The following is a 57,671-nucleotide window of genomic DNA, read 5'->3' on the forward strand; positions in this document are numbered from 1 at the left end:
GCTAATTTTTCGCAAACCATTTCTGTTTGACTATAAATGAATTTTATTTCGTGTCAAAGGTAATTAAATTTTTTAAATAAACAAACTTTTTCTATATTTTTTTCTTTAAATTGGAGATTTTTTTGTAAATGGCTGAAAACCAAATATGATTTTAGAGTTTTGAATTTTGAGTTTTAAGTTTTGAGTTTTTTAGGCAAACTAAAAACTAAAAACTGACAACATTTTGATTTTAATTTTGTATCTTTGCCAACTGAAACAAATGAAAAAATAACTTAGATATGAACGAAGAAATAGATCTCATTTTAGAGACTACCAAAGAGGCTATGCAAGATTCTGTAGCACACTTAGAAAAATCATTACTCAATATCCGTGCAGGTAAGGCATCTCCCCAGATGCTTGGTAGTGTATTTGTGGATTATTATGGCTCACAGACCCCTTTGGCGCAGGTGGCCAATGTAAATACCCCTGATTCACGTACAATCAGTATACAGCCATGGGAGAAGAATATGCTCTCGGTCATAGAAAAAGCTATTATGGTGGCCAATTTGGGCTTTAATCCTATGAACAATGGAGAAGTGATTATCATCAGTGTACCTCCATTGACAGAGGAACGTCGTAAAGAGTTGGTCAAACAAGCCAAAGGCGAAAGTGAAGAAGCTAAAATAGGGGTACGTAATGCCCGCCAAGAGGCCAATAAGGAAATCAAAAAAACAGAATTGTCCGATGATATAAAGAAAGATGCTGAGGAGCGTGTACAGAGACTTACCGACAAGTATATCAAGCAAATAGATGAGGTACTCGCTAAGAAAGAAGCGGAAATCCTCAAGGTGTGATTGGGGAGAAAGCAGCTTACTGAACATTTTGACTTTCAAAAGAAAACTAATTTTTTATGGATACAACGACCTCTTTTTTACAAAGTATGCCCTCTGAGGATTTAAGACGACAAGTCTTGGAGGATTATATGATAGCCGTTCTCAGTCGCGAGTGTAGTCTTGCAGGACGAAGAGAAGTTCTTACGGGAAAGGCTAAATTTGGTATCTTTGGAGATGGAAAGGAATTGCCACAGATCGCTATGGCACATGCTTTCCGAAAAGGAGATTTCCGTAGTGGTTATTACCGAGACCAGACATTCATGATGGCTATAGGCGAATATACACCTAAGCAGTTTTTTGCAGGCATCTATGCAGATAATGATATAACTCACGAACCCCATAGCGGAGGTAGACAAATGGGCGGGCACTTTGCCACTCATAGCCTTGATGAAAAAGGAAACTGGAAGCGATTGGTAGATCAGTATAATACCGCCAGCGATGTATCCTGTACCGCAGGGCAGATCCCACGCCTTGTGGGACTTGCTCAAGCCTCTAAAATATATCGCAATCTTGCCCTTCCCAACAGCGAAGCTTTCTCTAACAATGGGAATGAGGTAGCCTGGGGTACTATAGGAAATGCCAGTACTAGCGAAGGCCTTTTCTTTGAAGCCTTCAATGCGATAGGTGTGATGCAAGTACCTGTGGTAATGAGTGTGTGGGACGATAACTATGGTATTTCGGTACCGGCCTCTTATCATACGGTAAAGGAAAGTATCTCTGAGGCACTCAAGGGATTCCAGCGTGATGCAAATCATAAGGGTTTTGAAATCTGTACGGTGAAAGGTTGGGATTATCCTGCACTTGTGGAGACTTACGCTAGGGCAGGACACCTTACTCGTACCGAACATGTACCCTCTCTTATCCATGTAACAGAACTCACCCAGCCCCAAGGGCACTCCACTTCAGGCTCTCATGAACGCTATAAGTCTCAGGAGCGCTTGGAATGGGAAAAGGAATATGACTGTAATGTACAATTCCGCAAGTGGATTATAGAGGCAGGATTGGCCAGTGAAACTGAATTGCAGGCCATAGAAGCGGAGGCTAAAAGAGAGGTGAAAGAAGCCAGAGAAAAGGCATGGAATGAGTATCAAGCCCCTATCAAAACTGCCAAGCGCGATCTTATCAACCTACTGTATGAGATGGAGAAAGAGTGCTTTAACAGCTTGGAAATCTCCCACTTGAAGGATGCCCTTGCCGAGATAGAAAACCCTCTATACCGCGATGTGATTAGTACCGCGCGTAAGGTCTTGCGCTATGCCGCAGGCGAGGAGAATACAGCTACAGAAAATCTTAAAAAATGGCTTAGAGAGATGCTCGAAAAGCTACAAGATCGCTATAGCTCACATCTGTATAGTGAGGATGATAAGAACCCGCTTTTTGTTCCCCAAGTAGCCCCCCAATATGCCCCTGATGCTCCAGAGGTAGATGGGCGCATCGTGCTTAGAGATAACTTTGATGCTCTTTTTGCCAAATATCCTAACCTACTTACCTTTGGGGAAGATACAGGAAAGATAGGCGATGTGAATCAAGGTTTGGAAGGTCTACAAGAGAAATATGGAGTAATCCGTATAGATGATACCAGTATTCGTGAATCCTCTATTATAGGACAAGGCGTAGGTATGGCCATGCGAGGGCTAAGACCTATTGCGGAAATCCAGTATCTGGACTATACCCCTTATGCCTTGCAAACCCTTACGGATGATTTGGCTACGCTGAGCTACCGTACTTGTGGTTATCAGAAGGCGCCACTGATCGTACGCACACGCGGCCATCGCTTGGAAGGTATCTGGCACTCAGGTTCGCCTATGGCAGGATTGCTCAACTTCCTTCGTGGGGTGTACTTCTTAGTACCACGCAATATGACTAAGGCCGCGGGCTTTTATAATACCCTACTACAGGGTAACCAACCAGCTTTTGTAGTGGAATGTCTCAATGGCTATCGTACCAAAGAGCTTTTGCCAAGCAACTTAGGGGAATTTACGACTCCTATAGGAGTGGTGGAGAAAATCCGTGAAGGGCGCGATATAACTGTGGTTTCCTATGGCTCTACCCTACGTATTGTAGAGCAAGCAGCCAAAGAGCTAGACAAAGTGGATATTAGTATAGAGATTATAGATGCGCAATCACTTATTCCTTTTGACATAAATCATGATACGGTCAAGAGTATTCAGAAAACCAACAACCTACTCATCGTAGATGAAGATGTAGAGGGAGGAGCTTCGGCTTATCTGATGCAGGAGATTGTGGAAAAACAAAATGCTTATCGCTATTTGGACAGCAAACCACAGACACTTACTGCCAAATCGCACCGACCTGCTTATGCCTCCGACGGAGATTACTTCTCCAAACCCAATGTAGAGGACGTATTTGAGAAGGTATATGCGATTATGAATGAGATTAATCCTATTAAATATCCTGAATTTAGATAATTATCAATTGTTAATTGTCAATTGTTAATGACTCACTGTTGTAAAAGGAGCATTGACAATTGACAATTAATAATTAACAATTGACCATTATGAAGTGTGCAATTATTACGGGAGGTTCTAGAGGGATAGGGCGTGCTATTTGTGAGCAATTAGCCCAAGATAGTCCCTACCATATACTGATTAACTATCAGAGTAACGAACAAGCTGCCCAGCAGACACTAGAGCGGGTGCAACAGTTGGGAGGTACAGGTGAGTTGCTTTGTTTTGATGTAACGGATAAAGCGCAAACCGAGCAGGTGCTTTCCCAGTGGCAAGAAGCCCATAAGGAGGCACAGGTGGAGGTGATTGTCAATAATGCAGGTATCACTCGCGATGGACTGTTCATGTGGATGCCTTATGAGGATTGGGACAAGGTGCTAAAGACTACCTTAGATGGTTTCTATCATGTAACCCATTTCTTTTTGCAAAAGATGCTACGCCAGCGCTCAGGACGTATTATCAATGTGGCTTCCGTATCGGGGGTGAAAGGTACCGCAGGGCAGGTGAATTATTCGGCTGCTAAGGGAGCTTTAGTGGCTGCTACCAAAGCCTTGGCACAGGAAGTGGCCAAACGTAATATCACGGTCAATGCTGTAGCTCCTGGTTTTATACAGACAGATATGACGGCTGCACTGGACGAGAAAGAACTGAGCAAACTTATTCCTATGGGACGCTTTGGAAAGGTGCAGGAAGTGGCCGATTTGGTAAGTTTCTTAGCCTCAGAAAAGGCAAGTTATATCACAGGAGAGGTCATACACATCAACGGAGGTATCTATTCCTAAGAATTGGGTGCGCTCAGCCACTGAGTGAGGGTGATAAATTCGGCTACAGAAAGCATCTCAGGACGCTTGTCAAAGAGGGGTTCTGCCTTGAGAGCTTCGCGCTCTAGGAGAAAGGACTTAAGGCTGTTGCGTAGGGTCTTGCGACGCTGGCCAAAGGCAGTTTTAACCACTGAGAAAAACATTTTTTCATCGCAGGCAAGCGTATAATCTTCTTTACGCTTGAGACGAATGACCCCGCTTTTTACCTTTGGAGGGGGATTAAATACATGTTCAGGTACGGTGAAGAGGTATTCTGTTTCATAAAAAGCCTGTGTAAGTACCGAGAGAATACCGTAAGACTTGCTACCAGGCCCCTCACAGATACGCTCGGCCACTTCTTTTTGGAACATACCCGCAAACTCAGGCACAAAAAAGCGAATCTCCAAGAGCTTAAATACAATCTGAGAAGAGATATTATAGGGGAAATTACCTATAATAGCAAAGGGTGTCTTGTTAAAATAACTGACAATGTCAAACTTTAGAAAGTCTTCGCAGAGGATATGTCCTTTTAGTTTCGGAAAGTAGGCCTTAAGGTAAGCGACCGATTCTTTATCTATCTCAATAACAAATACTTCTGCATCTTTCTCTAAAAGGAATTGGGTAAGTACGCCCGTGCCAGGGCCGATCTCCAATACCTGCTTGTAGCCACAGAGAGAGAGGGTTTGGGCTATTTGTTGGGCAATATTCAGGTCAGTGAGGAAGTGTTGTCCTAAGTGTTTTTTGGGCTGTACGGGGGATTTTTGGGGCATATATTATTTTCTACTTTAAATTTTGACAATGGTAATCCCTTTGTCTATACTATCAAAATCATTATCAGAAGTTACTAAAATCCAATTATTTCTGGCACAAAGTTCAAGGTAATAAGCATCATTGAAGTCAATATGAAAGTTCTCTATAATAGGCTCAAGGGCTATTGCATTGAAACTATCGGGGTATCTTTCTGTACAATCCAATTGGTACATAGTTCTTACCAATGATTTTACTTCTGTAAGATGTCTTTGGAATTCAGTGCTTTGCTTATAATCTCGCTTATAATCAGCCATATAGTTCTGAGTACGCTCTTTCCATAAATTATAGCGAAGGCGTATCACAGTATTGGTAAGTTCACTGACAATGAGACTGACTAAAGCAATCTGTGAATTATGATGTTGTGTTTTTTGTAAAAAGGATAAAGATTTTCTGTGTTTATCTTCATTGCTATTGATAGAAGGAACATATATAGCAATCCAAATATTATTATCAAAGAAATAAGTTCTATTGCTTTTGAACTCGTATTGAGAGTAAGGGATAATAGTATTTGGCATTGTTATAACGTATTTTTGACAGCTCGTTCAAAAGCCTCAGGATTAGAGAAATATTCTTGAGCAAGTTCCATTGTCATATCAAGAAGCGCTTTATTAGTCTCTTCTATATTTATAAATATTAGATGATTGTTTAGAAAATCACCGTCAAAATCCTTGTAAAGCTCACCAACAGATGCGTGCAAGAAAGCGGGAATCACTATAGTGATGCCTTGGAAGTCTAAAATAACTTTCTTTTCTTGAGTAAGGGTTTGGCTGATAAGTGCATATACTTTCTCTCCATCTTCGTAAGTGATGGCCTTGTCATGCTGCAGGATATCCTTTAGGAGCAAATGTATTTCATTTGTCGTTTCAGACATGTAGTCATATACTTCACGCTTTCTTATGGGAGTAGCTAAAGTTTCCATGCGAATAAAAATTGAGGGTTAATGTATTATTAGTAGGCAAAGATAGTAAATATTTGTCATTAATTATTCATCATTGGTCATTAATTTTCGTATATCTTCTATGAGCATAGCGATTCCTTCTTGAGTCATACCATCGTAGAAGAAAATCGGTTTGCCGTTTTCTTTTCGACAAACGATATTTCCTTTGGTATCTACTAAGGCGAAAAGGCCAGAATGTTCAAAATTTTCGGGGGTATTGCCTGCTTTGGCGTAGATGTTGAATCCCTCATTGGCAGTACGATAGATATCCTCTTCTTTCCCTGTAAGTAGGTGCCAATGGGGAGAACGGACACCTTTCTCTTGGGCATAGGCCTGTAATACTTCGGGGGTATCAGTTTCAGGGTCTATGGAGAAAGAAGCGATACCGATAGCGTTGTCAGGGAAGGCATTCTGCACGGCTACCATGTGAGTAGTCATCACAGGACAGATAGTCGGGCAGGAGGTAAAGAAGAAGTCCGCTACCCATATTTTCCCCTTAAAATCACGATCACAAAAAGGTTGGTTATGCTGGTCTGTAAAGCAAAAAGAGGGGGCTTTTCCTACGACAAATAGTCCATGCGCCTCTCGCTTTCTCAAAGCGTGAATTCCCCATGCACTACCTGCCAAAAAGGCTATGGTAAGACAGATGTATAAAACAGTAGTTAGCTTTTTTCCCATGACTTAAAAAATCAAAAGCGAATAGTGAAAGGCAAGCCCTTCACTATTCACTTATCTGATGAAATTATTACTTAGTTTAGCTTAAATACGATAGGATAAGAGAAGATTACCGCAACGGGTCTTTCACGTTGTTTTCCAGGGATAAGTCTTGGGAGCTTCTCAATCACACGTCGGGCTTCTTTCTCTAAGATTTTATCTTTACCTTGGGTATTGATTACCTCTACATTTCCGTCCTTTTTGATACGGAACTGTACCACAACACGTCCTTGAGAGCCCATTTGCATAGCCGCTTCAGGATATACAAGGGTTTTACTTACAAAAGCATCTAGGGTCTTTTTGAAGCATCTTTCTTGTTCTTCCTTAGGTACATTCTTACATTCCTCGAACATAGGTTTTTGCTCAATAGCGAAGAATTGTACATCGTCCTGAATATCATCATCTCCTGTACCTGTACCTCCAGGAACTCCTGTGGTACTGATCTTAGGAGGCGCAGCGACAGCTTCGTCCTTTTTCATTTCGTTGGACTGGAATTCGGTTTTTACATCCTCTTTGTCATCTACTTGCTTGATGACATCGGGTGGGATTTCCACTTTTTCAGGCTCGGCAGGGGGTGCGGGAGGAGGTGTATTCTCTTCCATAACCACATCTTGCACATCTTCGGAAAGGTCTACCAGCTTGTCAAATTCTATTTTCTTTTTGCCTTCTTCTACGGATTTGTAGTTAATCGCATAGAGGCTGGCAAAAGTAGCTACGGCAAGCCCGATAGAGAAAAATAAACCTACGCGTTTCTTTAGGTCAACATTAGGGTTTTTTTTGGGTTTCATAGGTAGTTTTTTTAGGAGTTTCGTGTACTAAGTAATAATCAATAACCGTGCCAATTTTCTTTTTTCAGGAAAATTTATTTGTATTGGTTATATAGCTCGCTTACTTTATCCCAATTGATGATATTGAAGAAAGCCTCAATATAGTCGGCACGGCGGTTTTGGTAGTTTAGGTAATAGGCATGTTCCCATACGTCCAATCCTAAGATAGGAGTACCGCACTTGATGTGGGACATAAGAGGATTGTCTTGGTTAGCAGTAGCACAAACGCCTACTTTACCTCCTTTTTCTACCGCAAGCCAAGCCCAGCCTGAGCCAAATTGGGTAGCAGCAGCCTTGGAGAAAGCCTCCTTGAAAGCCTCAAAAGAGCCAAAAGCAGCCTCTATGGCTTTGGAAAGCTCAGCAGAGGGGGTAGTTTTCTTAGCAGAGAGGATTTCCCAGAACAGGTTGTGGTTGTAGTACCCACCGCCATTATTGCGAACGGCCTTGTTCTCAGGGTCTAAAGTTTGCAAAATCTCCTGAATTGTTTTTCCTTCAAGGGGGGTACCCTTGATAGCATTATTTAGATTATCAGTATAGGCTTTGTGGTGTTTGGTGTAATGAATTTCCATAGTACGCGCATCAATATAAGGCTCTAAAGCATCATAGGCGTAAGGAAGTTGAGGTAAATTAAATGACATAAAAATTTATTTTTTAGTAATAAAGCACAAAAGTATAAAAAAAATCAATACAAAGGTTTAGTGAGACCTGTTATTTTTTTCTTAATAACACCAAACTGTGTTCCTTTCCTAAGTATTGGTTATATAGCAATACATATCGGATCGGGTGTTGTGGCCGTCTTTCGGGATAAGCCTGTAGGATGGCGGGTAATTCGCTGTAGTTGCAAGCACTACAAGCGACATACACCCCTGAGGCAGAGGCAGTAAAGAACTCACCCATTAAGTGCTTGTAAATGAGTATAGGAGTGGAAGGGAAAAGGTTGTCAAAGGCGTCAAAATACGGTTTGTCCTCTTGGTTTTCACCTCGTCCAGAGACCACTAAGTCAATATCCGCTAAGGAAAGTCCATTTTGGGAGAGGAAATCGCTGACGAAGGCCTCTACTTCGTTGGGAGTCAAGTGGTAACGTATCTCCACATTGAGCAGTTCTGCAACAGTCTGCTCCGAGTAAGTATCCGAGAGGGCAAAGAAAGTAGCCCCTTCTCCTAAGCGAATCCCGTTGGAGTTGGGTTGCATGATAGGGCAGGGGAGCGTTGCCTTGTCCTTGATTATCCCAGCTAATTCGTATAGGTAGGTCGTATGTGGGCTATGCTCATCAATACCTCCGACCAAGATATGCTGAAGTTGGCCTTGCTCCATGTGCATCTTGGCTTCCAGTAGGGCGCTCTCAAAGGAGCAAGCTCCATTGACATACGTCAGGTTCATACCCTTGCACTGCAAGTTGATTGCGATTTGTCCTGCTACTGTGTTGTGAGTGGATTGGATAAAGGCAGTAGGGGTGAGGTGTTGTTCCTGATTGTCTAAGAGTGTTTTTAGGAATTTCTCAGAGTCCTGTAGGCAGCCCATGCCTGTGCCTACAAAAATGGCCTGAGGGGTGAGGTGTGCTTGCTCTAAGGCTACAGAGGCAGCAACCATGCCCATTTTTACACTTTTGGACATACGCCTAATGGCAGCAGGGGGAATATAGTCCTTATATGGAGGTTCCATAGCAAAGAGGACAGCCTCCTTGCTATTTTCGCAGAAGTGCATAGGGAAATCCCCTGAAAAAGAAGGCTGGGCGGAGATACACGAGAGGCCATTGATAAAAGTGCTACTCATAGATAAAGGTGTTTTTGGGGAGTGGTTTTATAAAAAAAGGCTGTCCAAAGACAACCTTTCTTCATACTTTGTGTAAGCTAAAAAATTATTTTCGTATTTCTTTGATACGAGCTTTCTTACCACGCAATTCACGGTAGTAGTAGATACGTGCACGGCGCACTTTACCGTATTTGTTCACTTCAATCTTTTGGATAGCAGGCATATTGATAGGGAAGATACGCTCTACACCTACCTCACCGGACATTTTACGAATGGTAAAAGTCTCAGTAGCTCCTGTACCGCGGCGTTGGATTACCACACCTCTGAAGAACTGAACACGGGATTTTTCTCCTTCCTTGATTTCGTAATACACTGTAATAGTGTCCCCTGTGGAGAACTCAGGGAAATCTTTCTTAGCGATGAAATTGTCTTGTACGTACTTTAATAAAGACTCCATAAAAATATAAAAATTAAGTATTACCTAAGCAACATACACGTCCCTCGCCAGAGGTTACTTAGCGGGCGCAAAAATACTATTTTATTTTGTATTAGGCAAGTCTTTCTCGTAAAATTTTTTATAGTTCTTTTCAGCAGCGGCTACCCACTTATCCCATAAGAGTAATTTGATCACGCACCACCAAAGTAGTACGATTCCAAAAGTGAATAGCTTGAGCTCAAGCGTACCTTCCTTGTTCCAAAGGCCTAAGAAAGTAACGAATAAAAGAGGGATAGCAACCCAATCCAAAAGAAATAGAAGGGGGTTCTGCTTTATGCGTTTTCTAAAAGCATAAAGAGAGGCGGGGATTATTTGAAAGAGTGTCAAAAAATCGGCCGTTTTTGTAGGTTTTGTTGAGGTTTCCATAATGATAATAGATTTAGTTTTAGAAAAGTTTTCCTTGTTTGGGAGAAGGGATATGCGCTTTGTACTTGAGTATTTTGTAGCTATCCTTGGTGATGAGATGTGTTTCAAGTTCTGGGTCATAGAAACTGGTAACTTCCAAATCAACAAGCATATAATCACCCTTGGAGAATTTTTCTCCGTTGTCTATAATCTTGATTATCTCCTCGTCTTCCATTTTAGCAGCTATTTTCTGTCCTTGAAAAACAAAGTCCCACTTGAGGTCTTTGGTGAAGCTAGCACGAATGATGAGTATCTTTTTGTCGGTCAAGACTTCTCTTATTGGTTCTTTTGATACCTCATCTAAGCCGTCTAGTTTATTAGCAATCAGAGGAAAATCATCATAAGGAACATAGGTGCTTTCTGTGTTAGAGTTAAAACTGAAACCTGATACATCAGTGCTTTTACTCAGTACAGCGAATTGTTTAGCGATATTATCCCTAACGGTTTTATTTTCATTGAAGATATTATATACATTTGTTTGAATAAGTGTAATATCTCCGTTGATATTGGTTATTTCTATATAATCTCCTTTTGAGGTTGTCTTTTGAGGTTTTTTTCCTTTTAGAAATTGAGCAAAGGCATATAAGCCACCTACAATGGCTACAATAGAAGCACCATAATTAACACTTTCGGAGGAGAAGAGAGATTCTATGAGTTTTTCTATTAGTTCAACATGTATCTCAAAACTTCCTTTTTCAAGAGCTTTAATTTTTACTTCTATTTTTTTTCAGTTTGCAGACTTCTATTCACCTCCTGAATAATATTAGAGGTGTGCATAAGACAGCCTATAAGTGTCTCTACATCAACTTCGTGCTTGTCGCTGTCAAATACAATTTTGAAATCATTCTCTTTCATAAGGAATACGAAATCTTATTTCTGTGCAAAGTTAAGAGATAATTTTTAGCAAGCAAAGGGAATTAACCTTTAATTTTGTTCTTAAAAATTGGATATGATGCGATATCCTTTTTGGTTATGAGCATTCTTTATAAAAGCCTGCATTTGGTCAGTTAGTGGGAGTTGATTTTGTTTTTCCCAAAAATCCTTGTTGTAGGGAATATTTAGTTTGAATAGTTCAGCTTTGGCATTGACATTGGGCTTAAAGGTGCTTATAAGAGAAAAAGGACGGGTTATAACAAGTTGGTATTCTATGTTATAGAGATTTTTTTGAGCCTTGTTATATACCTCCACTTGCTGAGCTAAGCAGGCAGAGGCAATAAAGTACTTTCCATTGCTACTGCTTTCACATTTTTCTTTCAGGGAATAATAGGAAGTCCTGAACTTAACCCATAATTTTTTGTTCCATGGAATCTCATCTATCGTAGCGTCATTTATCTTGTCAGAACGTTCAACAATACTATAATCCTCTGTATTGATGACAAGATGTCCCACCCCATCATAGAAATTGTTATTCTTAGGGAAATGATGGATCTTCTTATGGGTGTCATCAACTATGGTAGGAGCTGAGAAGTTAAATTTTTGGTAATCAGGGAAAAGCAAAGAACTATACCAAAGAAAAATATCTCTTAGGGAAAGTAAAGCAAGGTCTTCGCTATACTTATCTTTGTTTTCTATTCCGAACTTTCTCATGTTAAGTAATTGAAAATCAATTTTTATATCCTTACTTAATCCCAATAATTTGTTACGCTTTACACGTCCTGCGATGTCTTCTATTTTTAGGAAATCTCCATTTAGCTTGAGGACACAGCGCAAGAAGAAATCTTCTACAAAAGGTTCGTTAGGATAATTATCAAGGGCTTTTCTATAGACTTGTGATAGTATTTCTGGATTGCTTTCCACTACGACCTCACTGAGTTCTATCGGTTTAGGGTCAAGGAAAAGAGTGTCTTTTTCTCTGTTGAGTTGCTCTGGAGTGATTTTAAGTGTCTTATATCCTAACAGCTTGATAGTGATGGTATCACCAGAGGCATGAAAAAAGAAATAACCATCCTCATTGGTGAGGGTATAGTTGTGGATATCATGTATAATCACAGAGGACAAAGGCTGCTTTGTCTGCCCATCAACAATATATTTCTTAGTAAGCTGTTGCGCATACAGAAGCGGAGTGAGTAGAAATAAGACGAATGTTTTCATATTTTCATGGTTTAGACGCTCAAGTTGTTTTTAAAAGATCCTTCCTCCTGTAGAGAGCAAACCCAAAAAGATCTCAAAGAATTCTTCTTTTAAGCATATGCCTCCTGAAATACCTTTTACAATATCCCTATCATCGGTAGAGAAAGCATAGCCTGCATAAATATCTATATAATCAGTGTTCAATAACCCAACCTTGCCCAAAATGCCATAAGAGGTGTATCCTACGGCTAAGTATCTTCTTCCATCTCGTGTTAGGAAACACTTCAGCCCAGGTTCTACAATTGCCTTGAAATCACCCTTGTAGGAGGTAAGATGCAAGCCCAAGTAAGGGCATAAGTAACTATTGGGGAAGCCCAACTCCGAGTAGAATGTATTTCTCCCAATATAGTTATACCCTAATTGTATAGAATAAAGCAAAGGTAACCCCATATGAACTCCCGTAGTAACCCCATTGAGGTGTTCCTGCTCTGTGTCTTTAGCAAAAGCATACCCTATGTATAGAGAGGTGTTCCCCATTCCTTTTATTCTTACACTCAGGCGAGGCTCTACCGATTGAGGAGTGAGATATCCACCTAACGATATTGCCTTCCAACCAATCTCTCCACCGACCTCAGGAATAACCGTGTGTAGGCCATTCTTAAATAGAGCATATCCTCCTAATGAGAATTGGTAATGCCACCGTTTGGGTATAGATAGATAACGATAGTATCCCTGTAGGTATAACGCCTCTTTGTTTATAAAGCTCAGTCCCACATTCATATAGAAACGATGAAAGTGTTTTTTCATCTTTAATGTATGATAGAGGCTGTCCTGTACATAGTTTTTCATAAGAATACTATCTTTTGTATAGCTAACACTTGTGCTATCTACTTGTGCATACAGATTGAGCATTAAGCTACAAAAAAAGATACAAGCGAGGTTCTATATTTTTCTTTAGTTATTTGCATGGAATAGGTAATTTGCTTGACAAAGTTAAGGAAAATAATTTAGAAAAGCAATATATTTTTAAAGCTAATATTTTTGAACAAAAAGAAAGCATATAGAAAAAACTGTATATTTTCTCACATATTATTTCTCTGATTGAAAAAAAATGAGTATTTTTGTGGCTTAAAACCAATTATCGAAAATGAAATACAGAATACTCCTTGCTTCCCTCTTATCCATACCTATGTGGGGGCAACAAAAATTATGGTCACTGGCTGACTGTATCAACTATGCTGTAAACAACAATATAACCGTTAAGAAGACGCAACTGAATCAGCAGACGGCTGCTATCAACTTAGATCAGGCCAAGAATAATCGCTTGCCTGCCGTTAGCGGAAATATCTCGGCCAATGCCAATCATGGTTCGGTGATTAACCAGATTACCAACAATAGGGTGAACCAGACAACCATCACCAATAGTATGGGCGTGAGTGCCTCTATGCCACTCTATGAAGGGAACAAACTCAATTTGCAAATAGAGCGTGCTACCCTTGCTCTGGAACAGAATGACCTCTATGTAAAAGAAGCGCAGAATAACATCACCCTGAGTGTATTGGAGGCTTACCTGCAAGCACTTTACCAATATGAGAATATCGCAGTGGCCAAGAATACAGCCCTCTCCTCAGAGGAACAACTCGCTCAAGCACAACAGAAATATGAGAATGGTGCTATAGCGAAGATAGACCTCATAGAGATAGAGACCCAGCATGCTAATAATCAGTATAATGTGGTGCTGGCTAAGAACCAATACGAAAACCAAGTGCTAACCCTCAAGCAACTCTTGGAGCTTCCCCCTGGTACGGAATTTGGTATTGAGATTATCCAAAAGGAGGACGTTAGCGCCCCTATAGCTAATAAGGAAGAGGTGTATAGACAAGCCTTGGAGCAGCTGCCAACGACTAAGATATACGAAAAGCAAAAAGAGTTGGCTCAGAAGGATATCCAAATTGCTAAGTCTGGCTTTCTACCGTCACTCTCCCTTAGTGGAGGTATCAATACAGGGTATTCGGATAGGGATACCGAGAAATATATGACACAGCTGAAGAATAACTTTGGGCAGACCATAGGACTCTCGCTCAATATTCCTATCTTCTCTCGTTACCAAAACAAGAACAATGTAGCCTTGGCGCGACTCTCTGAATCCCAGGCGGATCTTGACCGTAAGCAGGCAGAGAAGGATCTCTATACCAAGATAGAGACCGCTTGGCACAACGCTACCACACGTCAGGCACAGGAAGTAGCCTCTAAGAAAGCGCGTGATAATGCTAAGTTGGCCTACGAGTTGGCTGAGAAAAAGCATGAGTTTGGCAACCTGACCAATACCGAACTCTTAGTTAGTAGAAACACCTATCTCAATGCTGAACAGACCTATTTGCAGAACAAATATATGGTATTGCTCTACCAACAATTGTTGAATTTCTATCAAGGAAAAGAGATAGTGATCAGTGAATAATGAATAGTGAATAATGAATAATGAATAGTGAATAATGAATAATGAATAGTGAATAATGACAAGTTATTAGTAGGGGCGAATGGTAATTCGCCCTTAGTGATAAAACTCCCTTTGAAGAGGATCACATACTCGTTTGCAAGTGTTCAGCGACATGGGCTTGTGCCTATTATAGAAAATATTAAAATCCATATTATTATTGAAAAATAAAAGAATGAAGAAAATATTAAGAACAACTATATTTGCCTTATTGCTTGCGGGAGTAGGTTATGGGGGATATCATTTTTTCTTTAAGGAGAAACCAGCGATTATTGTCCTGCAAAAAGAAAAAGTAGAAAAAGGTGATGTAACCACAGAGGTAACCGCTACAGGGAGTGTACAACCTGTAGATGAGGTAGAAGTGGGTACGCAGGTATCGGGCTTGGTCAGTAAAATATATGTGGATTACAATTCCCAAGTGAAAAAGGGAGAGCTTATCGCTGAGCTGGACAAAACCAATCTGCAAGAGAATGTCATCAACGCTCAGGCTAATTATAGTGCAGCACTGAATGAGGTTTCCTATTATCAGCAGAACTATGATAGGAAGAAAAAAATGTATGATAATCAGATTATTAGCAAGGCAGATTACGAACAGGCTTATTACCAGCTTCATAACGCCAAAGCGGCAGTAACTCAACGCCTTACGATGCTCAATCAGGCAAAGACCAATCTGGGCTATGCCAATATCTATGCGCCTATCGATGGGGTAGTCTTGAGTAGGGAGGTAGAGGTAGGACAGACAGTGGCCGCTTCTATCAGTGCACCGACCCTCTTTAAGATTGCCAAAGATATTAAGAAAATGCAAGTGGAGGCCAATGTAGATGAGGCAGATATAGGACAAGTGAAAGTAGGCCAGCGAGTTACCTTTACTGTAGATGCTTATCCGCTGGAAGAGTTTCAAGGGGTAGTCTCCCAAGTGAGACTTTCACCCACCACCACTTCCAATGTGGTTACCTATACAGTTATTGTAGATGCAGAGAATCCTGAGGAGAAGCTAAAGCCAGGTCTTACAGCGACTATTGTCATCTATACCAATGAACTCAAGGGCGTTACCATAGTTAATAACAAGGCAATTAATTTCTCTCCAGACCTTACGCTCTTGGCTGAATATTATGTGCAGAAGGGAATCAATGCCTCTATGCCACAGATGGAGCGTAGCAAGGGAAAGAACAAACATGTATGGGTAGAAAATTCCGATGGTAGTCTCTCACAAAAAGCCATTGTGATAGGCAGCAATGATGGAATCCATGTAGAGGTAGTTAGTGGCCTTACCCAAGGGGAAGAGGTGATAACCTCGCTCAATAGTTTCAATCCTTCGGCTAAGGCAACGGATAATCAACAAGATGGTAGTAGTCCATTTATGCCTAAGCCACCTCATAGAAGACAGAACTCTAAAGCAAAATAGGGGAATCATGGCAAAAACAATCATTGAGATAAACGACCTAAGAAGGGAGTTTAAGATGGGAGGGGAGACCCTACAGGTACTCAAAGGGATTAACTTGAATATCTATGAGGGAGAGTTTGTTACCATCATGGGGCCAAGTGGTTCGGGTAAGTCTACCTTGCTCAATATATTGGGCTGCTTGGACAGACCTACTTCGGGGGATTATATATTGGACGGTATCTCGGTCAAGAATATGTCCAAGAACGAGTTGGCCAATGTCCGTAATACCAAGATAGGCTTTATCTTTCAGGCCTATAACCTTTTGGCGCGTACCTCGGCTATAGAGAATGTAGAATTACCACTGATGTATAATCCTAAGATTTCAGCCAAAGAACGCCGTGAGCGTGCCATAGAAGCTCTCAAAAGGGTAGGGCTGGAATCGCGCCTGCACCATATGCCCAGTGAACTCTCAGGGGGGCAACAGCAGCGTGTGGCCATCGCGCGTTCGCTGGTAAATGACCCTGTGATCCTCTTGGCCGATGAGGCTACGGGAAACCTTGATACCCGCACCTCCTACGAAGTCATGGAGCTTTTCCAAGAGCTTAATGACAAGGGTAGCACCATAGGCTTTGTTACCCACGAGGACGACATTGCCCGCTTTAGTAAGCGCACCGTGGTGCTCAAAGACGGCAATATCATCAAAGATCACCTTATAGAAGATAGGTTCGATGCGAAAGAAGAACTGAGAAAGATAAAATCAGGGTTCAGTGATCAGTAGTTAGTGGTTAGTTTTTAGTTTGTAACTTATTAGAAAAAAGCTGTTTGAGGATAAAACCTCAAGCAGCTTTTTGTTATTCAGCTAATACGAACTCATACACTTTAAGGGCTGGAAAATATCTAATTTAGCCCTGTAAAATAAAGCACTATGTAGCCTATGGGAAAGGGAACGCATACCAACTCATATCATTTTCCTGACAAAAATGTTCTACATTTGCAGTAGATAATCAAACATAATTGCCTATGGGAAAGGAAAGAGATCTAAGGCCATACTAATAGTTCTGAAGAGCTATATATGACCTATCTTATAATAATCTATCATTATACTTAACTACTTTAAATTTACAGTCATGAAAAAGGAAATACAATCCAGACAAGTGACAAAAGTATTTATTAATCTTATTAAACTATCAACTATGAGAACATTAAAATTAATCGTAATGGCAATAATGACATTAGTCGTTGGTTGTCAGAAATTTGAGCAGAATAATACGGATAATCCCAAAGATCCTACAGAACAACAAGGCTCTAAGGACACTAACGGTAATAAGACCGATAAAAATGATAAAGGCAATAAGCCAGATGATCAACAGAGAGTTGAGCCAAACTCCACCCCCTCTTTTGCAACAGGGTGGGTGCCGGTTAAGAAAAACAGCAAATATGCAGGTAATGTACCAATCAGGTTTGATAGAGCGCAAGAGACTAAAATGCGTTTAGAAGGTTTTCCTTATGACACAAAAGAAATGTTGTATTATACGCAATTACAACAAGGTAGTTGCACTTCTTTTGCGGTCTCAATAGCTATTAGCTATCAAGCCAACTTCATGCGACGCCATCTGTCATTTAAAGATGAGAGCTTCTTCCTTTCTCCCTCTTATTTGTATAATGTCCTTAAAGGAATTGGGCCGTGTGAAACAGCAGGAAGCTCTATAGAAGCTTCTTTACAACGAATTTGTGATAAGGGTATTCCTAGAGAGCTTGAGTTTCGTTATGACGCATCGACTTGTAGTGCTATCCCAGACTCCAAAATAGACGAACTGGCTGCTTATACTCGCATAAAATCGTTTGACCCTGTTCAGTTAAGCTTTGATAGCTTTACAGGTGCTCTATCGCAAGGGTATCCGATTATTATAGGAGCCTACTTAAATCAAAAGTTTTTTGATCTTTATAGAGAAGGGGGAGACTATATTTATAGAAAGGAAGATTATGAAGAAGGAGGTGAGATAGTCGGCTCACATGCGATGACAGTAATCGGATTTGATCAAGAAGAAGGCACGATCACACTTATCAACTCGTGGGGTTCAGGAATTGGTTGGAAAAAGACTGGCTATGTAAAGGTTCACAAATCACTTATAGGCAGTATGATTGCCGCCGCTTACTATGTTGATAATAAAAATTTATATGACTATAAGCCCTATGATGATGCCCCCAATCCTCCTAATCCAGCACCTAACGAGATACGTATAGCTACCAATACATCTCACATGATTTTTACTTCTGATAACGGGGAAGTTCAAAAGCAAAGACTAACGATCACCAATAATGGAAGCAGTGTAGTTAATATATCCCCTTATCTTGAAGGGGGAGATAAAGACTATTTCCGATTGGAAAGAAACACAGATATAGTAATATATCCTAATAGTTATGCAACACTAGAGGTAATATATTCTCCTAATAATAAAAAGGGAATTCATACAGCTATACTGGCATTGATCTTTTCCGATCGTGCGCAACGAATAGTTCTTACAGGCGAAACGAAAGATAAAGACGAAGATCGTAAACGAGAGGATGAACGTAGAAGGGAAGAGGAGACTCGTAAACGAGAGGAAGAACGCAGAAGGGAAGAGGAGACTCGTAGGCGAGAGGAAGAACGCAGAAGGGAAGAGGAAACTCGTGCTACATATACTATAAAAGAGGTACCTACTGCTCAAGACGCTACCATAGAATGCCCTGCTCAAGGCCTACCAACGACTTACTCAGGGAAAAGAAAGATAGCATTACGGGATCTGAGGGTCACAGAGGTTGGGGGTAACTTACGAGTAATAGGTCGTCTTGTGAAAGAAGATACAGAGCGCTTTACCCAGCGTGGGGAAGTATACATCAAGTATGGTGAGTTCTGTCAGAATAATAAAGAGATAATTGGATTTTATTATTCGGGCGATAGTTCTGTCGATTTAGATTTCTATGTCTCAAAAGCAGAAATAAACAATAAAATATATATACTTACTAAATCTACTGAAAATAAAAACAATCGCTTCTTCACAAATATTATTATAGAATTAGTACGCCGCTAATGATTAAAAGAGGGGGCTGTCCGAAAAGTCCAAAACACTGCTTTTTGAAGTGTAAATAATACTCAATTTAAATTTTATTTCATTGATAATCAGTTGTTTTTTTTGGGGTATTGCTGTAGGAGCAAAGTCGCGTAAGCGAGTATGTGAGGTAATTCGCTCTCTAAAGACAAGGCCTTTCGGACACCCTCTCTTTAAAGAAGACAGAAAAAAGACTAATAACAAGTGATAAAAGGAGTAAGTGCCGGTGCTTACTCCTTATTATTTAAAATGGTTAAAAAAATATTTACGAAAAGATTATGAAAACTCAAGAAAAAAACGTATCTTTGGCAGGATATGACCATACAAAAACAGAAACGATGGAGACTGTAACCAATGTATTTACTGAAGAAGATAATCATTCCTATATAATATGTTTTTTAGGAGGACGTGATGAGAGTATTTTTAAAAATCGAAAATACAATATTTCTAAAAGATATATAGAACAATTGGTAAAAGAAATTTATGAGGTGTTCAAAAAATCTAGTGAAATAAAAATATTAAAAATTATTACAAGCGGAGCAGGGGGAATCTCTGAAGTTATAGTAAAAAAGTTTAAAAAATATAGTGATAAACGTGACCTTAGGGAAAAAGGAAAAGAAATACAACTGATAGCAGTCATTACAACAGAAGAAAAGAAGACACCTATAGGGTATGACTATGTGGTTAGAACTAGTAATGTAACAGAGCAAATGGAAGTTATGATGAACCTTTCTAATCTTTTTATAGGTTTACCTGGAAGTACCAGCACTAATATTGCTACAGTAGTGGAAACTATTTCTAAGAAAGATAGCAAAGAAAACTTTATAGTGTTACTACATTCTTATTGGTATTCTGTCCCTTTTTGGAAAGGAGAGCTTCCTGTAGAAAAGGTAAAGACTTTGAATAAGGCCTTCTTTTTCAATCAAATATCTCCAAGGCAATATAGCTTAGCAACTTCAAAAACAGCAGATTTGGAGGACTTAAAAGAGGATATTTTAGATTGCTTATACATAAATGTCCCTAAAGAAGAACGAAAAATAGAAGAAGAAGTACCTATATTGGCTATTGATTTTAACTATGTTATTGAAGAAGAAAAAGAAGTTAAGATTTTTTCCATTTCTTATGAAACGGAAAGTTATATAGATACTTCTTTAGAATATTTCAACTATTTAGATGATTCGAAATATGAGGGAAATATGCACTTTGCAAGGGAAGAGGAAGTATATGCAGTAACTATTTTGCCTAATGGGAAACATCGTTGGTCAGAACCTCTACATTATTACCCAGAAAAAACTCATACTAGTGTTTCTGAATACAGACTAAAACGGCTTAAAAACGGATCACATCTATCAGGGAAAGATGAGATCTTTAAAAAATTTGCAAAATTTCTAGATAAGGAGCAATATGGACAGACACTTCTATGGAGATGTAAATCTTTTGGGGCAGGACTTAACAAATTGAGATTTTCTATCTTTATTTTATTTAATCAGCAATTGCCAGAGACAAAGATAAATATTATCAAGTTACATGTAGAAAATTTTATTTCTCAATTCTCTTCCTCAAAAACAGCTGAAGTAATTGGAGAAAAGAACAATAAAATAGAAGAAAGTAATAGGGAATTACTAAATATAAATAAGAAATTAAAAGAGAGTAAAAAGATTGTCGAAGAACAGGCAAGAAAGGCTGCTTATGCACAGGTATTTATTAGGAATCTCTCTCATAATATTATCTCACATGTACTCGTTCATTTGCAGAAGGGAGAGGATTTCTCCTTTAATAAATTAAAAAGCCATATACAGAAACCTAATACTTATCAAGGTAGTTTCCAGCTTCCTTGGGAAGAAAAACAAAGGCAAATAACCCCTATAGAGCAGCAAGAACAATTAGCAGTGTTTTTTAGGTATATTTCTAATCGTTGTTTTTACCTCAATGAAGCAGTTTATGGAATAACTAATACGGTAGCAGAGAAAAGAGTATATGGAGAACTTTTTAAACAGTTAGATGAAAACCGTATTTTGCTTAATTATATATCGGGGATAGACAATTTTAAATATCAAATACATTTTATTAAAGAGACAGAAGAAGGATATGAAATCTTTAATGAGAAAAATGATATTTCTATTATGTTACCAGGAGGTACTATAGGGCAACAAGCTTTTTATAATATTATAGAAAACGTCATTCGAAATACAGCTAAACATAATGTGATAGGAATGCAAGATTGTGTACATTTTGTAGTTAAGTTTTCTAATTCAAAGTCATTGAAGAAATATTACGAAGTAGAAATTTTTGACTCTATTGGACAGACAAACTCGAGAAGATTAAAAGGTAAATTAAATAACATGTTACTTAAGTCTGCTTTTAATATGAATAATAATCAATTGCGTTCTTATGGTTTAGGACAGTTAGAAATGAAAGCAGCCGGAGCATTTTTGCAGCAAGAAGATATAGCTAAAATAGGAGAATTTTCAGAAAAAACACTCAAGGAATATAAAAAAACAGGAAAAAATGTAGTGGAAATTTTTCAAGAACACAACCTTACTTTCTTGCATGCTTTCACTACAAATCAAGTTTATGATGAGGCTCTTCAAAACCTTAGAGAAACAGAAAATAGATATTTAGGCTATCGTTTTTACGTGAAAAAAACCGAAAAATATATCTTTGTCTTTGAAGAAGATTATTTCTTAGAAGAAAAGAATAAAAAAGCCTTAGAAAGTTATGGAATAAGTTTTTTAGCAGTAGAAGAATTTAAAAATAGTATAAGAGAGGGGCAAGTATATAGTCATGAATTTATATTTTTACAAGAAGGAGCTCAGGATAAATTAGGGGAATTAGGAGAATGTTTTTACAAAACACATAATGATAAACAAACTAATAGAAAGGAAAGAGTAGAGGCACTATCACTACTTCCTGAGAGACTGATGCTTATAGAAAAAGACTTTGCAAAGAAACTAATAGATTCAAAAGATATAGAAGATTTTGAAAAAAAGGTATGGGAACAGTGGGAAGGAATACAATATAATATGAAAGAAAAGAGTCCATGTCAAATGAATCAGTATATAGGTATAAATTGTAAAGGGAAGACAGAGGGAATTAATGATTTTAAATTTTGTAAGCAGGTAATTTTTCATGATCACTTGAGTAATTATAATGCTTGGTCAGAGGTAGTCCGTGATATAAACAAAAATCTGATTACTGTAGAGCCTCTCTCTAGTGCTGCCCAGCGAAAGCTGCCTGAATATAATGGAAGCCTATCAATATATGTAGATAAAATAGCTAATGAATCCCCTATTTGTCAGAAACTAATAGAAGCCTATTTCAATAAAGTAATCGTAATAGATGAGCGTATCCAAAGAGCCGCAGAAAGTTTTTATCCTGCAAAGAATAGTGATGCTCAAGGGGTGAAAGAAGCTGAGATTTTTAGTTGTATAAATGTACTGATTCCTAAAAAAGAAGAAATAGATTTGGCAAAAGAACATTTTTCAGAAGAAGATAAAAATGCAATTATAGCATATATAGAAAACGATATAGAAAAAGCAGAGTTTTTAGTAATTCACTATGGAATCTTAGAGCGAATTTATAACAATGACACTAATAGGACAGAAGCTATTAATAAGCAATTGAACAAATGGGTAAAAGTAACACGCGTTATAGTAACTTCAGGAAGAGGAAGACAAACCTTAGAACACCTACCCTTATCGGTAAATTATCTGAATATCTCTTCCTTGCTATATGCTTTTGTGGAAAATAGAAATAAATATTCAATTAATTATATATTAAACCAATCTCGACGTTAAGATGAAAAAATTACTTATTTTTACAAATCGAGTAGATATAAAAAATTTTATGCCCAAAGGCATAGGAGCAAAAAGTAAAGAGTTCTATAATATAGAAAACTTGGAAGAGAAAGGAGCAATGACCTTAAGAGGGAATGTATTGAAAGATTGCTTTGATAAAGATGATTTTATTTTTCTGATAAGTGATTCTATTACAAAAGAAAAGTTTGAATTCTTTTTAAAGGAGATAAAAGGTGAGAATGATCAAGTCTATGTTGTTTATCATCTTAATAATCATGATGATAGGAAAAAATTCGATGAAAGTATACCTGAGGGAATCGAAGGACAATATAAAAAAGTAGGACAGCATATAGAAAATGGTTTATATGATATTTTCCTTCAAAATATAAAGACGTTTCTTGAAGAATTAGAACTACCTATTAATGGGGGGAATTGGGTAAGTAACGATACCCTCTATACCCAGCCCCAAGTTCAGGAAATCATCTCTGCTATTTTTAAAGACGAAGCAGATGACAAGTTGAATAAGAATATTTCTATTCTAATGGAAGAGTTTAAGAAAATTTGTGAAACAGAAGACAAAGATGAAAGAATGAAAGCCTTTGAGGCATTAGCAAAAAAGAGAGATGAACTCCTCAATGCACTGATAAATAATCAAAAATAGATATAATGGCTCGTATTGTTCTTATTTCTGACTATAATTTCTTAGTGAATAGAAAAGAGGTCATTTGCATAGGGAGTGCTCCAGAAGAGGTATTGGAGGAGATAGAGGAGCTAACACGTACTGAGACGGTGGATCTGTTCCTGATTAGTTTGGATTATATTCCTATAGGGAAGCAGCATATTATTCAGCGAACCACTCATACAGGAATAGAAGTCCTTAAGCGGTTGCGCCTAAAGCGCTACCAGCAGCATTGTGTGGTCTTTTCTTTTCTACCAAGGGAGCATTTTATCCTCTCTGACCCTAAGAATTTACTCCTATATGCCCCAGGGGTAACCTACTATCAGTTACCTATTGATTTGCAAGCGTTAGATTTCGATACGCTTAAGGCTTTACAAGCACCGCAAGACCTTAGTGCCTTCTTTAAGGCGGAAGTACAAGTGGCCGATGATCGCCATTTTATAGCCAACTGGTGGGGGGTCTATACCCTTTGGCAGGTGCATAAGGTCATACAAACTTATCAGGGGCAAGCGGCTTCCCCACAACAGGGACAGATAGAAACCTTAGAAGACTTTTTTAAGGATACGCAGGCTTGGAAGCACATGAATAGTTTACAGGGATTGTTGGCTCAGTATCTTAATCCTTTGGATGAAACAAGTATATTAGCCGAACTCCAACAGAAAGAGGATTTGGATCAGAGGGAAATTACGACATTGCCCGAAGAGGTAAGAGAACGATTGGAAAATGTAGTAGAAGAATTAGAAACAGAAATAGGACTTTTACAAAAATCCCCTTATGAGTTAGGTGATAAAGAAGTAGAATTACGCTTAAAACAGAAATATGAAGCATTTGTAAGGAGGCTATTGGAAGCAGGAGGAAGTTTGGGTATCCCCTCCGATGAACTTAGGGAGGAATTAAAGGAAGAACTACAAGCTATTTTAGAGAAAATAGAGCAAGATAATGAAGGAAAGTATATACAGGAGGGATTTTATGAGCTGATAGAAGATATCTCCGCTCATATAGAAAAAGTTTTTGGGAACAAAGAGCAGCAGGATAGTCTTTGGAATAGATATCTGCACATCAAAGATAGGTGCAATAGAACACCGCCCCAGATTATTTATGTAGATGACCAAGCAGAGGAAGGTTGGTCAAAGGTATTCCAGTATATGCTCTATGGTGGTGAAAATCAAGAGTACTTTAAGACCATTGTTCCTGATAAGAAAATAGGAGATGATGAAGAATTTGTAGATGAGGTAATCAAAGCAATAGAAACTAAGGTAGAAGCACATGAGCAAAAGAACAAAGGGCAGTTAGTATTGCTTATTTTAGATTTGCGCCTACGAGGAGAGAAAGGGGATATAACAGTGTCGCAGCTGTCTGGCATTAAGGTACTTGCCCGATTGAAAAAGGCTCTTTTCTCTTACCCCATACTTATCACGACAGCTTCTAACAAAAGAAACCCCTATAGAGAAGCGCTCCAACTGGGAGCTCTTGCCTATTGGCAGAAAAAGGGATTGGACGAACGCAATGATACCGATTCCCTATTGGAAAACTATATGAGTTTTATGCAATTGGTATACCATTTGGTCTTAGAAAATAAAAGTATATCAGTACTATATAAAAAATTGATACCCTACTATAAAGGGAGCAAAGCTAATAGAAATATTTATTGGTGGCAGACAGAATTTTGGAAAAAAGAGGTAAAGAAAATATCTAATCTAGAAGATCTAGCAAGTTTGAAATATAGTGATATAAAGGATAAAAAAATAGTAGAAAGAGAAAAGATATGGGAAGTGATAGAAGAAACGATAGAACTCTATAGAGATTTTATTCGTAATAAAGAGATAGAGAATGGATATAGGAATATGTTAGCTTTGTATAATAGTCTGATTGTTATTTATTTATATAAGGTATTTGAAATAATTTTTTTTATTCCAATAGGAAAAAATGGATGGGAAGTTCCTGATAAGGACAAGCTAAATGAAATGATCCCAGACGAAAAAAAGGCTCTCCCCGATAAAGAAAGAAAATATAATAATATAATATATATAAGGAATAAAGCTGTTCATCGGAAAGATATAACTACTCAAGATCTTCATACTTTTATTGACAACATCTTTGATTTGTTAAAGAATGAGGCAGGAATGAATTTTGGAATTATTCCAATGGTTCAGGACTTAGTAGATGTCAATAAAGAATATGACGATACTAAGATATATACCTGTAGAATTAGAAAATTTGAAGAGAAGAAAACTAATTGGGTTGTGCATTTAAAAGACATAAATACAGAAGAATTAAAAAAGGAAGGATTTACTATAGCAGAAGGAAAAAATATCAGATGTGTTTTTGCAAAGGAATATATAACCAAAGAAGAATTATACAATTTAATAAAAGAAGGTAAGCAAATAGAATTTGCAATTTGTAAAGAACAAAAAAATGTAGATAAAATAAAAATATCAATTAAAAACAATAATAGCCATGATCAAGAAAACCCTGATATGTCTTAATGAAGATTTAGGCTTCTTAGAAAACTACTTCAAAAACGTTTTCTTCGAAGGAAATTCTAAGATAGCATGCGAGTTTATTTATGATAAAGTGGCTTTTGACAGGAAGAAACAGGCTATAGAGAACAATGCTTATGATGCGATTGTTGTCCTCTGTGAGCTTACTTGGGAGGGGCATGCTTTTGCCCAGTTGTGGGGGATTGAGTTGGTACAGCAAGAGCTCTGCCTGAACTCTCATATCTTTACCCCGGTGCTATTTGTTTCCCTTTTCTCCCAAGCCGAGATACTACAGCGGGAGCCGCATAAAAAGATTATCGCGGCCTATGCGCTAGGTTATCATTTTATCCAACTTCCTATAGCTACAAAGGATGATATGGCTCGCTTTTATAACATGGAGCGAGTAGGTACTCTTGAAAAGGAAGATGCCTATCATTTTGCTTCTCGTAAAGCGATGGTACAGGCCATTCGCCATGATGTAAAGAATACCCCTGAAAGCATTGAGATCAGTAGGCAACGCCTGCTAAAGCTCTTAGAAACCGCCGCTGAAGGCTACCAACAAAGAGCGGAAGAGATTAAGACTAAAATGGGAGCATCCCCGCTAACAGTGGAGGATATTATTGCTATCTGCAACGAGATAGAACCTTGGTTTGTCGATGAATACACCCGTCCTTCTTCCTTTCTGGAGGGATCTACCCCCCAAAAAAATTACAAAGTCCTTTTCTTAGAGGATGAAGCTAATTTATTAGATGATTTAGAGAAAGAGGCTCAGGGGAAGATAAAGATTATACACTGTACCCAAACTTCCAAGGCCTTAAAGAGAATAAAACAAGATAAAAGAAATGAGATCAAGGTTGTAGTGGTGGATTTCCGTATATGGGACAAGCCAGAGGATTACTATAATCAACGCATGCTGGAACCTCAGGGCTACTGTTTTATAGAGAAGGTAGTTGCCATGGGGCATTATTGTGTATTTATAGCGCTTTCGGAGCTTCCCAGAATGTTCCAGCATCGTATCTCCAGCCTTAGCTCTATACTGATTGTTCCTGAGAATAAGCAATTGGTACTCTCAACAGCAGAACAGCGCGTCCATTTTATCCAGAAACTTCACTATTGGGCTGCCGATACCGAAGAAAGACTAAAGGTCAATGCCTTTGGAAGTGAAAAACTCTTTGAGTTTTATAAGTGGCTTTTGATGCAGAAAAAAGAGCTTAAAAAGATAGATACAGAAGCTATAAAGCTTATAAATAGTTTTAAAAATGAGATAAACAATAATAAAAGTAATATATTTATCAAGGAGTTTAAAGAAACCAAAGAATTATTAGAAAGTAAAAGTTATAAAAGTGAGTGGAAAATAGAGGAAAAAGAACTTTCTAATAAAGAATATGTTGAAAAATGGGTTGAAAAGATATTTGAAGATTACTGGATAGAAAGAATATGGACTAATTTATTGAAAGCTGATATTAGATATATGTTAGAAAGTGATGGAATAGGTGATGATATAATAGAAAAATATTTTGAAAAATTTGAAAATATAAAAGAAAAATCTGATTTCAATAAATATAAAGAAGAAATAATTGAAAATTTAGTGGGAGTAATTTCTATTGGAGAATTAAAGAATAAAATAAAGGAATTGAATTATAATGAAGATAGGAAAACTTTTGTAAATAAGCTTATTATTCGTCGTTTTGCTATTTACTTATATTATTGGATAGAAAAAGAATTTTCAGAAGAGAATCTGATAAAGAATCATAAAATAGCAGCAGTTAATTATTTTTTGATAAATTATAAGTTTGATGAAAATGAGACCTATAAAAAACCTGATAATAGGATCACCAGTAAATGCTTACGCCTAACCCCAAATACAAGCAGAAGAACTATAAATAGGCTACAAGATATAGCTCTCACTTTCGAAGAGGTGATATTCTTTAGAAACAACAATGAACTTGACTTATATAACAAAATTAAGGATCACTAAATAGCTCATACCAACTCATACCCCTATCGGCTAAGAAAAACGTAACTTGCATTCCAAAAGAACAACACTATGGAAATGCAAAATATAGATACCCAAATCAAAGAACTGCTCCTTACTAATACTTCCTTGGACTTTCCTTTTGTAAAGCGTATCTTGGAGGGATTACCTAAAAAGAGCGAGGCACTTAAAAAGAACCTCCAACAGAAGTTGGAACAGCACCTCTTGGGCTTTGCCGAGGAAGTGAGTAAGCTACAAGGGACTGACCGTTATCAGCAGTGTTGCCAGCAGGCCAAGGCTTATCTGAAGAATTGGATGACCCATATAGAGGAGGTACCCCTCTCTCAAATAAAGAAATTGTGCAAGCGTACACACTTGTCTTTCTTAGATATAGGAGAGGATTTTATCACACCTACTACCTTATATGCTTATGCTCAAAAATATGTAAAAGGCCAAGATGCCTACCTTAGGAAACTTTCCTTATGCCTCTATACCCACTATAAGCGACTACGGACTTCGGATCTTTCTTTGCCTAAAGCGAATCTCTTGGCCTACGGGCCTACGGGGGTGGGGAAGACCTATAGCGTACAGGTACTGGCCGATGTATTGGGTAGTGAGTTCGGTGTTATTAATTGCAATTCTGTCGTACAAGAAGGAATCGTAGGGGCTTCCCTGACGGATGTATTTGCAGAGATTTACCAGCGAACCGGCCAAAACCTTGCGGCAGTAGAACAGTCAGTTATCCTCCTCGATGAGTTTGACAAACTCTTCTATAGCGGCACCTATAACGATAGAATTATCAATGAATTGCTCAATCTTATTGATGACAATGGTAAGGCCACTTTTTCCACCCCTTCTTTATATAATAGTAAGGTCAGTCATACTATTTCTACTAAGAAAATACTATTCCTTTTTACAGGTGTTTTTGATCAACTCAATAAAGCAAGAATAAATGGGTTTGTGTCATCGGAGACAAAGACAGGCAAAGAGGAAGGCACTTTCTATGATAAGGCCACTCGTGAGGATTTCCTTAAGGTTATCAAAAAACGAGAGATACTGGGGCGTATCAGTGATTTTGTAGCCCTTAAGCCTATTACTCCTGCTATATTAAAAGAAATTTTATTGGGTGATTCCTCTCCCTTGCGCAGCTATGAGCATTTTTTCAAACTGCATAATACTACCCTAAAGGTAGAGGAAAAAGCCATACAGAAATTAGCCTCCTATGCTGCCGATAAGCAGTTGGGTGTTAGAGGGCTCAACAGCCTGCTTTGGGAAATTCTCCAACAGGATATGCAGCAGGTACAAATCCCTACAGAGGCTACAGAGAGTAGAAAACTCTGCATCGATCTACATTACTTAAAAAACAGAATAAAACACTAAAAATAACTCACCATGAAAGAAGAAAAACCTTTTATTGATTCAGTCATTGAAGACCTATACAAGGAGGAAGACCTAAAAGAAACCCTCTCTCAGTACGACTTCTATTTTGGAACCCTTAAGGGAAAAGACTTTAAGGAGTCAGAAATATATAAAAGATATTTATCTCAATTTGCAGCCCTTCCTTTCACTTGTCATGATGCTTCTGAGTATGATGATATCTTTGATTGGGACTTACTATACCGATTTATCTTTGCTTCCGCTTCTATGGAATACTATTTCAAGATCAATAAGTCACAGGATAGCCTGCCACAAATAGACTTGCATATGGTGGTCGTAAAGGGCAGTGAGGATCGACAGATGACAGATAAAATCTTAGCTGAGCTATGGAGCTTTCAGATCATCAGGCTTTACTATATATTTCTTAGAGAGCAAATAGAATTATTTGTTATAAGTTTAGTTGAAGAAGATGATGAAGATTCTTCATTTACTCAGTCGATGAAGGATAGAATAACACATTTTCAACTACTTAAGGACAAGGTTCTTATAGAGCTTGAGCTTTATGAGTTGGTATAGAGGGCATACGAACTCATACAAAACACCTCAAAAATTCGCTTTATATTTGTACTGTTATTAGAAGCTATGTATAACTTTAAAAATAATTTTATTATGAAGACTAAGAAATCAACCCCCATTAAGGTTGTTAGCTTCGGGAAGAAGAGTGCTGAAGCCATAACTTTTATAGAAAAAGAAAATACTCTTAAAGGCGCAGACTATGTGTTCTTAGATAAGGAGAAAGCGTATACAGAGGAGCAAATAGGAACGATCTTAGAAGACGAAACAGAGCTGGTGTTCTTTGTTGCTTATGTGAATGAAATTATCACAGAATCTGTAACTATAACCCAGTTATGTAAGGAGCTGGGGATTGCCACTATAGGTGTTCTTATCTCAGAAAGGCAGAAGGCTACCCAATCAGAAGAATTGAAGTCATTTCGCCAATCCTTAGATGGCATATATATTGTAAAAGAAGAGGATTCCTATCCGAGGGTACTTTCTATCATCGACAATTGTATCAGCTATTTCTCTGATGATTATAATCAATTTCGAGATGTAATAGAGAACCCAAGAAAAGGTTTTGTAACCCATGTAGCATCAGGGAAAGGCAGTGCGAAATCCCGTGCTCAACAAGCTATTACCACCGCACTGACCTCCGCAAAAGTGTCTATAAAAGCTTCTGCACTTCCTATAAAGAGCCTTAGGGAGGCCCAGTCGCTTGTTGTACGTGTCTTCTCTAGTGGCAGGAAGAAGGCAGGCAAAGAAGAAATAGTAGAAATAGCTGAGTCTATACGGAAGGAGATTCCTATTGACTGTCCAACGACTGTTTCTATTGAAGACCAAACAAAACCATTATTAGGAAATAGCCTTGTGGTTGTACTACTCATCACTGTAAAGAAGTAATTTAAAAATATCCGAATTATGAAAAATAATACATCGCCTATTGAGGAGTTGGAGAAATATCAATCCGACTACGAAAAAAGAGCAAAAGCAATTGAAGCTATCTCTCAGGAGATCACTCTTATAGGAGTAGGTGGGGGAGGAGTTAATTTTTTAGCAAATGCGAAGCAAAAGCTAAGGGCTTCCTATACCTTTCTCGAATACAATCTTTCTCAAGTACCTAATATAGAAGAAATGCTACTTGGTGTAAAGCGTTTATTCCTCTATACTTCATTAGGAGGGCAGACTGGCTCAAAGATTACGCCACTTATAGCAAAAGCAGCACATTCAATGAGTATTCCTACCTCTGTGGTAGTAGCTTTCCCCGCTACCTATGAGGGGGGATATAGAAAAAATATAGCACAGATTGCCTTAGATGAGTTGAGAACTTGTGCTATAGACCACTTAGAAGTTGTATATCAAGATGACCTGAAGACTTTCTTTGGGAAATATCCTCTACGACATTACTTTGCGGCATTAGATGACTATATTCTTTGGAATCACATGAATCCTTTGATAGATGAATATATAAAAGAACAGATAAATTAACAACTCAAGTGTCAGCTATGATTTTGGGCAACCTACTGATCAGCCCAATCCTAAAGATATGGAACTATTCATTATCTTAGGCAAAGGCCAGCAACAGGGTAGGGGCTTACATGAACTGAACTTTTATGAGGTGCAAGAAATCTTTGACTTCCTGATAATAGAACAGTTTATGGCTTCTATTAATTTAGCAGAAGAACAAGCATGCGGCTTAGAGGCTGCACAACTATAGTCTCCTTACGCCAAGAGTGCTATGAAACTTTCCAAGAGAAAATACAAAAAGTGATTCGAGCAAGGTAGTTAGGGAGGAATGATTAAAAAGCCACTCCTTGAGATGAATCTTTTCCTTTTCAGGGAGTGTGCTTTTAAAATTAACAAAGAGAAATAATTCAATAATTTTTTATGGATACTAAAAACGTAAATGAGTCTATTAAGATAATAGGAGTAGGAGGTGTAGGCTGTAATGATCTTGCCTTTATGTATAAGTATAATCGGCCCAAGGAGGTTGATCTTTGGGTCTTTAATACCGATAAAGAGAGCTTAGAAAGGAATCTAGTGCCGAATAAGCTCCTATTGGGAAAGGAGTTTTTCACAGACACTAATCGTGAGCCTCAGAAGGGGTTACAAGCAGCTCAAGAGAGTGAGGAGCAAATCAAGCAAGTATTGGAAGGCAGTACTATGGTATATCTTATTGCTGCGACAAGTGGTGGTACAGGAGCAGGGGCGACTCCCTACATTGCTAAGCTCTGCAAGGAGATGGGCATCCCTTGTGTAGCGGTAATCACGACCCCTTTCTCCATTGAGAGTTTAGCAGCCCTTAAACGCTCACAAGCAGCCATAACACAGCTCAGAAACTATATTGATAAGGTGCTCGTAGTGGATAACGAAAAACACCGACACCTCCCCAAAGAAGAAAAGGAACATACTCATAGTCCAGTTTGTAATATGGATATAAGAGAAATATATGACTATTTGGAAGAACTTAGATTATATACTGCTCAAGAACGGGAAAATAGACCCAAGGAAGAAACAGAAGAAAATAAAGGGAAATTGAATTTCTTTGATAGCACTTCCCAAACAGTAGCCTCCATAGTGGGTGGTCTTGTCAATATCTTTCAGGACAATAGTCTTGAAAATCAGCAACTTTTAGCAGCTCAAGCTGGGATAGATATTATAGCAAGGGGAATAGCCAAAGGAGAAGACCGAGCTAAAAAGGCAGTTGCCCAAATCTTAGCTTCTTTAGAAGAGGAGGTAGGGAAGATAAAGAAGATCTTCTTAATTCTAAACTATGATAAGCAGCCAGTAACGCTGGATGAAGTAGCGGTTATAAACGAAGAAATTACCAAGGCTATGGGTAATCAACTGGAATACTCTTTTGTGATAGGGCAAGATTTCTCACAAGGAGATAACTTGTCGGTGACATTTTTACTCTTATAAATAGCAGAAAATCATGAAAAAAATCCTTTATATAGACATGGATAATGTGCTGGTGGATTTTCCCACTGGGATTGCAGCCTTATCCGATGAACTGAAAGAAGCCTATAAGGGCAATTATGATGAGACACCTGGTATTTTCTCACTTATGCAACCTATGAAAGGGGCGGTCGAGGCGGTCAATGCGTTGGCTGAGCATTATGATATATATGTGCTTTCTACAGCACCTTGGCGTAATCCTTCTGCTTGGAGCGATAAATTGCAATGGATACAGAAATACTTCGCGAAAGAAGAAGATAGCCCCCTGTATAAGCGATTGATACTCAGTCATCACAAAGACCTCAATCGGGGGGATTACCTTGTAGATGACCGTACTAAAAACGGAGCAGAAAACTTCCAAGGAGAGCTAATCCTTTTTGGCTCAGAAACCTATCCTGATTGGGATCATGTGGTTAGAAGACTACTACACTAACCTATACCCCACGCCCTTGGTGGTCTTAATCCTTGTCTGGCCGAGTTTGTCTCGGAGCTTTCCTATATGGACGTCAATGGTCCGGCTGTGTGCTACGGCAGGGTCTGCCCAAATGTGAGTGGCTATTTCCTCACGGGAGAAAAGTCGGTTAGGGGCGGAGAGCAACAAGGAGAGTAGCTCATATTCTTTTTTTGTTAATACATATTGCCTATCTCCTTTAGTAAGGGTATATGTCTCTTCGTCCAAAGAGAAATCTCCATAGACCAAGGGCTGTTTCACCTCTTTGCGTTTTTGGAAACAGAGCTTAACAAGCGCCTCAAGCTTGTAGATAAAAAGCTTGGTTTTCAAACGCTTGTATATAAAATCATCGGCTCCCGCCTCAAAGCCCGCAAGGAGCGCATAATCTTGGTTCTCTTCGGCCAATAGCACAATGACAGGACGGGTAGGCAGTTGCATTTGGCGCAATCGCTCGCATACTTCCACACCATCGGTGTCGGGCAAGAAGATATTCAGCAGTAATAGTTCGGGTGTCGTTCGCTTAATGATACGCAATGCCTGTGCTCCAGATATGGCGGTGAGCACTTCAAATCCAGCTTGTTGCAAGGTAGGTGCTATATATTCCAGCCACTGGGTATCGCTATCTATGATTAGGAGTGTGATAGGTGTTTCTCTTTCCATTGGGTATAAAATTCTGGATTATATAGGCAAAGGGTACCTTCTTTCAAGTGGGTAAATACCTGTACGGTCTCACCTGTACAGACTAACTCTTTTTGCTCATTGTAGATATAGTATTGGAAGACCAATTTGGCCGCAGAGGTATCCATATAGTTAGTCTCTACCGCTAAGAGTTCTCCGTAGCGCACCATTTTCTTATGTTCGCATACACTCTTTACAATAGGGGTAGCAAATCCATGGCGCTCTACCTCCAGATAGGAAATACCATATTTCCTACCAAAAGCCTCCCGCCCCTCCTCAAAGTACTTGATATAGTTGCCATGCCATACAATACCTAAGGGATCCGTCTCGCTAAAGCGTACCCTGAGTTGCACCGTTTCACTTAAAGAGGTAGGTCTATAGATTTCTTTTTGCCTTGTCATATACTATAGAAATTACTATACAAAGAATAAAAAACAGCAGTAAAAGTCCCACTTTGCCTGCTATAGCTGAGAACTCACCTACTCTAAGAAGTACCTCATAGAAAGCCTGCAAACCCCAGTTCATAGGAGAGAGCTTAGCTATGGTTTGCATAAAGGGAGGCATTACAAATACAGGAATCCATACCCCGCCGATAGCAGCCAAGATTACTGTAAGTGTTGCTCCCAGTGGTGCCGACTGTTCTTGGGTATGGCAGAGGGTTCCCAAAAGTACCCCCAAGCCAATGGCAGCCGTAGTGGAGGCCGTAGCTACAGCCAATAGTCCCCATACACGTCCGCCTATCTCCAAAGCAGGTAATCCCATAAGAGGGAAAAGGTACAAACCCAGCAGAACCATAAGGACAAACTGTAGGATACCTATAACTAAGAACACTAAGATCTTGGCCATAAGCAACTCCCCATAAGAAAGAGGAGAGGTCAAAAGTCGTATATTTGTCCCTTGTGTCTTCTCTCTTACGATATTGGCCGAGAGTGGAATGGTGATAAAAAAGATAGCAAAGAGCGCCCATGCAGGTACATTGTGCTGTACCGAATTGGGCAGTTGAGCAGCAGGGGTAGGATTGATTTCAGTAAAAGTAACGAGACTTCCTTCTGTGGAGAAAGGCAGTTGTTTGCCTTCCCCTAATTCCTTTTCAAAGGCAGTGTAGATAGAACGATTTTCTACCTGATACATCATCTTATCTATATGGGTTTTGACCGTTTCCTTAAAGGAGAGTGGTAAGGTAGGATCAAAGTAGAGACGTATCTCCTTGGGTTCAAAAGGTTTGAGAGAATCTTCAATAGACGTCTCTTCCATAAAAGCACTGAGTATCCTATCTACCTTTTGCTTTACTTCACGCTCAAGGTCTTCGGAGAGGTGAGCGGGGAGCACAATGGCCATGGGGAATTTTCCTTCACGTATCATACGCTTAGCCTTTGTCTCGCTAAGATCTCTGATAGCATCATCGGAGAGAACCGAAAAGAAACCACTCTCTTCCATGCTCTTGCGTATATGTGCTCCTACTGCCCCATAGTCATTATCTACCAATAGCACGGCCGTTTTTTGCTCGGTGATATTGCGAAAAGCACCATCCTGCAAGAGGGTAATGGTAACAACTAAGACCAAGGGCATTACAAATAGGATAATAAGCCCTCCTAAGTCCCTGCTAATAAGCAGTATTTCCTTATGGATAGAAGCAACCAACTTATTCATAGGCTATATCTTGAGAAGTGAGACGAACGAACACCTCCTCCAAGTTTTGGACTTGGTTTTCAGCTATAAGGTTTTCAGGGGTGTTTTCACAGCGTAAGAGGCCTCTATCTAAGATAAGCACTCTGTGGCAAAAATCCTGTGCTTCTTGCATATGATGGGAGGTGTATAGTACAGACATACCCTGTCTATTAAGTTCTTTTAGGTAGTCTATGATGATAAGTTTGGAACTCACATCGACCCCTACGGTAGGTTCGTCTAAGAAAAGTACTTCAGGGGTGTGAAGAATACCTGCCAAAAGGTTGATACGCCGCTTCATTCCTCCAGAGAAGTGTTTGATTTTCCTATCTGCTACCTCTAGAAGACCAACCCGCTCCAGTCCTTGAGTGACTCGCTCTTGTACTTGCTTGCCCTTAAGTCCATATAAGCTAGCAAAATAATGGAGATTTTCCCTTGCCGTAAGGGTAGGGTAGAGGGCATATTCCTGAGGTACAACCCCTATTTTATAGCGAATTTGTTGGGCTTGTCCTTTATAAGAGAGTCCACTTATAGTGAAGTTTCCAGCAGTAGGCTGAATCCCTCCCATAAGAATAGACATGAGAGTCGTTTTCCCTGCCCCATTGGTGCCCAAAACGCCATAAATTTCTCCTTTCTGCACAGCAAAAGAGAGGTCTTTCAGGGCAAAATCCTCAGATTCTTTATATTTCTTATACAAATGGGTTACTTCTACTACTTTTTCTATCATATCGCTGAGAAGTTTTTAAGTTCTTCTACAGAAATTCCAAATATTTCCGCATATTTTCTCAAAGTCTTCTCTGACAAACGAGCAAATACCTTAGGCTTAGCATGTCTCTTGATAATCCATTGCCATCTGTTCATATAACTAGCTAAGGTAGCCCAATCCATACGTTCACGTATCATATAGTACACTATGGGACTTTGCTTACCTGCTTGTATCTGAGTCTTTGCCTCTTGCATCTGCTCCTGTAAAAGGCCAAAAGAAGCCTCCAAGGCAATATTCTTCACCTCCCAACCTTCACTTAGGGCAGTGGTATATTTTCCCTGAGCATCTGTTACATAACAAAGCTCTTTCATGCCATCTAAAGCTCCTTTTTCTTGAGGGAGTTCGTTTTCTTTCATCAGTCGTTTTCTTTTATAAAAAGGTTCATTTGTGCGGTTGCCAATAAGTGCTGCTGGTAATAAGCGGCACAATCCATCGCACAGATACTATACCCCTTATCATCATAACGAGAGAGCAGGGAGGCCTCGGTGCGAATGGTTTGGGTGACTTGCGGTAGGTCAAATATTTCAGCTTTCTTTATAGCGCTGATATAGCCTATGATTTTCTTAGAGCCTTCGTCATTTTTATCAAAGAAAAATTGTCCCACAATAGCCGAACAGGTTTGAGCCATATTCTCTATCAATCCCGATTCGGTGAAGTATCCCTCGCACAAGAAGATACAATCTTCCTTGATCTGAAAACAAGTAACAATACTTGTATCATTGATAAGAGTGATGGTATCGAGCATTTGCATAGGGGGGCGATGGGGTAGGTATTTGAGGATAGAGGGGTGCATTGTCAATACTGTTCTAATACTTGGATACGCTTTTCAATAGGCGGGTGAGTGGCAAAAAGAGAGAAAAAGCCTTCAGCTTTGTAGTCAATAAAAAGCTCCTTCACCTCGTCATTTCCCACTTCTTTTAGGGTAGAGTGTCCCGATATTTTTCTCAGTGCACTGGCCAGTGCCATGGAATTATGAGTGAGTTCCACTGCTCCTGCATCGGCCATATATTCACGTGAGCGAGAGAGCGCCAGCTTAAAAAGAATAGAGAGGAAATAGATAGCCCCTGCCACTAAAAGAATAATAAGCAAGAGCATGGCTCCGCCGCCCTTGTCATTCTTGCGATTGCGAGAGGAAAACATATTACCCCCTCCGTTTAGGAGCATTCGTAAGGCCAAATCGGCTATAGTGGCGAAGATACCGACAAACACAATAGTGACTATCAGTAGGCGCACATCACGATTGCGGATATGCGTCAGTTCGTGGGCGATCACTCCCTCTAATTCCTCGTCATTGAGCCTATTGATAATCCCACGTGTTAGGGTAATGGCAAAAGTTTTTTCATTGATCCCCGAAGCAAAAGCATTGAGCGCATCACTCTCTATGATATAGAGCTTAGGCATGGGCATTCCTACCGACATACATAGGTTTTCTGTCAGGTTATACACCCGCTTGTTATCCCTACGCTCCAAAGGCTCCGAATGAGTTGCCATTTGGATCATCTGGGTATGGAAGAAGTAGGAGATAACAAACCATATACCCACTCCCGCCAGTACTATAGGAACTACTGAAAGGAATTGCATATTGGTTTGTTCTATATCTTGGTCAGAGAGCACATACAATACCACATATACCCCTACTAAAATAAGTAGTGGGAACGCCAAGAGAAACAATACAGACTTGGTATTATTTCTTGTTATTTGTTGTTGTATTCCGAGGTATTGCATTCCTTAACTAAAGTAAAAGGTAAAAAGTAATGACAAGTAAAACCTATGCATAATAATTCCTATGGGACTATTTTGTAAAATATAACCCCAATATCATAAGCATCATAGAGATAAAGAAGCCTACTAACCATTTTATGATATTATTATTCATCTGTGTAAAGGCCTTATGGATATCTTCTTTTAGTTCAGAACGAAGTAGCGCTATTTCTTCCTTGAGTTCTGAACGAACCTGAGAGATTTCTGCATGAAGTTGTGCCACATGTACTTCCATGTCTGCACGGAGCTGTGCTATTTCTTCCTTGAGTTCAGAACGAACCTGAGAGATTTCTGCACGGAGCTGTGCTATTTCTTCCTTGAGTTCTGAACGAACTTGAGAGATTTCTGCACGGAGTTGTACTACATGTCCCTCCATATCTGTACGAACTTGAGAAATTTCTGCACGAAGCTGTACTACATGCCCTTCCATATCCATACGTAATAGCTTGATTTCTGTATGGAGTTTTACTAATTCTGCTGTAAGATCAGAGCGCTGTTGTGAGACTTCAGAACGAACTTGCGCCATGTCTATCCTTAGCTCTGTTTGCTCCTTCTTTATCTCTGTGAGGTCTGTAAGATGTGTTATATAGGAGGTTAGAAGCTCTGCTATTTCTATTCCAAATTTATCTCTGACAGCTTGGTATAATTCTGTAACGGTTGCCATAGTTTCTCTTTTTAACCTTTAACAAGGCATGGTATTACTTACGAAAAAGAAATCTCTGGTGCTTTATCCAATTGTTTGCGTTCCTCTTTTCCTAAGTCAAAGAATGGCTGAGGAGTCATGTGTTTAAAGCCTGCGACAATATTGGTAGGAATGGATTGGATTGCCGTATTGAGTTCCTTGGTAGTGGAGTTGAAATAACGACGTACAGAGGCCAATTTGTTCTCTATATCAGCAATCTCTTCCTGCAAGTGCATAAAGTTGGTATTGGCTTTCAGTTCTGGATAGGCCTCTACTTGTATACTGAGAGCACGCATAGCTGAAGAGAGTTCTTTTTCAGCCTCAATTTTATCATTTACGGTAGTGGCACTGAGCGCCTGAGAGCGCGCTTGAGTTACGCGAGTGAGTACCTCCGCCTCGTGGTTCATATAGCCCTTTACAGCAGCTACTAGCTGTGGAATTAGGTCATGGCGCTGCTTGAGCTGTACATCTATATCAGCAAAAGCATTCTCTCGGTTATTGGCCAAGGCTACCAATTTGTTATTGGCACTGATGTACCAAAGCGCGACTACCACTACAAGGGCAATGACAATAATAAGTCCAGTCATGATAAGATGATTTTAAATTTCTCGCAAAAGTAATCAAAAAAAACGAGTATTCCTACTTTTTTAATGCCAATCAATAGTTAAAATGAAGAAAGGCTAAACCTTCTAAGACGCAATAAATTGCGTCTCTATCCGGGTACAAGCCAATTTGTAGAAACGCAATTTATTTCATCTTAACTAATTAAACTTTTGTTTATAAACTCAAAAGCTGATAAGCAGCAAAGGCCGAAAGATACGCAAAGCCAGTCATGAAAACCCATTGCAAAATAGCCCATTTCCAGCTATTGGTTTCCTTGCGTACGATGGCAAAGGTACTGATACACTGCATAGCGGAGGCAAAGAATAGTAGGATAGAGACCCCCGTGGCCAAATTAAAGACAGGGGTGCCGTCGGGACGCATCTCTTGTTGCAAACGAGCCACTACCGTGCGTTGTTCAGCCTCACCTTCTTCTACATCTACCTCACCCAAACTATAGATAGTGGCCAAGGTACTTACAAAGGTCTCACGTGCGGCAAAGGAACCTAATACAGCTATACTGATCTTCCAGTCATAGCCTAAGGGACGGAACACAGGTTCTACAAACTTGCCCATATTTCCCAAAAGGGAGTTTTCGGTACGATAGCTTAAAAGGTAGTGTTCCTTCTCGTCCTCATCCCAACCATATTGGCTGGCCAGCTGCTCGGTATGTACCTCAGCATTGCGGTACTTCTCACTTAGCCCATGGGTCTGTAAGAACCAGATGAGTACCGTCATGAAGAATATAATCTTCCCTGCACTGAGAACGAAGGCCTTAGACTTATCATATACGGTTAGTAGCACATTTCGTGCCAAAGGTACTTTGTAGGTTGGCATCTCTACAATAAAGTGTGTTTGGAACGCATTCTTCAGCACCAAGAACTTGCTCAAGAGCCAAGCGGAGAAGATGGCCATAAATACGCCAAACATATAGAGTAAGAAAAGCGCTACTGCCTGATTGTTAAAGAAGAAGTAATTTCCCTCTGGAATCACGAGCTTTATCATAATCAGATAGATAGGCAGTCTTGCCGAACAAGTAATAAAGGGAGTTACCAGAATAGCAATTAATCGCTCACGCCAGCTCTCAATAGTACGGGTAGCCATTACCGCAGGTATAGCACAGGCAGCACCTGAGATTAGCGGAATAGTTCCCTTACCATTAAGCCCAAAGGGACGCATGATCCTATCCATAAGGAAAACCACTCTACTCATATAACCGCTTTCCTCTAGTAGGGAGATAAAGAAAAAGAGCAGCGCTATCTGGGGAACAAAAGAAACTACGGCAGTAAGCCCTGGAATCACCCCATCTACCAGAAGGGAGGTGAGCGAGCCTTCGGGCAATACATTGCCGATCCAAGTGCCTACCCAGCCTAAGGCGCTTTCTATCCATCCTTTGGGGTATTCACTTACATAGAATATCATTTGGAAAATCAGCAGTAATATGGCCATAAAAATCACATAGCCCCATACCTTGTGCAAAAGAATTTTATCCAAAAGGGCACGAGTACCCACTGCTGTTACCTTATAAGTATCCTTGAGTGCATGGTTTATAGCCTGATAACGGAGAATGGTCTCCCGCTGCTGCATTTTCTTGATTTCGGCCTCGGTTTTTATATGCTCTTTTTGAATTTCGACCTTGCGCAATGCCCCTATCACCTCAAAGTTTTGAGAGATGACCATCCAGAGTTTGCCTAATTCTTCATTGGGGAATTTCTCCTTGAGCGTTTTGAAATAAGTAGGGTCTATACGGTTGATATCTATAACCTTCTCCAAGGGGAGTTTTTTGTAATTGATAATCAACTCTTTCAACTCCTCTATCCCCATTTTCTGTCGAGTGCTCACAAGAGCTATGCGTGTATGGAGTGCGGCTTCCAAGGCGGGTATGTCTATGGTGATACCACGAGGCTTCATCCGATCAGCCATATTGATGGCCAAGATCATAGGAATGCCAAAGTCCTTTATCTGGGTATAGAGATAGAGGTTTTGCTTGAGGTTTTCCACATCGGCCACCAGCACTACCACATCGGGAAAATCTATATCATCTTTGTCCAAGAGACAACTGATGGCCACCTTCTCGTCCATAGAATTGGGATTGGTGCTATAGGTGCCTGGTAGGTCGTATATTCGGGCATTGATCGTTTGGGAAAGCTTACAAAAGCCCACTTTCTTATCCACAGTAACCCCTGGGTAGTTTCCCACATGCTGGTTCATACCTGTTAGCAGGTTGAAGATAGAGGATTTTCCCACATTGGGGTTTCCTATCAGTGCTACTTTTATCTCATGCTTACTCATTGGAATCTGAATTAGAGAGTTCTACCTCAATATATTGTGCCATCTCTCGGCGAATAGCCATATGAGTATCATTAATAATCAAATAGAGTGGGTCTCCCAAAGGGGCTATCTCGACCAGTTCTATACTATTGCCAGGAAGGCAGCCCAGCTCCAATAGTTTTATCGGCAACTGTTCGGTAGCTACATCCTTGATAAGACATTTATCCCCACGCTTAAGGTCATTGACGGTAAGAGCCATGTTTATTTATACTTAATTTAAGGAGGCAAAGATACTATTTTTTTCTTATATATAAAAAATTTTATTTACTTTTGTCCTGTATAAGAAAGACAAAAGCCTATGAAAAAATATCTTTTACGTTCGATAGTATTGGTGCAGCTCACTTCGCTTGCTATCGTTGGCCTACTTGTTTTTATAACCCAATTTATCAACGATAAGGTCTATCTGTATGGGTACGAACCTGCTGAAGAATTCCTGAAAGTCATACTCTCTCCCTTCTATGTCCTTATCGATAATAGTCAGTATGGCAACTCCTTTTTCTTGCTGCTACATTCCCTCTGCCTTTTCTTGTTTTTCTCTATGGTAGTGGGAAATATCATAGGGGTTATTTGGTATTATATCAAGAAAAAAACACTTAAAGCCCTACCTTGGATGGAGGATTTCCTACTGGGGGAGGTTATTTTCATAGGTATATTGGTTATCAATTATCTTATCATCTATCTGACGAATCATTTTTCCTTCGAATTAGAAAAAGACACCTCCTTACTTATGTTTATGGCAGCCTTTGCGGGGTGCCTTCCCGTTTTTCTTTTAGGCAGATGGCTTTGGCGACGCGGTATTCGACTATTGGGAGGTGTGGCTTTGGCCATTTGTGGTATCACCCTTGCCTTTGTATCGGGTATTAGTATCTATGCCTATCATAAACAGCCGAAAGAGCAGAATTTTGATGACTATTCCTATATCAATAAAGATTACGACCCTGAGCCAAGAGCGACCGACTCTTATGTATATTATGAAGAAGAAGAACCTATAGAAGAGAGTCCTGAAGAAGAGGATGAGCCTTGTATTACCTATCGTATTGAAGAAGAAACCAAAGGGACCTACAATCCGCTTGCTTTTAAGGCAGACCAAGAGGATTATATGGAATGGGATAAGCCTGAGGAGTTTTACAAGTGGGATTCTGATAAATTTGGTCGTGATTTCTTTACAAAATTATTCGATCAGGTGAAATCTGTACTTGGTTTAGAAGAAATCTCTCGTGAGATAGACCGTAGTAAAGAAAGCAAAGATGCCCAAGGAAAAAACCTCTATAATTTCACGACGGAACTCGGCAAAGACTCTTATATGCTCTCCTCCTTTTGGAAACATTTCGGTACTTTTACCCTAGAAAATATGGATCAGAATCAACTGCTCCGTTATAGTGCTAGAGCGCGTTACCTACTTAAGGTGTATTATCTGGATAAGAACAATATCTCTTTATACAAAGACATCAACCGAGTGATGGAACAAACCGAGAAAGAAGAGCCTGCTTCAGGAGGTTATAGTGAGAAATGGATGCTAGAAAACCAACTAAGAGGACTGGTAAGGATATATACTCAGTACAATCTCTCTGAGGAACTCCGCCGAGATCTGAACAATAGTGATATAGAAGATACGGCAATACGCTGGGCATATTCCTTTTGGGCACGCCGATATAAGGAGAAAAACATCCCTATCACCCTGCGTATTCTCTTTGATGTCAATTCTTATGTAAAAGAAAAATATCCTGAGAAATATGATAGGGCAGCAGCTCAGTATATTTTTTAAAATACAACAAATGGCGTCTCTACATAAATAGAAACGCCATTTATTATGTATTAGCTATTTTGTTATAGGTGTTATAACATGGTTTTTACCTTTTCCAAAGCCTCAGCGATACCTTCAGTCTTTTTACCCCCTGCGGTAGCGAAGAAAGGCTGACCTCCGCCGCCTCCTTGGATACATTTACCCAATTCGCGTACAATCTTTCCTGCATCTAAACCTTTGTTCTTAGCCAATTCCTTGTTGATATAGCACAAGAGTAAGGCCTTGCCATCTTCTTGAGCAGAGCCAAAGAGAATAAAGGCATCTTTGACTTCTTCACCAAGCATAAAGGCTAAGTCCTTAAGAGTGGCTAGATCCAAATCCAAGCGCTTAGAGAGGCATTGTACATCGCCAACGGGAACAAACTCGCCCTTGAGTTCGCCCTTGAGCTGTTTGGCCTGCTCTCTCTTGAGTTGCTCCAACTCCTTGTGTAGGCGTGCATTTTCCTCTTGTAAATTAGCAATAGCCTTGACAGGATCTTGAGGGTTTTTAAGGGAGGATTTAACCTCTTCCAAGAGTTTCTCTTGTAATAAGAAGTGCTTAAGGGCACCCGCATTGGTAATAGCCTCTATACGGCGTACCCCCGCGGCTACGGCTCCTTCGGAAACAATCTTAAAGAACCAGATGTCTCCTGTATTCTTCACATGGGTACCCCCACAGAGTTCTCGGCTTTCGCCAAACTGTATCATACGTACCTTATCGCCATATTTTTCTCCAAAGAGAGCCATAGCTCCAGCCTCCAAAGCCTGTTGGATAGGAATATTGCGATGCTCCTGAAGTGGAATTTTCTCATAGATACGTTTGTTCACCAAGCGCTCTACCTCAGTGAGTTCTTCCTGAGTGAGTTTGGCAAAGTGTGAAAAGTCAAAGCGCAAAGCCTCTGGAGATACATGCGAACCCTTTTGCTCCACATGAGTACCCAATACCTCTCTTAGTGCTTGATGCAATAGGTGAGTAGCACTGTGGTTGGCTTGTGCCAAAGTACGACCAGCAAGGTGTACTTCCGCCTTGAACGGATCGGTAAGGTTCTCGGGCAGGTGTTCTGCTAAGTGGATAATAAGGTTGTTCTCCTTCTTTGTATCTATAATATAAATGATTTCTCCATTGGCCGACTGTAACGTACCTCGGTCTCCTACTTGTCCTCCTCCTTCAGGGTAGAAAGGAGTAGTGTTGAATACCAATTGGTAAAGGGTACCATCCTTTTGGCTTTCTACCTTACGGTATTTGACCAAGCGTACCACTGCCTCCAGTGTATCATATCCGACAAACTCTTCTTCTTCGTCATCACGAAGTACGACCCAGTCGCCTGCTTTCACTTGAGCAGCTGCACGAGAGCGTTCTTTCTGCTTTTGGAGGTGCTCCTCAAAAGAGGCCTCGTCCAAGGTCATACCACGTTCTGAGAGAATAAGGGCTGTGAGGTCTTTAGGAAAACCATAAGTATCATAGAGTTCAAAGGCTTTACTACCTGAGAGTTGCTTATCGGTAGTGTTCTGTATCATCACATCGAGCATCAATAGCCCTTGCTCCAATGTACGCAAGAAAGAGGCTTCTTCTTCCTTAATCACACTTACAATCAAGAGGAACTCTTTTTCTAACTCATGGAAAGTGCCGCCCATTTGCTTAGCCAAGGTCTCTACCAACTTATAGATGAAAGGTTCTTTCTGTCCTAAAAAAGTAAAGCCATAACGAATGGCACGGCGTAAGATACGGCGAATCACATAACCAGCTCCATTGTTGGAGGGTAATTGTCCGTCAGCAATAGCAAAGGCGACCGCCCTAATGTGGTCGGAAATTACACGTATTGCCACATTGATCTGTTCTTGTTCGGGGGTTACCTTGATCCCATTGGTATATTTTGTTTTAGTAATTTCCTCTACCTTGTGGATCAGGGGTGTAAAGACGTCCGTATCATAGTTGGACTGCTTGCCTTGTAGCACCATACAAAGGCGCTCAAAGCCCATACCTGTATCCACATTCTGTGCAGGGAGTTTCTCCAAGGAACCATCGGCCTTACGGTTGAACTCCATAAAGACGTTGTTCCAAATCTCAATTACCTGTGGGTGATCATTATTGACTAAATCACGACCTGCTACCTTAGCTTTTTCTTCTTCCGAACGAATATCTACATGAATTTCAGAACAAGGACCACAAGGGCCTTGATCTCCCATTTCCCAGAAATTATCCTTTTTATTCCCTAAGAGGATATGATCTTCGGCGATACGCTCTTTCCAAATATCATAGGCCTCTTGGTCAAAGGGTACGCCTTCTTCAGGACTTCCTTCGAACACGGTTACATATAGGTTTTCTTTTGGAATCTTATATACTTCGGTGAGCAGTTCCCATGCCCAGCTGATAGCTTCCCTCTTGAAGTAGTCGCCAAAAGACCAGTTGCCCAACATCTCGAACATAGTATGGTGGTAGGTATCGCGTCCTACCTCTTCCAAGTCATTGTGCTTGCCCGATACACGGAGACACTTTTGAGTATCTACTACACGCTTGTACTTAGGCTTGGCATTGCCTAAGAAAAATTCCTTGAACTGGTTCATACCTGCATTGGTAAACATCAGGGTAGGGTCGTTCTTAATCACCATAGGAGCAGAGGGTACTATGGTATGTCCCTTGCTCTCAAAAAATTTCAGAAATAACTCTCTTATCTCTTGTGAGGTCATGTTTTTAAGTTTTGAGTTTTAAGTTTTGAGTTTTAAGTTTTGAGTTTTAAGTTTTGAGTTGCAAAGAACTCAAAATTTATTACTCAAAACTTTTCATATTGTACCTTTACCTGTGGAGGGGCAAAGGATTGTAATATCTCTACTTGCTTGTTCGTCAGCCAAAGGTGGGTGGGCGTAACTTCTCCCTTGGCCAGTAGGTTGTTTTGGGAGAGAATACGCTTGGTCTGTTTGGCTACTGCCTCAGCAGAGTCCATAATACGGATATTTTCTGGTAAAATCTCCGAGATAAGGGAGGTAAGATACGGGTAATGAGTACAGCCTAAGACCAAATAATCCATTCCCTCAGCGATCATAGGACGGAGATATTGCTCTAAAAGAGCGAACATCTCAGGGGTATCTATTTTTCCCTCCTCAATAAGAGGCACCAACCCTATTCCTTCTTGCTTAAGCACACGTACTCCCTTATCAAGCAAGTGCTGACAAGTATTAGCAAAGAAAGCACTCCTTAGCGTACTCTGTGTGGCCAATACCCCGATTGTTTTTGTCTGGCTATAAAGTCCCGCAGGCTTAATAGCAGGTTCTATCCCTATAAAGGGCACTTTATACTTAGCTCTAAGGTGGGTTATGGCATTGGTAGTAGCTGTATTGCAGGCTACAATAATGAGTTTGCTATTGTGGTCTAATAGGTACTCGGTATTTTTCTCGCAAAGAGCTATAATCTCCTCCGTAGACTTTTCCCCATAGGGAGCATTGAGGCTATCGGCTAAGAATAAGGTACTTTCATAGGGAAGCTGTCGCACCACTTCCCTCCAAATAGTAGTACCTCCTACCCCTGAATCAAATAAACCAATAGGACTTGTCAATTGTTATTTGTTAATTTTTTAATTCGTCTATTTCATTACAAACATTTTGAATATGATCTAATCCATAAAGTAATTCTCCTGAATTAATATTCATCCAAGTAAACAACTGTAGAATTAGATTATATCTTTGTCTTGTATAATTAGTATCAATAATTGCATTATTACTTAGAAAACAAATAGGTTCATGATGTGCTATTCTATTTCTAAGGTCATTAATCTTAGCTAATTCATTAAAGATGTATGTATGATTATATTGCATAGAGGCGGAACTTCTTGGTTTGGAAGGAAATATCCGCAACAAATTTTGTCCTCCTGCTACAAATTGAGGCTGAGCAAACAAGTACCTCCATAAACCAAAATCTAATTCTGCTATTAGTTTTGAATGAGAGTGTATATTACTCTTTGTTGTTATAAAATTTATTTATAACTTTGCCCCAGTTTTATTCCCGATAGGTCTCTGAGCAATCAAACTATCGGGTTTTGTTTTTTTATAACTTCTCTTGATAGAAGAATTATTAATGATTTTTATTCTTTCTTTTTTATCATTCCCCCTACTTGGTTAGAGGCAGCGAAAGAAGCGATCATATTGGTAAGCATTTCAGCACCTGCCTGTGGGGAGTTGGGAAGGAGGATAAGGTTGCTCTTGGTGTCCTGTCCTACCGCCTGTAGGGTATCATAGTGCTGGGTTACCACAATCAGTGCGGAAGCCTCCTGAGAGCTGATGCCTACTTTGTTAAGCACATCGACACTTTCTACTAACCCGCGTGCAATCTCACGACGTTGGTCGGCTATACCTTGTCCTTGTAGGCGCTTGCTTTCTGCCTCGGCCTTGGCTTTTTCTACAATCAAGATACGCTGGGCATCCCCCTCATACTGAGCAGCTACTTTTTCACGTTCGGCAGCATTGATGCGGTTCATAGCGGCTTTTACCTGCGCATCAGGGTCTATATCTGTAACCAAAGTCTTGATGATATCATACCCATAAGTTTCCATGGATTCCTGTACCTCACGCTTTACGGCTATAGCAATATCATCTTTCTTGACAAACACATCGTCCAATTTCATCTTAGGTACTTCGGCACGCACCACATCAAATACGTAGCTGGTAATCTGATCATGAGGGTATTCGAGCTTGTAGATAGCATCATACACCTTGTCCTTGATTACGACAAACTGTACTGAGACTTTGATTTTGACAAATACATCGTCTAAGGTCTTAGTCTCCACAATAACATCTAATTGCTGTATTTTTAAGCTGATACGTGCAGCTACCTTGTCAATCACTGGAATTTTTAGTTGTAATCCAGAATGGCGAATGCTTTGGAATTTTCCAAAACGCTCAATAGAAACAGCTGTTTGTTGCTTCACTGTGAAAAATAGAGAGAAGAACAGAAACAAACCTAATAGAACAAAAAAGAGAATTGTATAATTCATAAAAAGCTTGGTTTTATTTTGGGCAAAGTTATAACTTTTCTTGGAAAAAAACAAGCGAAAATTCATCGGCTTAAAGGTTGTACAAATGGAGAATTTTCTCTATTTTTGCAGTCTATTATACATACTATGGAATGGACACAGATGTACATAAAATCACTCGGTGAGATGTCGGCTAGAAGCTATGTGCTCCTTCTAAAAGAAACAGAAGGAGCGCGACAAGTACCTATTGTGATTGGAGAGCGAGAGGCTATGGCTATACAATATAGCAACTATGGGAGGTTCTTTATCAGCCAACCGCCTATCTATAATGTATTGTTCAACCTTGTGAAAGCCAACCAGATACAAATCACTCAGATACAAATCACTGAGTTTCGGGAAGGAACTTTCTATGCTCATATGCTCTATAAGGGAGAGGAGGAGACAGGCATGCAACCTATATGTATAGGCGATGCCATGGCCATGGCTATAGTGGGAAAGATACCCATCTTTATGATTAAGGAATTGGTAGAAAGGTATGGTACAGCTCAGACCCAGGAGCAAGATATCCTCACAGAGGATACTCCTGCCCCTCGAGCAACAGGTAATAAGAACCTAAAACGCTATCTGACCACTGAATTAGAAAAACTTATGGATTCGGCCATAGAGGAAGAAAACTACGAATTGGCAGCTGAAATCCAAGAAGAACTTACCAGAAGAAAGAAAATATAAAAACAGAATCATATGAAACTTATACATACACTTATCCTCCTTGTGCTGCCTGTTGTAGGTATGGCTCAATCACAAGCGAGTATGATCCCAAGTGCGGGTATGAGCGTAGAGAGTGTACTCAGAGGCTTATTAGGTATGTGCGTACTGCTGATGATAGCCTTCCTCTTTAGCCACAATCGCAAGGCGATTGCTTGGAAGACGGTCGCTATAGGACTGGCTATACAACTTTTCTTGGCCTTTGGGGTACTGAGAGTGGAGTGGGTCAGAAAGGTCTTTGAAGTAGCAGGGAGTTTCTTCTTGCTTATCTTGGACTTTACCAAGGCAGGGAGTGATTTCCTCTTTGGCAACCTTATGGATATCAATGGTATAGGATATATCTTTGTCTTTCAGATACTACCTACCATTATCTTCTTCTCAGCTCTTACCTCTATTCTATTTTATTATGGAATCATTCAGATATTTACTCGTGCGCTGGCTTGGGTGTTGAGCAAATCTCTAAAGATCTCAGGGGCAGAAAGTCTTTCAGTTACAGGTAATATATTTTTAGGGCAAACCGAAGCCCCGCTGATGATTAAGTCCTATTTGGAGAAGATGACCAAGAGTGAAATCCTCCTTGTCATGGTGGGCGGTATGGCCACAGTTGCAGGAGGAGTATTGGCCTCGTATATCAACTTCTTAGGAGGGAATGACCCAGTGATGAAATTAGAGTTTGCCAAGCATCTACTGGCGGCCTCTGTCATGGCTGCTCCTGGGGCGGTGGTGATCTCCAAGATGCTCTACCCACAAGAGGAAACTATTCCCACAATGTATGAGACCTCCAGCGAAAAGTTTGGCAGCAATGTCCTTGATGTAATTAGCACAGGTACTAGCGAAGGACTTAAGCTAGCTGCCAATGTAGGGGCTATGCTTTTGGTATTTGTTGCCCTGATTGCCATGATCAACTATTTCTTGGGCTGGGTAGGAGATATTACTTACCTGAATCCGATTATCAAAGATAGTAGTGTGCTTCCTTACGACCGCTTCTCTTTGGAGATGATCTTGGGATCTATTTTCTCTCCTATTATGTGGCTCATTGGAGTTGCTAAGGAAGATATGATGCTGGTAGGACAGCTTTTAGGAATTAAGCTTGCTGCTTCAGAATTTGTAGGCTATACCCAATTGGCTACACTAAAAAATCCTGAAGCCCCTATACACCTCATGTACCAAAAGTCGGTAATTATGTCCACTTATCTCCTATGTGGGTTTGCCAACTTTGCCTCTATTGGTATTCAGATAGGTGGTATCGGTTCACTTGCCCCTGGTCAGCGTAAGACGCTTTCAGAATTTGGTCTTAAGGCGGTATTAGGTGGTACACTTGCCTCACTGATGTCGGCTACTATTGCAGGAATGATCTTAGGATAATGACTAGTGACTAGTGACAAGTGACTAGTGACTAACTACTAACCACTAATAACTAATAACTGACAACTAATTATAAAAAGTGGAAAGAATTGCAAGTTTTTGTGTAGATCATCTCAAGTTACAGCGGGGGATTTATCTCTCTCGTCGAGATGTAGTAGGTAATGAAGTGATTACCTCTTTTGATATTCGTATGAAAGCCCCCTATCGAGAACCAGTATTAGGAGGAGCAGAGATACACACTATGGAGCACTTGGCCGCTACATGGCTACGTAATAGTGATTGGAAGGATAAGATCATCTATTGGGGGCCTATGGGCTGTATGACAGGGAATTACCTGATTCTGGCAGGCGACTATACCTCCAAGGATATAGCTCCACTGATTACTCGTCTTTTTGAGTATATGGCCAATTTCGAAGGAGATATCCCAGGCGCTTCCGCTGTAGAATGTGGTAATTATTACAACAATAACCTACCTATGGCTAAGTATGAAGCCAAAAAATACTTGGAAGAGGTGCTCTACCACTTGAAAGAGGAGAATTTAAATTACCCAGAGTAGTTAAAAGGTAAAAAGGAAAAGGTAAAAAGTAAAGAGTGAAAAGTTCATCTTTTTCACTCTTTACTTTTTCAATCTTCACTTCCAAAGACTTGTGTCCAGTATTTGCCCTTGTGGGCAACACCCATCTCCTTTACATGAGGGTTCATGATATTGGCGCAATGGGCGGGGCTACTGAGCCAACCTTGTATTACTGTTCTTTCGTCGGAATAGCCCATAGCTACATTCTCTGCATAGGCACGCCAGTGGTAGCCTGCTTTGCTTAGGCGTTTGCCAGGGTCATCACCATTTTTACTACTATGGGTTAGCTGGTTGCGCTGTGCCATCTCATTGCTATGCTTTTGGGCAACAGTGGCAAGTTTGTCACTCCATGTCAAGGGCGGTACCGCAGGGTAATAAGTGCCCCCGCATTGGCAACCTTGACTTCTTTGAGCATTGACCAATGTCAGTAGTAGCTCCTTATCAATAGAGCTAAGAGAATCTGCTTGATTCTCTGGAGCGTCCTGCTTGTCTGCTATGGTACAACAGATAAATAGCAGGGGGAAGAGAAAGATCTTAGACATAGGATTTATTCTTCAAAGATAGCTTTAGTATTGATACTTAGTTCAGGAAATTTTACAGAATGGATAGTTTTTCCATAACTTTTCATTTATCATTCTTCACTCTTTATCTTCTCCCAAGTGTCCTTAAGTCCTACAGTCTTGTTAAAGACGAGTTTCTCGGTGGTGCTATCGGGATCTACACAGAAGTAGCCAAGGCGTTGAAACTGTACTGTATCGCCCGCTTGGGCTGTCTGTAGGCTCGGTTCCACATAGGCAGTGATGGTCTTGAGTGAATTGGGGTTGATATAATTAAGAAAACTATCCTCTTGGCGATCGGGTTCAGCTATGGTGAAGAGACGATCATAGAGACGTACTTCGGCGGCTATGGCATGAGGAATAGAGACCCAGTGGAGGGTACCTTTTACCTTGCGAGTACTTGCCTCAGTGCCACTACCACTGCGGCTGTCGGGGTCGTAGGTGCAGTGTATCTCGGTGATATTGCCTTCACTATCCTTTACTACGCTTTCTGCCTTGATGATATAGGCATTCTTTAGGCGTACTTCTCCTCCTAGTTTCAGGCGGAAATACTTCTTGTCGGCTTCTTCGCGGAAATCCTCTCGCTCTATATACAGCTCACGAGAGAAAGGCACCTTGCGGTAGGTCATAGGGCTTACCTCAGGGTTGTTTTCGGCATCAAGCCACTCCTCTTGGCCTTCTGGGTAGTTGGTGATTACGACCTTTACAGGGTCAAGTACAGCCATGACACGGTTGGCCTTCTTGTTGAGGTCTTCGCGTACACAAAACTCTAAGAGAGAGACATCTATAAGGTTTTCACGCTTGGCAATACCAATGGTGTCGGCAAACTTGCGGATGGCCTCAGGGGTATAACCACGACGACGCAAACCAGAAATAGTAGGCATACGAGGGTCGTCCCAGCCTGCTACATAGTGCTCATTGACTAGCTGCAATAGTTTGCGCTTACTTACAATGGTATGGCTAAGGTTACGACGGGCAAACTCACGTTGCTTAGGGCGTACTACCTTTTCCCCTTGAGGGATGATCTGGTCTAAGAACCAATCATAGAGTTCTCTATGGGGTAGAAACTCCAAGGTACAGAGCGAGTGAGATATTTGTTCTAAGTAATCACTTTCCCCATGTGCCCAATCATACATAGGGTAGATATGCCACTTATCCCCTGTACGGTGGTGAGAGGCATTCATGATACGATAGATGATAGGGTCACGCATGAGCATATTGGGCGAGGCCATATCTATCTTCGCACGTAATACATAGGTACCATTGTCGAACTCCCCATTCTTCATGCGCTCAAAAAGGGCAAGATTCTCCTCAGGGGAAGTATTGCGGTAAGGGCTTTCAGTACCTGCGGTGGTAGGAGTACCCTTTTGAGCAGCAATCTCCTCGGAGGTTTGCTTATCTACATAGGCCTTGCCTTGCCTTATGAGCATCACTGCCCACTCATATAGTTCTTGGAAATAGTCAGAGGCGTAGCACTCTTTGTCCCATTCGAAGCCGAGCCATGCCACATCGCGACGGATGGCATCTACATATTCTTGTTCTTCCTTGCTGGGGTTGGTATCGTCAAAACGTAGATTTACAGGGGCATTGTAGCGCAAGCCCAAGCCAAAGTTAAGACAAATAGAGCTAGCATGTCCCAAGTGTAAGTAACCATTAGGCTCTGGAGGAAAGCGAAAACGCAATTGCTTGTCAGCAAAACCTGCAGCGAGGTCTTCCTCTATGATATTTTCTATAAAATTGTTGGATCTTTCTTTGATTTCTTCTGCCATTTTAGGTGTTAAGTTTTAGTTTGAGTTACAAGATAAAGTATTCAGAATTTCCAAGGGGTCATTCTCTCGAAGAAATTAATGACTACCGACAAGGTAAAACCATTAAAAGTAGCTTCATTTCTCAGAGGTAAGGAATAGCCCGCTTGTATTTGGTATTTGTTGGCCAAGGATAGCCCCATACGTGGGGTGATAGCGTGAGTATTGACTGAAATTCCCATTCCAAAAAGTAGGGCATAGAACTCAGCACCTATTTCAGGGACAAACTGTATTGTACCCTTATGGCTACCCACATGAGAGCCAGCATAATAAGATAACCCTGCATAGAAAGGATCAGAATTGTTGGACACGCCTACAAACCCATAATGATACACCCTATTGGTAAAGGTATAAGCAGTGCGTAGCCCGACATATTGTCCCTTTGCTAAAAAAGGGAAAAATAGTAATAGCAATAAGGTTCTCATTATTAGTTATTAGTCACTAGTCATTAGTCACTATCTTAGTTTCCTACTTCGCTGATAAACTTGATACGATAGAGGCGCAACTCGTCGTCTTCATAATCTCCGCCAAACTCCTTGGAGGCTACGGAAATCTTATCAGTATCGGCATTTAAGAAATAGTCATGGAGTTCTTCCTGTTGCTCTTCGTCCAAGATCTCATCTATCCAATAGTTGATATTGATTTTGGTGCCACTATATACGATTTGCTCCATTTCCTTGAGAAACTCATCTATGGAGAGACCTTTGGCTTTAGCAATATCAGGAAGAGGTAGTTTCTTGTCTATGTTCTGGATAATGAATAGCTTAAGGGCAGAATTGGCGCCTGTGGTTTTTACGATAAGGTCTTCGGGACGTATGATATCGTTTTCCTCTACATATTTGCTAATCAGGGCAATAAAGTCCTTACCATATTTCTTAGCCTTCCCTTCTCCTACGCCAAAGACATTGGTCAGTTCCGAGATTGTAATAGGGTATTTCATACACATATCCTCCAAAGAGGCATCTTGGAAGACCACAAAAGGCGGTACGCCAAATTCCTTGGCTACCTTTTTGCGCAAGTCCTTGAGGTATTTTAAGAGCGTTTCGTCAAGAACAGAAATGGTATTCTTAGCAGGCTCTTCTATATCCTCCTCAAAATTATGGTCTTCGGTCATCATAAAGGAGTGTGGTTTTTTGAGAAAATCACGTCCCTTATCAGTGAGGAACATTACCCCATAAGTTTCTATATCCTTACGGATATAATCATTGACCATCACTTGGCGAATCAGCGCCATCCAGAAGCGACTATCGAACTCCGCACCACAGGCAAAAAAATCCTGTTGGTCAAAAAGGTTGGACTTGATAATGGCAGAATATTTTCCAGTCAGTACATTCACTAAATCCTTGGCTTTGAGTCTTTGTCGGGTTTTGTCAATCACGTCTAGGAGCATGAAGACTTGATCTTTGGCTTCTTTCTTGGTCTTAGGGTAGCGCATATTGTCGTCCATATTGGCACCCTCACCATTGATCTCGTCAAACTCTTCTCCGAAGTAGTGTAGAATGAACTTGCGTCGGGAGCTGGAGGTCTCAGCATAAGCGACCATATCCTGCAAGAGGGCTTGTCCTACCTCTTGCTCGGCTATAGGCTTGCTTACCATGAATTTTTCCAATTTCTCTATGTCCTTATAGCAGTAGAAAGCCAGGCAATAGCCCTCTCCGCCATCGCGGCCTGCGCGGCCTGTCTCTTGGTAGTAGCTCTCAATACTCTTAGGAATATCATAGTGAATCACAAAGCGTACATCGGGCTTATCAATCCCCATACCAAAGGCAATGGTAGCTACCACTACCTCTACTTCTTCCATAAGGAACATGTCTTGGTGCTTAGCACGGGTCTTGGCATCAAGCCCTGCATGGTAGGGGATTGCGGTAATACCATTGACCTGTAGGGTCTGGGCGAGTTCCTCCACACTCTTGCGGCTTAGGCAATAGATAATACCCGATTGGCCTGGGCGTTGCTTGACAAAACGAATGATATCACTATTGATATTCTTTGTTTTAGGGCGTACCTCATAATAGAGATTGGGTCGGTTAAAGGACGATTTGAACACATTGGCCTGCGGAATTCCCAAGTTCTTGAGAATGTCCTCCTGTACCTTGGTAGTAGCTGTAGCGGTAAGGGCTATGATAGGGATTCCTTCGCCCAAGCGCTCGATAATTGTCTTGATATTTCGGTACTCAGGACGGAAGTCATGCCCCCATTCGGAAATACAGTGCGCCTCATCTACAGCCACGAAGGAGATATTGATCGTTCTGAGAAAATCAGCGTACTCGTCCTTGGTCAAGGATTCAGGGGCTACATACAGCAGTTTGGTATCCCCATTGCGAATATCCTCCATAACGGTACGTATTTCCCCCTTGGTAAGGGAGGAGTTCAGTACATGGGCAATTTTATCAGTGCCTGAGATGCCGCGAACGACATCCACTTGGTTCTTCATCAGAGCGATAAGGGGAGAGATCACAATAGCTGTCCCTTCTTTCAAGAGCGCAGGGAGCTGATAACATAGTGATTTTCCACCACCTGTAGGCATCAGAACGAAGGTGTGGTTGCCCTCCATGATGCTACGGATAATGTCTTCTTGTTTTCCTTTGAATGCGCTAAAGCCAAAAATGCTTTTTAATGCTTTTTGTAAATCAACATTATTAGTACTCATAATAATATGTAGTATTTTATATGTAGTATTTTTTTTTTACTTTTGCAGGATAAAATTACAACTTTTTTTTTAAGTGGCAAATTTAAAATCAACTATTTTGGAAAAATTTAATAATGTACTTGATTTTGCTCGCAAAACCATTGAGATTGAGCTTGATTCTTTAGGGAAATTAACAGAGTTTTTAGATGAAAACTTCCCTCGTGCCGTACAGGCGATTCTACAATCCAAAGGGCGTGTGGTCATCACAGGCATAGGAAAAAGCGCCATCATCGCCCAAAAGATGGTCGCTACGATGAATTCTACAGGTACTCCTGCGATTTTTATGCACGCGGCCGATGCTATTCACGGGGACTTGGGGATGATACAGCCCTCCGATGTGGTTATCTGTATTTCCAAGAGTGGCAATACTCCAGAAATCAAAGTGTTGGTGCCGCTGCTCAAGCGTGAAAACAATCCACTGATTGCCATTACGGCCAATAAGGAATCTTTCTTGGCTACTCAGTCCGATTATGTACTCTATGCCTATACGGAAAGAGAAGCCTGCCCGAATAACCTAGCCCCGACCACTTCCACTACCTCCCAGTTAGTCATAGGTGATGCCCTAGCCGTGGCACTCATGCAGGTAAAGCAGTTCGGCAGTGCCGATTTTGCTAAGTATCACCCAGGCGGTGCTCTCGGAAAGCGACTTTACCTCACTGTGGGGGAAGCCATAGCCAAAAATCAAGTGCCTGTGGTAGCTCCAGAGACGGACATCAAGCAGGTGATTGTAGAAATCTCTCAGAAGATGCTTGGAGTAACAGCGGTACTCGATGGGGAACATATCGTGGGGGTCATCACCGATGGAGATATTCGCCGTATGCTCAGCCGTTATGACCAAATCAAGGGACTTCGTGCGCGCGACATCATGACCACTCACCCCAAAACTATAGCAGCCGAGGTGTTGGCGGTGGATGCCTTAGACTTTATGCAGAACCACAAAATTACCCAGCTACTGGTTACCCGCCAAGGCAAGTACGTAGGGGTGATACACTTGCATAACCTGATACAGGAGGGAATCATTTGATAGTGACGAGTGACGAGTGACAAGTGACTAATCCTAGTATGGTATTGTCACTAGTCACTAGTCGTTAGTCACTAGTCACTAGTCGCTCGTCGTTATTAAAATGGTCTTCTCATTCCCTCTACTATCCATGCACTTAAGTAGGTGTTCCCCTGGGGTGAGATATAGTTTCATGTCGTGGAAGTGGAGGGTTTCTCCCAGGAAGGTGTTGTCCAAGTACCAAAAGAGCTTACCTGGGTACTTATAGGCTACACGAGCTATAATGGGCTGGAGACT

54 protein-coding genes (1 of these 54 running past the window's edge) are annotated in these 57,671 nt (G+C 40.3%); 23 read left to right on the forward strand and 31 right to left on the reverse strand.

The window, feature by feature from the left end; all coding sequences use genetic code 11:
• Window positions 1–278 precede the first annotated feature (278 nt).
• The 3 genes from frr (at window position 279) to fabG (ending at window position 4,122) form a co-directional block, all read left to right on the forward strand.
• Window positions 279–833, forward strand: a complete 555-nt coding sequence (frr, locus tag HMPREF1154_RS04020) for a ribosome recycling factor (RefSeq protein ID WP_009641333.1) — start codon at window positions 279–281, stop codon at window positions 831–833.
• Window positions 834–889: 56 nt separating this feature from the next.
• A complete protein-coding gene (locus tag HMPREF1154_RS04025) occupies window positions 890–3,301 on the forward strand; it encodes an alpha-ketoacid dehydrogenase subunit alpha/beta (protein WP_009641296.1) in 2,412 nt (803 codons plus the stop codon).
• An 89-nt stretch (window positions 3,302–3,390) separates the two neighbouring features.
• A complete protein-coding gene (gene fabG, locus HMPREF1154_RS04030; RefSeq protein ID WP_034566908.1) occupies window positions 3,391–4,122 on the forward strand; it encodes a 3-oxoacyl-ACP reductase FabG in 732 nt (243 codons plus the stop codon).
• On the opposite strand, the gene rsmA is transcribed toward fabG, so the two are convergent.
• The 12 genes from rsmA to HMPREF1154_RS04090 all read right to left on the reverse strand — a co-directional run bounded on the left by rsmA (window position 4,119) and on the right by HMPREF1154_RS04090 (window position 13,000).
• A complete protein-coding gene (rsmA, locus tag HMPREF1154_RS04035; RefSeq protein WP_009641331.1) occupies window positions 4,119–4,910 on the reverse strand; it encodes a 16S rRNA (adenine(1518)-N(6)/adenine(1519)-N(6))-dimethyltransferase RsmA in 792 nt (263 codons plus the stop codon). The genes fabG and rsmA overlap by 4 nt on opposite strands.
• A 15-nt stretch (window positions 4,911–4,925) precedes the next feature.
• The gene (locus tag HMPREF1154_RS04040; protein ID WP_009641289.1) at window positions 4,926–5,465 is read right to left on the reverse strand and encodes a PIN domain-containing protein; all 540 of its coding nucleotides are present in this window, start codon (window positions 5,463–5,465) and stop codon (window positions 4,926–4,928) included.
• Between the two features lie 2 nt (window positions 5,466–5,467).
• On the reverse strand, window positions 5,468–5,869 hold the full coding sequence (locus HMPREF1154_RS04045; RefSeq protein ID WP_083846539.1) for an STAS-like domain-containing protein: 402 nt from the start codon (window positions 5,867–5,869) through the stop codon (window positions 5,468–5,470).
• Window positions 5,870–5,932: 63 nt separating this feature from the next.
• Complete coding sequence (locus HMPREF1154_RS04050) at window positions 5,933–6,565, reverse strand: SCO family protein (RefSeq protein WP_009641312.1); 633 nt, start codon at window positions 6,563–6,565, stop codon at window positions 5,933–5,935.
• Window positions 6,566–6,636: 71 nt separating this feature from the next.
• Window positions 6,637–7,389, reverse strand: a complete 753-nt coding sequence (locus tag HMPREF1154_RS04055) for an energy transducer TonB (RefSeq protein WP_009641320.1) — start codon at window positions 7,387–7,389, stop codon at window positions 6,637–6,639.
• 74 nt (window positions 7,390–7,463) lie between these two features.
• Window positions 7,464–8,066: a superoxide dismutase gene (locus HMPREF1154_RS04060; RefSeq protein WP_009641306.1), complete on the reverse strand. Its 603-nt coding sequence runs from the start codon at window positions 8,064–8,066 to the stop codon at window positions 7,464–7,466.
• A 70-nt stretch (window positions 8,067–8,136) separates the two neighbouring features.
• Complete coding sequence (locus HMPREF1154_RS04065) at window positions 8,137–9,201, reverse strand: beta-ketoacyl synthase N-terminal-like domain-containing protein (RefSeq protein WP_009641307.1); 1,065 nt, start codon at window positions 9,199–9,201, stop codon at window positions 8,137–8,139.
• A gap of 85 nt (window positions 9,202–9,286) precedes the next feature.
• Complete coding sequence (gene rplS, locus HMPREF1154_RS04070) at window positions 9,287–9,637, reverse strand: 50S ribosomal protein L19 (RefSeq protein WP_009641328.1); 351 nt, start codon at window positions 9,635–9,637, stop codon at window positions 9,287–9,289.
• A gap of 81 nt (window positions 9,638–9,718) precedes the next feature.
• Window positions 9,719–10,042 (reverse strand): hypothetical protein, encoded by a 324-nt coding sequence (locus tag HMPREF1154_RS04075; protein ID WP_050999700.1) that lies wholly within the window; start codon window positions 10,040–10,042, stop codon window positions 9,719–9,721.
• Between the two features lie 19 nt (window positions 10,043–10,061).
• Window positions 10,062–10,349, reverse strand: coding sequence for a hypothetical protein (locus HMPREF1154_RS04080; RefSeq protein ID WP_009641335.1), 288 nt, complete (start codon window positions 10,347–10,349; stop codon window positions 10,062–10,064).
• Between the two features lie 668 nt (window positions 10,350–11,017).
• Window positions 11,018–12,172 carry a carboxypeptidase-like regulatory domain-containing protein gene (locus tag HMPREF1154_RS04085; RefSeq protein WP_009641314.1) on the reverse strand — a complete coding sequence of 385 codons (1,155 nt, stop codon included), beginning with the start codon at window positions 12,170–12,172 and terminating at the stop codon, window positions 11,018–11,020.
• A gap of 30 nt (window positions 12,173–12,202) precedes the next feature.
• A complete protein-coding gene (locus HMPREF1154_RS04090) occupies window positions 12,203–13,000 on the reverse strand; it encodes a hypothetical protein (protein WP_157231238.1) in 798 nt (265 codons plus the stop codon).
• A gap of 298 nt (window positions 13,001–13,298) precedes the next feature.
• Between HMPREF1154_RS04090 and HMPREF1154_RS04095 the strand changes: the two genes are divergently transcribed.
• The 15 genes from HMPREF1154_RS04095 (at window position 13,299) to HMPREF1154_RS04160 (ending at window position 33,372) form a co-directional block, all read left to right on the forward strand.
• Window positions 13,299–14,609, forward strand: a complete 1,311-nt coding sequence (locus HMPREF1154_RS04095) for a TolC family protein (protein ID WP_009641291.1) — start codon at window positions 13,299–13,301, stop codon at window positions 14,607–14,609.
• 211 nt (window positions 14,610–14,820) lie between these two features.
• Window positions 14,821–16,050 carry an efflux RND transporter periplasmic adaptor subunit gene (locus tag HMPREF1154_RS04100; protein WP_009641324.1) on the forward strand — a complete coding sequence of 410 codons (1,230 nt, stop codon included), beginning with the start codon at window positions 14,821–14,823 and terminating at the stop codon, window positions 16,048–16,050.
• Between the two features lie 7 nt (window positions 16,051–16,057).
• Window positions 16,058–16,807 carry an ABC transporter ATP-binding protein gene (locus HMPREF1154_RS04105; RefSeq protein WP_009641282.1) on the forward strand — a complete coding sequence of 250 codons (750 nt, stop codon included), beginning with the start codon at window positions 16,058–16,060 and terminating at the stop codon, window positions 16,805–16,807.
• A 349-nt stretch (window positions 16,808–17,156) separates the two neighbouring features.
• Complete coding sequence (locus tag HMPREF1154_RS04110; protein WP_009641330.1) at window positions 17,157–19,100, forward strand: C1 family peptidase; 1,944 nt, start codon at window positions 17,157–17,159, stop codon at window positions 19,098–19,100.
• 296 nt (window positions 19,101–19,396) lie between these two features.
• Complete coding sequence (locus HMPREF1154_RS04115) at window positions 19,397–22,915, forward strand: hypothetical protein (protein ID WP_034566913.1); 3,519 nt, start codon at window positions 19,397–19,399, stop codon at window positions 22,913–22,915.
• A 1-nt stretch (window position 22,916) separates the two neighbouring features.
• Window positions 22,917–23,576 (forward strand): hypothetical protein, encoded by a 660-nt coding sequence (locus HMPREF1154_RS04120; protein ID WP_034566914.1) that lies wholly within the window; start codon window positions 22,917–22,919, stop codon window positions 23,574–23,576.
• Window positions 23,577–23,581: 5 nt separating this feature from the next.
• On the forward strand, window positions 23,582–26,080 hold the full coding sequence (locus HMPREF1154_RS04125; protein ID WP_009641311.1) for a response regulator: 2,499 nt from the start codon (window positions 23,582–23,584) through the stop codon (window positions 26,078–26,080).
• Entirely contained in the window at window positions 26,052–28,052 is a 2,001-nt protein-coding gene (locus tag HMPREF1154_RS04130) for a hypothetical protein (RefSeq protein ID WP_009641294.1), read from the forward strand. The genes HMPREF1154_RS04125 and HMPREF1154_RS04130 overlap by 29 nt, the downstream gene beginning before the upstream one ends.
• 69 nt (window positions 28,053–28,121) lie before the next feature.
• Window positions 28,122–29,429 carry an AAA family ATPase gene (locus HMPREF1154_RS04135; RefSeq protein WP_009641326.1) on the forward strand — a complete coding sequence of 436 codons (1,308 nt, stop codon included), beginning with the start codon at window positions 28,122–28,124 and terminating at the stop codon, window positions 29,427–29,429.
• A 12-nt stretch (window positions 29,430–29,441) separates the two neighbouring features.
• The gene (locus HMPREF1154_RS04140; protein ID WP_009641283.1) at window positions 29,442–30,002 is read left to right on the forward strand and encodes a hypothetical protein; all 561 of its coding nucleotides are present in this window, start codon (window positions 29,442–29,444) and stop codon (window positions 30,000–30,002) included.
• Between the two features lie 93 nt (window positions 30,003–30,095).
• Window positions 30,096–30,884 carry a hypothetical protein gene (locus tag HMPREF1154_RS04145; protein WP_009641319.1) on the forward strand — a complete coding sequence of 263 codons (789 nt, stop codon included), beginning with the start codon at window positions 30,096–30,098 and terminating at the stop codon, window positions 30,882–30,884.
• Window positions 30,885–30,902: 18 nt separating this feature from the next.
• A complete protein-coding gene (locus tag HMPREF1154_RS04150) occupies window positions 30,903–31,469 on the forward strand; it encodes a hypothetical protein (RefSeq protein ID WP_009641281.1) in 567 nt (188 codons plus the stop codon).
• 58 nt (window positions 31,470–31,527) lie between these two features.
• Entirely contained in the window at window positions 31,528–31,698 is a 171-nt protein-coding gene (locus HMPREF1154_RS13300) for a hypothetical protein (RefSeq protein WP_157231239.1), read from the forward strand.
• A 170-nt stretch (window positions 31,699–31,868) separates the two neighbouring features.
• Entirely contained in the window at window positions 31,869–32,903 is a 1,035-nt protein-coding gene (locus HMPREF1154_RS04155) for a hypothetical protein (protein WP_009641298.1), read from the forward strand.
• Window positions 32,904–32,916: 13 nt separating this feature from the next.
• Window positions 32,917–33,372: a 5' nucleotidase, NT5C type gene (locus HMPREF1154_RS04160; RefSeq protein WP_009641302.1), complete on the forward strand. Its 456-nt coding sequence runs from the start codon at window positions 32,917–32,919 to the stop codon at window positions 33,370–33,372.
• Here the strand turns inward: HMPREF1154_RS04160 and HMPREF1154_RS04165 are convergent.
• From HMPREF1154_RS04165 to HMPREF1154_RS04215, 11 genes are all read right to left on the reverse strand, one after another.
• Complete coding sequence (locus tag HMPREF1154_RS04165; RefSeq protein WP_009641305.1) at window positions 33,364–34,050, reverse strand: response regulator transcription factor; 687 nt, start codon at window positions 34,048–34,050, stop codon at window positions 33,364–33,366. The genes HMPREF1154_RS04160 and HMPREF1154_RS04165 overlap by 9 nt on opposite strands.
• Window positions 34,020–34,469 (reverse strand): acyl-CoA thioesterase, encoded by a 450-nt coding sequence (locus HMPREF1154_RS04170; protein ID WP_009641293.1) that lies wholly within the window; start codon window positions 34,467–34,469, stop codon window positions 34,020–34,022. Before HMPREF1154_RS04170 ends, HMPREF1154_RS04165 begins: the two co-directional genes overlap by 31 nt.
• Window positions 34,444–35,718 (reverse strand): ABC transporter permease, encoded by a 1,275-nt coding sequence (locus HMPREF1154_RS04175; RefSeq protein WP_009641315.1) that lies wholly within the window; start codon window positions 35,716–35,718, stop codon window positions 34,444–34,446. Before HMPREF1154_RS04175 ends, HMPREF1154_RS04170 begins: the two co-directional genes overlap by 26 nt.
• The gene (locus HMPREF1154_RS04180; protein WP_009641317.1) at window positions 35,711–36,460 is read right to left on the reverse strand and encodes an ABC transporter ATP-binding protein; all 750 of its coding nucleotides are present in this window, start codon (window positions 36,458–36,460) and stop codon (window positions 35,711–35,713) included. The genes HMPREF1154_RS04175 and HMPREF1154_RS04180 overlap by 8 nt, the downstream gene beginning before the upstream one ends.
• Window positions 36,457–36,855 (reverse strand): hypothetical protein, encoded by a 399-nt coding sequence (locus HMPREF1154_RS04185; protein ID WP_009641279.1) that lies wholly within the window; start codon window positions 36,853–36,855, stop codon window positions 36,457–36,459. The genes HMPREF1154_RS04180 and HMPREF1154_RS04185 overlap by 4 nt, the downstream gene beginning before the upstream one ends.
• A complete protein-coding gene (locus tag HMPREF1154_RS04190; RefSeq protein ID WP_009641280.1) occupies window positions 36,855–37,292 on the reverse strand; it encodes an acyl carrier protein in 438 nt (145 codons plus the stop codon). Before HMPREF1154_RS04190 ends, HMPREF1154_RS04185 begins: the two co-directional genes overlap by 1 nt.
• Window positions 37,293–37,294: 2 nt before the next feature.
• Window positions 37,295–38,224 (reverse strand): M48 family metallopeptidase, encoded by a 930-nt coding sequence (locus tag HMPREF1154_RS04195; protein ID WP_009641304.1) that lies wholly within the window; start codon window positions 38,222–38,224, stop codon window positions 37,295–37,297.
• 67 nt (window positions 38,225–38,291) lie between these two features.
• On the reverse strand, window positions 38,292–38,924 hold the full coding sequence (locus tag HMPREF1154_RS04200; RefSeq protein ID WP_009641287.1) for a coiled-coil domain-containing protein: 633 nt from the start codon (window positions 38,922–38,924) through the stop codon (window positions 38,292–38,294).
• A 38-nt stretch (window positions 38,925–38,962) separates the two neighbouring features.
• Window positions 38,963–39,529 (reverse strand): LemA family protein, encoded by a 567-nt coding sequence (locus tag HMPREF1154_RS04205; protein WP_009641295.1) that lies wholly within the window; start codon window positions 39,527–39,529, stop codon window positions 38,963–38,965.
• A gap of 190 nt (window positions 39,530–39,719) precedes the next feature.
• Window positions 39,720–41,834 (reverse strand): ferrous iron transport protein B, encoded by a 2,115-nt coding sequence (feoB, locus tag HMPREF1154_RS04210; RefSeq protein ID WP_009641321.1) that lies wholly within the window; start codon window positions 41,832–41,834, stop codon window positions 39,720–39,722.
• Window positions 41,827–42,072: a FeoA family protein gene (locus tag HMPREF1154_RS04215; protein ID WP_009641290.1), complete on the reverse strand. Its 246-nt coding sequence runs from the start codon at window positions 42,070–42,072 to the stop codon at window positions 41,827–41,829. Before HMPREF1154_RS04215 ends, feoB begins: the two co-directional genes overlap by 8 nt.
• 99 nt (window positions 42,073–42,171) lie before the next feature.
• On the opposite strand from HMPREF1154_RS04215, the gene HMPREF1154_RS04220 reads away from it, so the two are divergent.
• Window positions 42,172–43,638, forward strand: coding sequence for a hypothetical protein (locus HMPREF1154_RS04220; RefSeq protein ID WP_009641292.1), 1,467 nt, complete (start codon window positions 42,172–42,174; stop codon window positions 43,636–43,638).
• A gap of 71 nt (window positions 43,639–43,709) precedes the next feature.
• Here HMPREF1154_RS04220 and alaS read toward each other — a convergent pair whose 3' ends face one another.
• The 3 genes from alaS to HMPREF1154_RS04240 form a co-directional block, all read right to left on the reverse strand.
• Window positions 43,710–46,343 carry an alanine--tRNA ligase gene (gene alaS / locus HMPREF1154_RS04225; RefSeq protein ID WP_009641329.1) on the reverse strand — a complete coding sequence of 878 codons (2,634 nt, stop codon included), beginning with the start codon at window positions 46,341–46,343 and terminating at the stop codon, window positions 43,710–43,712.
• A gap of 83 nt (window positions 46,344–46,426) precedes the next feature.
• Window positions 46,427–47,206 carry a glutamate racemase gene (gene murI, locus HMPREF1154_RS04230; RefSeq protein WP_009641286.1) on the reverse strand — a complete coding sequence of 260 codons (780 nt, stop codon included), beginning with the start codon at window positions 47,204–47,206 and terminating at the stop codon, window positions 46,427–46,429.
• Window positions 47,207–47,731: 525 nt separating this feature from the next.
• Entirely contained in the window at window positions 47,732–48,640 is a 909-nt protein-coding gene (locus tag HMPREF1154_RS04240; RefSeq protein WP_016421182.1) for an SPFH domain-containing protein, read from the reverse strand.
• A 105-nt stretch (window positions 48,641–48,745) separates the two neighbouring features.
• On the opposite strand from HMPREF1154_RS04240, the gene HMPREF1154_RS04245 reads away from it, so the two are divergent.
• The 3 genes from HMPREF1154_RS04245 (at window position 48,746) to HMPREF1154_RS04255 (ending at window position 51,305) form a co-directional block, all read left to right on the forward strand.
• Window positions 48,746–49,348, forward strand: a complete 603-nt coding sequence (locus HMPREF1154_RS04245; RefSeq protein ID WP_232211966.1) for a bifunctional nuclease domain-containing protein — start codon at window positions 48,746–48,748, stop codon at window positions 49,346–49,348.
• Window positions 49,349–49,360: 12 nt separating this feature from the next.
• The gene (locus HMPREF1154_RS04250) at window positions 49,361–50,749 is read left to right on the forward strand and encodes a NupC/NupG family nucleoside CNT transporter (RefSeq protein ID WP_009641316.1); all 1,389 of its coding nucleotides are present in this window, start codon (window positions 49,361–49,363) and stop codon (window positions 50,747–50,749) included.
• Window positions 50,750–50,828: 79 nt separating this feature from the next.
• Entirely contained in the window at window positions 50,829–51,305 is a 477-nt protein-coding gene (locus tag HMPREF1154_RS04255; protein ID WP_009641303.1) for an S-ribosylhomocysteine lyase, read from the forward strand.
• Window positions 51,306–51,373: 68 nt separating this feature from the next.
• Here HMPREF1154_RS04255 and HMPREF1154_RS04260 read toward each other — a convergent pair whose 3' ends face one another.
• From HMPREF1154_RS04260 to recQ, 4 genes are all read right to left on the reverse strand, one after another.
• Window positions 51,374–51,865 (reverse strand): CAP domain-containing protein, encoded by a 492-nt coding sequence (locus HMPREF1154_RS04260; RefSeq protein WP_009641309.1) that lies wholly within the window; start codon window positions 51,863–51,865, stop codon window positions 51,374–51,376.
• Between the two features lie 89 nt (window positions 51,866–51,954).
• Entirely contained in the window at window positions 51,955–53,649 is a 1,695-nt protein-coding gene (locus HMPREF1154_RS04265; protein ID WP_009641301.1) for a glutamine--tRNA ligase/YqeY domain fusion protein, read from the reverse strand.
• Window positions 53,650–53,690: 41 nt separating this feature from the next.
• On the reverse strand, window positions 53,691–54,110 hold the full coding sequence (locus tag HMPREF1154_RS04270) for a hypothetical protein (protein ID WP_009641299.1): 420 nt from the start codon (window positions 54,108–54,110) through the stop codon (window positions 53,691–53,693).
• A 35-nt stretch (window positions 54,111–54,145) separates the two neighbouring features.
• On the reverse strand, window positions 54,146–56,335 hold the full coding sequence (gene recQ, locus HMPREF1154_RS04275; RefSeq protein ID WP_009641325.1) for a DNA helicase RecQ: 2,190 nt from the start codon (window positions 56,333–56,335) through the stop codon (window positions 54,146–54,148).
• Window positions 56,336–56,432: 97 nt separating this feature from the next.
• On the opposite strand from recQ, the gene HMPREF1154_RS04280 reads away from it, so the two are divergent.
• Complete coding sequence (locus HMPREF1154_RS04280; RefSeq protein ID WP_009641308.1) at window positions 56,433–57,398, forward strand: KpsF/GutQ family sugar-phosphate isomerase; 966 nt, start codon at window positions 56,433–56,435, stop codon at window positions 57,396–57,398.
• A gap of 78 nt (window positions 57,399–57,476) precedes the next feature.
• Here HMPREF1154_RS04280 and pbpC read toward each other — a convergent pair whose 3' ends face one another.
• Window positions 57,477–57,671 carry the end of a penicillin-binding protein 1C gene (gene pbpC / locus HMPREF1154_RS04285; protein ID WP_232211967.1) on the reverse strand. The gene runs 2,163 nt beyond the window's last position, so 195 of the gene's 2,358 nt are visible here — the last part of the coding sequence; the start codon falls outside the window, past its right edge — the gene reads right to left on this strand; it ends in the stop codon at window positions 57,477–57,479.

The organism is Capnocytophaga sp. CM59 (assembly GCF_000293175.1).
GTDB classification, from domain to species: Bacteria; Bacteroidota; Bacteroidia; order Flavobacteriales; family Flavobacteriaceae; genus Capnocytophaga; species Capnocytophaga granulosa.

What these genes read in the sequence shown, in the direction of transcription:
- HMPREF1154_RS04050 (WP_009641312.1), bottom strand. Translation starts at nt 6,565, where the DNA reads ATGGGAAAAAAGCTAACTACTGTTTTATACATCTGTCTTACCATAGCC.
- HMPREF1154_RS04215 (WP_009641290.1), bottom strand. Translation starts at nt 42,072, where the DNA reads ATGGCTCTTACCGTCAATGACCTTAAGCGTGGGGATAAATGTCTTATC.
- rplS (WP_009641328.1), bottom strand. Translation starts at nt 9,637, where the DNA reads ATGGAGTCTTTATTAAAGTACGTACAAGACAATTTCATCGCTAAGAAA.
- HMPREF1154_RS13300 (WP_157231239.1), top strand. Translation starts at nt 31,528, where the DNA reads ATGGAACTATTCATTATCTTAGGCAAAGGCCAGCAACAGGGTAGGGGC.
- HMPREF1154_RS04065 (WP_009641307.1), bottom strand. Translation starts at nt 9,201, where the DNA reads ATGAGTAGCACTTTTATCAATGGCCTCTCGTGTATCTCCGCCCAGCCT.
- HMPREF1154_RS04105 (WP_009641282.1), top strand. Translation starts at nt 16,058, where the DNA reads ATGGCAAAAACAATCATTGAGATAAACGACCTAAGAAGGGAGTTTAAG.
- frr (WP_009641333.1), top strand. Translation starts at nt 279, where the DNA reads ATGAACGAAGAAATAGATCTCATTTTAGAGACTACCAAAGAGGCTATG.
- fabG (WP_034566908.1), top strand. Translation starts at nt 3,391, where the DNA reads ATGAAGTGTGCAATTATTACGGGAGGTTCTAGAGGGATAGGGCGTGCT.
- HMPREF1154_RS04130 (WP_009641294.1), top strand. Translation starts at nt 26,052, where the DNA reads ATGATCAAGAAAACCCTGATATGTCTTAATGAAGATTTAGGCTTCTTA.
- HMPREF1154_RS04180 (WP_009641317.1), bottom strand. Translation starts at nt 36,460, where the DNA reads ATGATAGAAAAAGTAGTAGAAGTAACCCATTTGTATAAGAAATATAAA.
- HMPREF1154_RS04145 (WP_009641319.1), top strand. Translation starts at nt 30,096, where the DNA reads ATGAAGACTAAGAAATCAACCCCCATTAAGGTTGTTAGCTTCGGGAAG.
- alaS (WP_009641329.1), bottom strand. Translation starts at nt 46,343, where the DNA reads ATGACCTCACAAGAGATAAGAGAGTTATTTCTGAAATTTTTTGAGAGC.
- HMPREF1154_RS04205 (WP_009641295.1), bottom strand. Translation starts at nt 39,529, where the DNA reads ATGACTGGACTTATTATTGTCATTGCCCTTGTAGTGGTAGTCGCGCTT.
- HMPREF1154_RS04175 (WP_009641315.1), bottom strand. Translation starts at nt 35,718, where the DNA reads ATGAATAAGTTGGTTGCTTCTATCCATAAGGAAATACTGCTTATTAGC.
- HMPREF1154_RS04060 (WP_009641306.1), bottom strand. Translation starts at nt 8,066, where the DNA reads ATGTCATTTAATTTACCTCAACTTCCTTACGCCTATGATGCTTTAGAG.
- HMPREF1154_RS04265 (WP_009641301.1), bottom strand. Translation starts at nt 53,649, where the DNA reads ATGGCAGAAGAAATCAAAGAAAGATCCAACAATTTTATAGAAAATATC.
- HMPREF1154_RS04090 (WP_157231238.1), bottom strand. Translation starts at nt 13,000, where the DNA reads ATGAAAAACTATGTACAGGACAGCCTCTATCATACATTAAAGATGAAA.
- HMPREF1154_RS04150 (WP_009641281.1), top strand. Translation starts at nt 30,903, where the DNA reads ATGAAAAATAATACATCGCCTATTGAGGAGTTGGAGAAATATCAATCC.
- HMPREF1154_RS04075 (WP_050999700.1), bottom strand. Translation starts at nt 10,042, where the DNA reads ATGGAAACCTCAACAAAACCTACAAAAACGGCCGATTTTTTGACACTC.
- rsmA (WP_009641331.1), bottom strand. Translation starts at nt 4,910, where the DNA reads ATGCCCCAAAAATCCCCCGTACAGCCCAAAAAACACTTAGGACAACAC.
- HMPREF1154_RS04085 (WP_009641314.1), bottom strand. Translation starts at nt 12,172, where the DNA reads ATGAAAACATTCGTCTTATTTCTACTCACTCCGCTTCTGTATGCGCAA.
- HMPREF1154_RS04270 (WP_009641299.1), bottom strand. Translation starts at nt 54,110, where the DNA reads ATGAGAACCTTATTGCTATTACTATTTTTCCCTTTTTTAGCAAAGGGA.
- HMPREF1154_RS04135 (WP_009641326.1), top strand. Translation starts at nt 28,122, where the DNA reads ATGGAAATGCAAAATATAGATACCCAAATCAAAGAACTGCTCCTTACT.
- HMPREF1154_RS04165 (WP_009641305.1), bottom strand. Translation starts at nt 34,050, where the DNA reads ATGGAAAGAGAAACACCTATCACACTCCTAATCATAGATAGCGATACC.
- HMPREF1154_RS04095 (WP_009641291.1), top strand. Translation starts at nt 13,299, where the DNA reads ATGAAATACAGAATACTCCTTGCTTCCCTCTTATCCATACCTATGTGG.
- HMPREF1154_RS04100 (WP_009641324.1), top strand. Translation starts at nt 14,821, where the DNA reads ATGAAGAAAATATTAAGAACAACTATATTTGCCTTATTGCTTGCGGGA.
- HMPREF1154_RS04115 (WP_034566913.1), top strand. Translation starts at nt 19,397, where the DNA reads ATGAAAACTCAAGAAAAAAACGTATCTTTGGCAGGATATGACCATACA.
- HMPREF1154_RS04025 (WP_009641296.1), top strand. Translation starts at nt 890, where the DNA reads ATGGATACAACGACCTCTTTTTTACAAAGTATGCCCTCTGAGGATTTA.
- HMPREF1154_RS04250 (WP_009641316.1), top strand. Translation starts at nt 49,361, where the DNA reads ATGAAACTTATACATACACTTATCCTCCTTGTGCTGCCTGTTGTAGGT.
- HMPREF1154_RS04200 (WP_009641287.1), bottom strand. Translation starts at nt 38,924, where the DNA reads ATGGCAACCGTTACAGAATTATACCAAGCTGTCAGAGATAAATTTGGA.
- HMPREF1154_RS04055 (WP_009641320.1), bottom strand. Translation starts at nt 7,389, where the DNA reads ATGAAACCCAAAAAAAACCCTAATGTTGACCTAAAGAAACGCGTAGGT.
- HMPREF1154_RS04195 (WP_009641304.1), bottom strand. Translation starts at nt 38,224, where the DNA reads ATGCAATACCTCGGAATACAACAACAAATAACAAGAAATAATACCAAG.
- recQ (WP_009641325.1), bottom strand. Translation starts at nt 56,335, where the DNA reads ATGAGTACTAATAATGTTGATTTACAAAAAGCATTAAAAAGCATTTTT.
- HMPREF1154_RS04240 (WP_016421182.1), bottom strand. Translation starts at nt 48,640, where the DNA reads ATGAATTATACAATTCTCTTTTTTGTTCTATTAGGTTTGTTTCTGTTC.
- feoB (WP_009641321.1), bottom strand. Translation starts at nt 41,834, where the DNA reads ATGAGTAAGCATGAGATAAAAGTAGCACTGATAGGAAACCCCAATGTG.
- HMPREF1154_RS04185 (WP_009641279.1), bottom strand. Translation starts at nt 36,855, where the DNA reads ATGAAAGAAAACGAACTCCCTCAAGAAAAAGGAGCTTTAGATGGCATG.
- HMPREF1154_RS04045 (WP_083846539.1), bottom strand. Translation starts at nt 5,869, where the DNA reads ATGGAAACTTTAGCTACTCCCATAAGAAAGCGTGAAGTATATGACTAC.
- HMPREF1154_RS04110 (WP_009641330.1), top strand. Translation starts at nt 17,157, where the DNA reads ATGAAAAAGGAAATACAATCCAGACAAGTGACAAAAGTATTTATTAAT.
- HMPREF1154_RS04155 (WP_009641298.1), top strand. Translation starts at nt 31,869, where the DNA reads ATGGATACTAAAAACGTAAATGAGTCTATTAAGATAATAGGAGTAGGA.
- HMPREF1154_RS04040 (WP_009641289.1), bottom strand. Translation starts at nt 5,465, where the DNA reads ATGCCAAATACTATTATCCCTTACTCTCAATACGAGTTCAAAAGCAAT.
- HMPREF1154_RS04140 (WP_009641283.1), top strand. Translation starts at nt 29,442, where the DNA reads ATGAAAGAAGAAAAACCTTTTATTGATTCAGTCATTGAAGACCTATAC.
- HMPREF1154_RS04190 (WP_009641280.1), bottom strand. Translation starts at nt 37,292, where the DNA reads ATGCACCCCTCTATCCTCAAATACCTACCCCATCGCCCCCCTATGCAA.
- HMPREF1154_RS04160 (WP_009641302.1), top strand. Translation starts at nt 32,917, where the DNA reads ATGAAAAAAATCCTTTATATAGACATGGATAATGTGCTGGTGGATTTT.
- HMPREF1154_RS04170 (WP_009641293.1), bottom strand. Translation starts at nt 34,469, where the DNA reads ATGACAAGGCAAAAAGAAATCTATAGACCTACCTCTTTAAGTGAAACG.
- HMPREF1154_RS04120 (WP_034566914.1), top strand. Translation starts at nt 22,917, where the DNA reads ATGAAAAAATTACTTATTTTTACAAATCGAGTAGATATAAAAAATTTT.
- HMPREF1154_RS04260 (WP_009641309.1), bottom strand. Translation starts at nt 51,865, where the DNA reads ATGTCTAAGATCTTTCTCTTCCCCCTGCTATTTATCTGTTGTACCATA.
- HMPREF1154_RS04125 (WP_009641311.1), top strand. Translation starts at nt 23,582, where the DNA reads ATGGCTCGTATTGTTCTTATTTCTGACTATAATTTCTTAGTGAATAGA.
- HMPREF1154_RS04220 (WP_009641292.1), top strand. Translation starts at nt 42,172, where the DNA reads ATGAAAAAATATCTTTTACGTTCGATAGTATTGGTGCAGCTCACTTCG.